Consider the following 57671-nt stretch of genomic DNA (forward strand, 5'->3'; position numbering starts at 1 on the left):
ATCCACTGCTCCGGACATACTCCGACCGGCATTCCTGCTTTCTGTAAATTCGTTCCTGTCGCACCATCAAGCAGTACCGGACCATTTTTTACCAGCTCTCTAAACGCTTCTCTTGTCATCTCTGCCAGTTCCTTTCTTTTCCATGTCATTTGTACTTTCTGTGATCTGCCGTCTATTCATCGGATCACTTCAGCAGTTCTCTGTTGTTTATACTTTTCTAAAGGATGGTACCACCCCCGGCAACATATTCTCCATCATACAATACAACTGCCTGACCCGGAGTTACCGCACGCACCGGCTCTAAAAATTCACAGTGTATCGTATCCTCCCCTGTTCTTGTTACCTTGCACATACTTCCACTGTGGGAATAACGTATTTTGGCTTTTAAAAGCATCTCATCTTTAATATCCGGAATTGACATAAAATTAATATGATCCGCATCCAGTTCATAGGTAAACACATCTTTATTCTCGCCAAGTACAACTTCATTTGTCTCCGGACGTATCTCTGTGACAAAAACCGGATGCCCAAATGCGATTCCGAGTCCTTTTCTCTGTCCGATCGTGTAATGTGTGATTCCTTTATGTTTTCCAACCACAGTTCCGTCTGTCAGGACAAAATTTCCCGGAGGCGGTACCTGACCTTTGCATTCCCTGTCAATAAAACCGGCATAGTCGTTGTCAGAGACAAAGCAGATTTCCTGGCTGTCTTTTTTATGTGCAACCATAAGACCGATATTCTCGGCGATCTTACGGATCTCATCTTTATGATAGGCACCAACCGGCATCAGTGTATGTGATAGCTGCTCCTGCGTCAGATTATAAAGTGCGTAGGTCTGATCTTTTGCTGCCGTTACAGAATTTTTGATCGCATATCTTCCATTAGAAAGCTGTTCAATTCTCGCATAATGTCCGGTTGCAATGTAATCTGCACCAATTGCAAGACTCCTGTTTAACAGTGCTTCCCATTTTACATAACGGTTGCAGGCAATACACGGATTCGGCGTTCTGCCCTTTAAATATTCCGCGGTAAAATAATCCATAACATTTTTCTTAAATTCCTGTTTAAAATTCATGACATAATACGGGATTCCCAGACGGTCTGCCACTCTTCTCGCATCATCTACCGCAGAAAGGCCACAGCATCCGCCACTCTCCTCCTGCACAAATTCATCCTCATCCTGCCAGATCTGCATGGTCACACCAATGACGTCATATCCCTGTTCTTTTAAAAGGTATGCTGCCACGGAGGAATCCACACCACCGGACATGCCGACTACTACTTTCTTTGCTGCCATTTTATTCTCCATTTCATCTATCTCAAATTTTACATATAATCCTTATTCCTGCACACTACCTATTATTTGACCATACATCGCACCATTGTGCAATATTTTTTTCCGGCACGCTTATTATTTTTTTGCAAAATTTATGAGAAACCCAATCTGAGTTTCTCATAAATAGCCGTTTCTGCACAGACCAGCTTTCTTTCCGTCCATGCCAAACCAATATAATCATTACCGTCTGCTTTTCACATTTTATAACAGTAATGTAATTTCATCATCCCATTCTACGATCAGATCTTAGAATTATAAAGCTCACCTGTTCTGTAATTATAAGTATAAGAACCTGATTTCTGATAAGTATTCGCCTTTGCTGCCTCACTCTTTGCATAAGATTCTGCACGTGATGCCTGACGTTTTACTTCTGTTCCATAATAACTGTTATCTGCAAACATTGTCTTAACTTTGCCCATGTCAGCTTTCTTAAACTTCTCTTCATCGATCGTAAGTTTATTATCTGCTCCAATGGAAATACCGATATCGGAAAGTGACCTGCGGTTTGCCTCTGTCACACTCACCATGCTTGCACCAGCTCTTAAAATACTTTTTGTATTCGAATCGCCGACTTCATCAAGCAGGCTGTTATAGCTGTCTGTAAAGTCTTTCACAGCTTTATAAATCGCATCCGTATCATATCCGGTTGTCTTATTTCCATCCTTATCTGTCTTTGTCACTTCTTTAAATAAGGATTTATCTCCCGTCTCCTGAAGTGCTGCAACGGATTTTTCCACATTCTTCGCATCACTCTCGATTGCTGCAAGTGTCTTAGTGTCATCTTTGGATGTTGATGTTGAAGAAGATGTTGTATCACCAGAGCCGCTGACCTGCCCGCCTTTTCCATAGTAGGCATCTAACAGTTTAAAATAGCTGCCGGATTTGATTGTTGCCCAGTCACTGTAATTAATTCCAAGTATATCACTTCCTGACATACTGCTGGAAAATAATGAATTCTTAGATGACGTGGTATTTAATCCAGAGAACAAAACTCCCATTGAATATGAATTATAACCGGAAATCGTTGCCATATATCTCACTCCTTTGAAATAATACAATAGATTACCAAAAACTTCCCTGTTGTTTCTTATATCGTCATTTTAGGCTGTTTTCTTTACATTTTCAAGTATTTTACACATTCAAAATAATCATTTCGTGCGTATGGTTAACCTCACCAATTTTTTTGTATTTTTCCCTGTTTTTTTGTTTTAAATCACTAAAAAAATTGTTAATTTATTATTCATACTTTGTTCATATATGATTGATATACTAAATACAGTTAAAAAATACTTAGACAACTTGTTATAATATACTTGATAAATTTTTTTCATAATAGCCCAGGCGCCGAAAGGTGTCTGGGCACTCCTCATTTATAGAGAAAATAACCAGAATGTACGCTATACGAACATTCTGGTTATTTAAAAATCGATGTACCAGACACCGAATCAGATATTCTCAATCTGCCAGTCGATCGGCGCGATCCCATTTGCTTTTAAGAAATCATTTGCCTGACTGAAATGTCTGCATCCAAAGAATCCTCTGTATGCTGAAAGCGGACTCGGATGCGGTGCCTTTAAGATCAGATGCTTCGGATTCGTGAGCATCGGGATCTTGCTCTGTGCGGGTCTGCCCCACAGCATATATACGATCGGACGATCCTGGGCATTGACAGCCTGAATGATCGCATCGGTAAACTGCTCCCATCCTCTTCCCTGATGGGAATTAGCCTGATGCGCGCGAACCGTCAGCACCGTATTCAAAAGAAGCACTCCCTGATCCGCCCATTTTTTTAAATATCCGTTGTTCGGTATATAACAGCCTAAATCATCCTGCAGTTCTTTATAAATATTCTGCAATGATGGTGGAATCTCCTTCTGTGATGGCAGTACTGAAAAGCTCAGACCATGTGCCTGATTCTCATTGTGATACGGATCCTGTCCTAAGATCAATACTTTCACTTCACTAAGCGGTGTAAAATGCAGCGCATTGAAGATATCATCTGCCGGCGGATAAATGACCGCCCTGCTGTATTCTTCTTTTACAAATTGAAATAATTCCCTGTAATATGGCTTTTTAAACTCTCCCTGAATAGCCGGAAGCCAGTCATTTGTGATCATTGCCATGATAAATTCTCTTTTCTTTATTTTTATCTTCTTACAGAAACACCACGCTCTGCCAGATAATCTTTCAGATCGCGGATTTCAAGTTCTTTATAATGGAATAAAGACGCTGCAAGTGCTGCATCTGCTTTTCCTTCCGTCAATGCATCATAAAAATGTTCTTTCGTACCCGCTCCACCGGAAGCAATTACAGGAATGGATACATTTTCCGCAATGGTGCGCGTCAGTTCAAGATCATAACCTGCCTTTGTTCCATCACAATCCATGCTCGTCAGAAGAATTTCCCCCGCACCGAGTCTGTCTGCTTTCATTGCCCACTCTACTGCATCAATGCCAACATCGATACGTCCGCCATTTTTATAGATATTCCATCCCGAACCATCAGCTCTTTTTCTGGCATCGATCGCCGCAACCACACACTGACTGCCAAACTTATCTGCAGCCTCACTGATAAGTTCCGGGCGGTTGATCGCAGATGAATTGATGGATATCTTATCGGCTCCCTCGCGGAGCAAGGCTTTAAAATCATCCACAGTACGGATACCCCCGCCGACAGTAAATGGTATAAATACCTTTTCTGCCACCTTGCGCACCATATCCACAACTGTCTCCCTTGCATCTGAAGTTGCAGTAATATCGAGAAATACCAGTTCATCTGCGCCTGCTTTATCATAAGCTGCTGCTATCTCCACCGGATCTCCGGCATCTCTTAAATTCACGAAATTAACACCCTTTACCACACGTCCGTTATTCACATCCAGACACGGAATAATTCGCTTTGTAAACATTTTTATCCTCCCGTCTTAAATCCCGGCAAAATTTTCTAGTATCTTAAGTCCGACTGTACTGCTTTTTTCCGGGTGGAACTGACATGCAAAGATATTGTCCTGTTCCACAGAAGCGTGAATATGTGTGCCATATTCCGTAGTTGCCTTTACGATCATATCATCCTTTGCTTTCAGATAATAAGAATGAACAAAATAAACATACGGATGTTCCGGCAGCCCTGCAAATAATCTTCCATTATTCTGAAAATCCAGTGAATTCCATCCGATATGCGGTATTTTTAATCCTTCTGTATCCGGTATCCGTAAGATCTGTCCGTCTAACAAATGCAGTCCTTCCACTCCGCTGCTTTCCTCACTGCCTTCAAATAAAAGCTGCAGTCCAAGACAGATTCCAAGAAATGGCTTTTTCTCTTCTGCCACTTCACGAATTACTTTGTCCAGCTCATATTTTTTTAACTGATCCATCGCCTCGCCGAAAGAACCAACCCCCGGTAATATTACCTTGTCTGCCTGACGGATCTCATGAAAATCCCTTGTTACCACGCAATCCTGATGTAAAAAATCAAGTGCTTTCTGTACGCTCTTTAAATTACCTGCATCATAGTCTATGATCGCTATCATTTTTATTCCTCACTAAGTCCTGCATCATCCAGTATCCGGTAAATCTCTTTTGAATATGCAGTCCGGTCTTTCATGCCATACACTTCAAGTGCTCTTTGGGCATCGATCTTAAATGCTTCCAATGCCTCCTCTGCTTTTGCCTGTATGTCTGAAATCTCTCTGTCACATCCAAGTTCTTTGGCATCACTGCTGTATTCATCACATCTTCCGATCGTACTGATCAGCGAATCTAACGCCATATCATAAATTTTCTGATTCATCAGATTCTGATATGCTCTGTACTGCCCTGCCGTGTATGCAAGAATACGGTATTTTCTGTATGTATCCTGATCTTTCTCCTTTACCTCAAGACCAGATACATCCTGAAATGCCTGCTCATAATTGCCCTTTGCATATGCATCTTCCGCATTTGAAAAACTGCTGGAATAACCCACTAAATTAGTTGCTAATACTACAAGAACAAGGAATGAAAATACCATCACAAAGATCAGAATTACCGGTACCTTCGGGAGTGGAGGTGTCAGATCCGGCTCCTTTGGTGGCTTCGGTTTCTTTTCTTTCTTTGGCTTTTTCGGTTTTTTCTCTTTCTTTGGCTTCTTCTCTTTTTTCTTTTTTTCTTTTTTCTTCTTTTTATCTTCTTCCGGATCTGATTTTTCTTCTTCCTTCGGCGCGTCCGATATACCTGGAATATCTCCAAGTTCCTGTAATATCTGCATATTCGGATCTGACAGATCAATGTCGCCTGCATTTTCTTCTGTTATCACTTCTTTTCCGGACGATGCAGGATCACCTTCCTCATCCTCATCATCTTCCCCAAAAAGAATACGTGATAATTTTTTCAGGAAACTTTCTTTTTTCGGCTTGTCTTCCCTGTCATTTGGCATGACATCTGACATGCTGTCCGAAGTATTTTCACTTTCTCCTGCTCCATCATCTCCAAATATATCCGCTTCACCAAGATCTCCAAAATCGTCTAGTCCATCACTGGCTGCATCCTCCATGCCTAAAGCATCACTTTCGCCTTTGTCTGTGTGATCCGTCATCTGTGCACCTTCTGTCACGTCAGCGCTTTCCTCCGATATATCATCCGATATTCCAAAATCTCCAAGTCCGTCTAGATCACCCAGTCCGCCTAGATTCTCCGGTGCTTTCGTATTCTCCTGCTGCCCGCTTTCTTCTTTTTCATCCGTCTGCGGTTCTGATGTCTGTGCAGGTTCTTCCTTTTTCATGATATCATCAATTCCCGGAATATCTCCAAGCGTATCCATCATGAAATCATCTTCTTTATTATTCTGACCTGTTCCATCTACAATCTGATCTAAACTGTTAAAGAAATCATCTTTTGTTTCCGCTTCTGGTGCAGACTTCTCATTTGCCAATTCCTTTTCAAATTGTTCTAAAAAATTATCTTCCGCCTCTTTGGAAAGTAAATCATTTTCCATCTCATTCATAATATCATCCTCTGTCCGCATCGTTTTACTCCCGGTTTCTTTCTCTGCATCCATATCTTTTTCTGATAAGGAATTTAACAGTCCATCCAGATAATCCTCTGTCCCGCTCATCCGACACCTCCGTCAAGCCTATAACTTAATTTGGGGATGTGACAATATATCACATCCCCTTCTTCGCTTCAACCTAATCAATGCTTTTATCAATTAAATTATCAATAGCCTCTACAAGATTGCCGATTTCAGGTTTTGTCAACTGGGCATCTGCCCCTAACTGTTTACCTTTGATTCTCATTTCTTCATTAACTAAAGATGAGAAAATAATAAGCGGTATCTTCTTCATATTATCGTTCGTCTTAACAAGTTTGGTCAGTCTATGTCCATCCATCATCGGCATCTCGATATCAGTGATAATACAATGAACCTTATCACGTACATTACCCGCCTTTTCAAATTCGGTCAGCTTATCCCATGCCTCCTGGCCATTCATTGTCACGATCAGATTGGTGTATCCTGCCTTCTTCAGACAGTCTGTGATCAGACGGCTAAGAAGTGGCGAATCCTCAGCGATCAGGATCGGTGAATCACAGCGCTCACGGCTTGCCATATTATCAACATCTGATACCTTAAGACCTGTCTCCGGACTAATATCAGATACGATTTTCTCAAAGTCAAGGATGATGATCAGCTTGTCATCCATCTTGATCACTCCTGTGGATGCACTGTTATCCTCTGTATTGATCGTCGAATCCGGCTTGATAATAGACTCCCATGATACACGGTGAATGCCAATTACAGCATCTACATGAAACGCAATATTTAATTTGTTGAAGTTTGTGATGATAAAAAGTCCCTTGCCATCTCCACTCTCTGCCATCCCCAGACATCTTTTCAGATTAACAACGGTAATCATTGTATCACGCGGCATGAAAATACCTTCCACACTTGGATGAGAATTTGGTACCGGTGTTACCGGCTGATACGTCAATATCTCTCTGATCTTTGCAACATTGATTCCATAATGATTATTTCCTAATGTAAATTCCAGGACTTCCAGCTCATTCGTTCCTGACTCTAAAAGTATATTTGTATCCATTCCTGTCTCTCCTCCCGCGTATCATTTGCTACGCAATTCATTGCTTTTGCCATTGCATAAATATTAATGTCATTATAACACATTACTAATATCATTACAAAGTAATTTGATAATTTGTTCCACTGATATTTACATACAGATCCAGACTTTCAATACTTGTCACACTGTCCGGTACCTGAAACAGTAACACGGTATTTTCTGTCGCACCAGCCGGAATTGTTTCCTGATACAATGCAAAATCAGATGGAAGTATGGTATTTTCCTCATCTGCTTTTTCCTGACCATTGACCATGACAGAAAACTTCGGTGTCTTTGCAAAATTGTCGATCGCTATTTCATCTGTTCCGGAATTTGTAATATCAATACTGACAATAACAAATACTTTTCCTTTCTCTGCATCCAGCGAATAGTATCCGCCTTCCATATAATCCGCCGCAATCTCGGCTCCGGCATATGCTATGGTCAGGTTTTCTTCGCCAAACAGTTCATCAAGAGTGGAAGACTCTGCTGCAGCCTGCTCTGTTCCATCTTCTGCAATCTGTTCACCTGCAGACGCATTACCGGATGCATCCAGTGTAATTCTGTTCTCTGTTTCTGTCTCCTGTGGTTCATCCGTAGATTCCGTCTCCTGCTCATCATGACTCACATTTGCAAGACCTTCCGGCTGGCTCGTATTAAACTTCGCCACAGCGTGTGCCGAATAATCCACAATCACGCCTTCTTCATCTTCTGTTAAACTGTATGGCTGTTCTCCACATCCTCCAAGCAGCAATGCTGTTACTGCTGCCACTGCCGTTAATCTCATTCCTGTTCTTTTCATGGTATTCCTCTCATGATATCTGTAAATAATAGAATATACTCTATCCATATGTTAGCATTTTTGGTATCATTTATCAACTGAAAAAATTTCCATTATTTGTCTCTAATTCAAACCAGAATTCTACTCCGTCTTCGTGATTGATCACACCACACTTCTGATGGAATGAATCCATGATCGCCTGAACAATAGAAAGACCTATACCGCTGCCGCCGTATTCTCTGGTTCTTGCTTTATCCACCTTATAAAATTTGATCCAGATATTATCCACATCTTCTTCCGGTATCGGCTTTCCGGTGTTGAAAACACTGACGCGGACTTTATCATTTTTCTTTACACAGCGGATATCAATTCTTTTTTCACCCTCTGCATGATGAATCGCATTGCTTAAATAGTTGGTCACTACTTCTTCCACCTTAAATTCATCCGCCCAGGCAAATAACGGTTCCTGCTGCGAAAAGTTTAATGTGATCTCATTCTGATTTAAAAGGATCGCAGACGCATTGATCACTCCCTGTATCAGTTCCGTCAGATCAAACCTTTCCATGGTAATGACCTCATTACCAAATTCAAGCTGGTTTAAAGTCAGCAGTTTTTTGACCATTTTATTCATCTTGTCTGCTTCGTCCATGATGACTTCACAATAAAAGTCCCTGCTCTCCGCATCATCATTAATACATTCTTTCAGTCCTTCTGCGTATCCCTGTATCAGTGCAAGCGGTGTTTTTAACTCGTGTGAAACATTTGATAAAAATTCTTTCCGCATTTCATCGATCTGTGTTTTTTTATCGATATCGATCTGTAATTGATTGTTTGCACTCTTTAGTTCAGAAATCGTGTGCTCTAACGTAGTTGACATGACATTCATGTATTCGCCAAGCTCGTCCACTTCATTGTGATATCTGCTCCCAGGCTGATATTTTGCTTCAAAATCAAGTTCCGTCATCCGCTTCGATATATCCGTCAGACGTAAAAGCGGCGTTGTTATGCCTCTCGAAACGAAAACAATGACGACCGCACTGATGATCGCAGCAATGACACCTACCCATGCTAAAAATGTATTAGAGAGACTGACACTCTCACGGATACTCTCAAGTGCTGTCCGCATCAGGATCAGATTCCCATTGGAAAGTGTCCCGTAAAGCACCAGATACTCTGAATCCAATCTGGCATCTGTCTGTTTCTGGATAATATAATTGTCAGACTGCATCAATACCGTCACTTCATTCTGCTTCTCCCCAAAAATAATGTTCATAAATTCCAACATCATTTTCTGTGTATCATTCACGGACGACCGTACAATGGTCCGGTCAGAGCTTATGATCATGACAGTGATATTTCCATTTGCACAGAGATTATCAAATGTCACATCAAAAGAGCTGTCATCTAGTGATCCGTTCTCACTCGCTTCATTGATCGTCTCAAATCCGGACAGCAGTGTATTTTGTTTATTGACCACATAATACGGCTCCAAAAAAACGGTATTAATAAACCAGCATAAAAGAAGTGTTCCTGTAACCAGACAGATACTGATCAGTATCAACTGATGTGTCAGTGAACCAAAATATTTTCTTTTCCGATCTTTCATCAATTTTTTCATCATTTATCACTGCCGTTTTCTTCTGCTTCAAATTTGTACCCCATACCCCAGATGGTTTTGATATAGTCACCTTTTTCTCCGATCTTGGCACGCAGTTTTTTAACGTGTGTATCGATGGTTCTTGCATCTCCAAAGTAATCGTAATTCCAGACATGATTGAGAATTTTCTCTCTGGAGAGTGCAATGCCCTCATTTTCCATAAAATAAGTAAGCAGTTCAAATTCCTTGAAACTCAGTTCAATCTGTTTTCCATCCACTGTGACCGTATGTGCTGTCTGATCGATCACGATTCCTCCGATGGAAAGAAGTTTTCCCTCCTCAGGTGCTTTTCCACTTCTTCTTAAGATCGCACCGACACGTGCGACAAGAATCTTCGGAGAAAACGGTTTCGAGATATATTCATCAACACCAAGTTCAAATCCGGTGAGCTCGTCCTCTTCATCACCCTTTGCTGTCAGCATGATGATCGGCACTTTTGACGTTTCCCTGATTTCCCTGCATACGTCCCAGCCATTCATTTTTGGCATCATCACATCCAATATGATCAGTGCAATATTTTTTTCCTGATAAAAAATATCCAGTGCTGCCTCACCGTCTCCTGCCTCTAATACCTCATAATCTTCCCTGACTAAAAAGTCACGGACCAGCTTTCTCATTCTGCTCTCATCATCCACAACCAATATCTTTATCTTTTCCATACTTAATGCTCCATTCCTGCCATTTTTCACATTACAATTTAACAGATAATTATGAAATAAATGTGATATCTTCTATGGTTCTTCCACCATCTGTTCACGTTCATTCAAGGCAGCTTCCCGCTCATCAAGTTCCTGCTCCCATTCCGCATATTTATCGATCAGTTTATTCTCATAATTTAAAATTGTAGGGCTGTCACTCGTCGATGCAATGATAAACATGCCGATTATACTGATTGCAAGAATCACAGATATAAATAATGTAATCTCATACTTTTTGCGGTACCCATCTGCTTTTCCCTGTTTTTTCTTTTCATCTGACTGATTTTTTGCAGAAATCCTTAATTTCTTTTTGAGACTCTCTTCTAACATCGGATGTGTCACATAGATTGGAAGGATATCCGCATTATTGATTGCAGGATTCTGGATCAGGTATTCCTGAAGTTCTTTTAGATAAGTATAACCAACGGCTGTCTCAAACAACTCCTGCTTTACCATTTTAGTGTAGATTTCAAGTACTGTTTCCGGATGATGCATATCTGCACGTTCTTCCACATAATGGATTCCCTGCGCTTCCTTTTTTGCCTGCTCTGCTTCCGCTTCATCTGTAAATACAAAACCATTTATTTTTACTGTTTTCTTATCGGACATGATCATTCCTCTTATTATCTGACTAATTTGATACCATCATCATTATAAAAAAATGTGAAAAAAAATGCAATGCGTTATTGTATTGTAATTTCTATATAGTATAATCGGCTTATGAGATCACTTTTGGAGGGTATTTATGAACAAAAATAATTTTGCACCGCTGCCGCCTATGGGGTGGAACAGCTATGATTACTATGACACTACGGTAACAGAAGATGCCGTAAAAGCAAATGCAGACTATATGGCTGCACATTTAAAAGATTTTGGTTGGGAATATATCGTTGTCGACATCGAATGGTATGCGATCGGTGCCGGTTCCATGCGTGATCAGTTCCAGTACATTCCGTTTGCCGACGTTGCAATGGACGAATTTTCCAGATTACAGCCTGATCCGGATCGATTTCCATCTTCCGCTGACGGCACCGGATTTACCTATCTTGCAGACTATATCCACAGTCTCGGTTTAAAGTTTGGAATCCACATCATGCGAGGAATTCCCAGAACTGCCGCACATAATCACAGTAAGATCAAGGGCAGCAATGTGACTGCTGATATGGTTGCCAATCCTTCCTCCATCTGCGGATGGAACCCGGATATGTATGGAGTACGTGACACAACGGCAGGACAGGCTTACTATGATTCCCTGATGGAACTTTACGCTTCCTGGGGTGTCGATTTTATCAAATGTGATGATATCTGCAACACCAATATTTATCCGGCAAACCCATATTCTGCACGCCACGAGATAGAAATGCTGCATAAGGCGATCACACGCTGTGGAAGACCTATCGTTTTATCCCTGTCTCCGGGTCCTGCACTGATCGAACATGCATGGCATTATGAAACTTACGCAAACATGTGGCGTATCACTGATGATTTCTGGGATAAATGGGATCTGTTAAAAGATATGTTCCACCGCTGTGAACTCTGGCAGAACCATGTTTCAAAGGGATGCTATCCGGACTGTGATATGCTGCCGCTCGGCTGGCTTGGAAAAGGCTTCGGACACGAATGGTACACTAATTTTACACCAGATGAACAGCATACCATGTTAACACTCTGGTGTCTTTTCGGCTCTCCTTTAATGCTTGGCTGTGAACTGACAAAATTAGACGATGCCACGCTTGCACTTTTGACCAACCGCGATATACTTTCCATGCTGACACCGGACTGTAAACCTCATCAGATATGTCTTGACAATGAAAAAGCCATCTGGTGCGCACATAATGCAGTTACAGGCGAACATTTTATTGCTTTCTTTAATCTCTCAGATGAAACACAGACGATCCATTGTGATATTGAAACTCTCCGTGTCGGTGATGAATTATGCATCCATGAAAATGCCAGTCTGACAGAACTCTGGAGCAAAGAAAAAACATCCGTATCCGGCAGTGCGATCTCTGTCACCCCGCCAGCACACGGATGTCTGGTATTTCGTGTAGAAAACTGATCTTTGTCTTTGATGCTGTAAAATAAGTCTCTGATAAGCCAAAAGATTTATTCTTCCGGCATCCAGACGCGCATCTGATTTTCTCCCCGGTTCGCCCATACATAATAAGGAATTGCGGTCAGCATTACGTCTGTCCGCTTTGGGCGTTCCTCGGAGTAAAGCGCATCACTGCTCTCCATCCGGTATCCCGGCAGATGGATCAGCACATTTCCCGCTAATACACCTTCTTTGCAAAGTTCCGTCTCAGCTTTGATCTCTCTTGGTATACGAAGTGCCTGAATGCACTCACCATTGTCTGCACCTTCAAAGCAGTATACGACCGGTCCCCTCATCAACGCGACACAGCCCTCATCTTCACGCACATTCGTATTTGCATAAATTTTTCGTACCGGAAGATCAAATGTAAGTGCAACCACATCATTTTCTCCCCAGTTTCTCTTCAGATAAAGATAACCATTTTTCATAAAAGACACGGCATCTGTTTTTTCTCCGTTTACTGTCACAGCAAGTGTGTCCGGACGAATATGGGATGGGATATGAATTGCAAGTTCAAACGCCTTTTCTTTTTTTGCTTTTACCTGATAGGATACCTTTCCTTCCCACGGATAACTGCTTTCTACCGTAATCACCGCTTTATCAAAATCCGCGGTCTGTCCCAGAAACAGATGTGAATAGAGCGTCGTTTCACTCTCACTCCATGCATAAGTTCCCAGTGAAGTTACAAGACGTACCAGGTTCGGCGGACAGCATGCACATGCATACCAGCCCGGACGGGTCGGCAATACATGTTTATAACCAAAGATCGTGCCGGATGTTCCCGGATTTACCTCAAGCGGATTCACATAGAAAAACTGTTTTCCATCCAACTGGATACCGCTGATGGTTCCATTGTAAAATTCCCGTTCCATGATATCGGCATAAATTCCAAGGGGTTTTATTTCCAACATTCTCTTTGCAAAAAAGATCATTCCTATCGATGCGCAGGCCTCCGCATATGCCATATCGTTTGGCAGGTCATAATCAATCGTAAAAGCCTCGCCTTCAACCGTAGAACCGATGCCGCCGGTGATATACATTCTTTTCTTTACGATATTATCCCATAAAGTCTGGCATGCCTCATAAAGTCTCTCATCTTTATCTTCCCCGGCAAGGTCAGCCATTGCCGTATACATATAAACAGCACGGACACTGTGTCCGACTGCCTCTTTCTGCTCATAAATCGTAGCGTGCGTCTGCGTGTATCTCTGATCTAACGGTTCTAAGCTATACTGTCCCCAATGCTGCCAGCCTCTTTTTTTCTTTTCCTCATAAAAATAATCCGGATTTTTTCCTCGTTCCTCCAGAAAATACCGTGCCATCTTTTTGTATTTTTCTTTTCCGGTTGCACGGTATAGTTTCATCAGTCCGATCTCCACTTCCTGATGTCCCGGTATTCCCGGCTCTTTGTCCTCTCCAAATCTGGAAATGATATGGTCAGCAAGACGCTCCACCACATGAAGCAGTTTTTCTTTTCCGGTTGTCTGATAGTATGCGACACCAGCCTCCATCATATGTCCGGCACAGTACAGTTCATGGCACTCCTGCAAATTCTGCCAGCGGTGTTCCGGTTCTTTTACAATAAAAAAGGTATCAAGATAGCCATCCGGCTGCTGTGCCTTTTCGATAATGTCAATGATCTCATCCGCACGCGCTTCCAACTCATTGTCCGGCTTTACCGCAAGCGAATAGGCGACACCCTCTAACCATTTTGCGACGTCACTGTCCTGAAAGACCATACCGTAAAATTCTCCTTCGCTTAAACCTGCGGCAATACGAAAATTTTCAATGGCATGGCTTTTTTCCACGCCTGGCACTTCATCATTTAATACTTTCTCCTGAAACGGAATGACGGTGTCTGTCATGCGGTGCTGCATGGCAGACCAGAATGGGTCGTGGATTTTTATCTGGTTGATGTTGATTTCACGAATATTTTTTGACATGATTTCTCCTTTAGTTTGTGGCTCCCGCTTTGTGCTTTACCACCTAACCCTTATACTCAAAATTAGGTATCTCTCCCCATCTCTCTTTAAAGTAATGCGCCGCCATTTTCGGTCTGCGCTCTCTCGTAAACAGTCCCTTTTTATTACCATCAACTCTCATGCATCCCTGCACGGTCGCAAAATCAGCAAAGTTCCAGACATGCTCCCCGATAAAGAACTTCCTCTTATCGAACTGTGCATTTTGTCTCTTATAAAATTCCACCTGAAATTCCTCCGAGAACATTTCTGGCACACACTCATGGATACCGGCTACGGCATCAGCGCCGTACTCGGTGATCATGACCGGTTTATTCTGGGACTCCCAGAAGTCGAGTTCAAGATTTAATCCATAGCAGGCAGCGTCAAGATCTCCGGACAGGTTGTACCATCCATAGTAACGGTTAATGCAGACGACATCCATGCTTCTTGTGACAATGTCTTTTTCATAGTTGTTCTGACAGCAGACTAAGGTGACTGGGCGGTCAGAAGGGTCTGTCTCATGTGCCAGCTCGTAGAGTGAATGCCAATACTCGTATGCTGACTCCGGAAAATTCTCCGTATCCGGTTCATTTCCAAGTGACCACATAACAACGGATGGATGGTTTTTGTCACGCGCGATCATGTCCTTAATGACCTGTTCATGATGTTCACGGATAGGAAATGTCTCATAAGGATTGATTCCTGCTCCGGCACCGATCCCGACTGCCGGAACCTCGTCGATGATCACGATTCCTTCACGGTCGCACAGGCGGTACATTTCTTCCGCATATGGATAATGGCTGGTACGGAAAGAATTTGCATGCAGCCAGTGGATCAGATTGACATCTTTAACATCCAGACAGACATCCATACCCCGTCCATGAAATGCCGAATCCTCATGTTTTCCAAACCCTTTGAAATAAAACGGTTTTCCATTGATCAGAAACGAAGTCCCCTCCACGCGCACCGTACGCACGCCAAACGGCTCCTCATAATAATCATCACCGAACGTGACTGCTGCCGTATACAGATACGGTGTTCCCGGATATGGCTCCCACAGTTTTGCATCCGGTATCACGATCTCCCCGGAAGTGCCTTTTGCCTGTGCCACTTCATTTCCATTGGCATCTAAGATCTGCAGTACAACTTCCTGTCCATCTGTATCTGAAGTCTTAACCTGATAATTCACAATGCCATCTGTTCCACGGATATCTGTCACAAGCGTTACATCTTTGATATACGCCTTCGGTGTCGTATAAATTCTGACCGGACGGTTGATCCCTGCATAATTAAAGAAATCAAAATTAGGAAGATTCTGTGGTTTTCTCCAGCGTTTTGCAGCTTCAACTCCCGGCACTCCTGCATTGTCTGCTCCCATAAATGAGGTTCCCTCCTCATTTCCAACCGGAAGTGTGCTGTGATTAATGCGGTTATCCACAGCAACGACCAGTTCTGCACTCTCCCCTGCACATAATTTGTCAGTGATATCCACTTCAAATGGAAGAAATCCTCCTTTATGCTGTGTGAGCAATACCCCATTCAGATAAATTTTTGCAAAATGTGTTACTGCGTCAAAGCGAAGCACCAGTCTCTGTCCCTTGTAATAAGAAGGCACTGTAATATTTCTCCGGTAATACGCATAACCGTAATGATTCCGGTAAGCAATATCATCTTTCTGATCATTGTAAGATGCCGGAACTGCGATTGGCTCCATCTGCTCCGGCAATGTCACCGCATCCCCCGGTTCCTCCGTTGTCCCAAGTGCAAAATCCCACACTCCGTTTAAATCAATGATCCCACGAATCTTATTTTCCTGTGGATATAACATGTTACCCCTCCATTTCTGCCTTAATTAATCTCTCATACTCTGCGTCACTTAATTCCAACACCCCGCCGTGTCTTTTTTTCGTCCTGCCAAGATCATATTTTTCTTTTTCCAAAATCGTGAAATCACCCGATGACAGATCTTCCGTGATCATCGGCAGATACCCTTTTCCCTCGGCAAACTGGTCTGCGATCACACACCAGCTCCTGCCCTCCGGCAAAAGATAGCCCTCCGGGCCTTCCACGCCTTTTAATTTTTCAAAAACCGGGCAGGAGATCCGCTTAAAATCCCCGCGGAGACTGTCTGACTCCTCTAAGATCAGCCTGCTGTCGGTCTCATCCTTTGAGATCCGGTAATATTTTCCGTTACTCCTTAAAATCGTGGTATCGATCACATCCCGCTCACGTTCCATATACAAAAATGTATCCGAAAATGTGACAAAATCCTTTGTATAAGCGGCATAGATGCGGTGTTTTGCAGTCTCTTCCCCATCACATTTTACTTTGGATGCAAAAAAGACTAAAAATGCCTGTTCTTCCTCGTCAAACACAGCCTCCGGTGCCCAGACACAGCCAGCCTCACGGATGCCGACTGTATGGGCGCGCTCCTTTTCCCAGTGCACGAGGTCTTCTGATTCCCAGATGATGATATCCCTGCTGCCGCGCTCCTGCGCTGCCTGCCAGCCCTCACCCTTTTCGATTCGAAGATCGGTTGCGATCAGATAATAACGTCCATTCAGCGGATTTTTTACCGGAAACGGATCGCGCACGCCGCACTCGCCGATATGCGAATACAGCACCGGTTTTCCATCGTTTAGATCCGTCCAGTGCAGTCCGTCCCGGCTCACGGAAAAATAGATCTGCTCGCCGTCCTTCTGTTCCCCGGTAAAGTGTACAAATAAATATCCTGCCATACCCTGCTCCATTCATATTACTTGATTTTTATTTTCGTGGACACTCAGCCAATATCCGGCTCATCCTTCAACACGATCGTATCGCGGGTCTTTCCCTCTGTCTCAAATACGATGATCTCGTTTTCGCCCTTTTTCAGCAGCGGCGCCGGGATATAGAGTCTTTTCTGCGGTCCGATCTCCCAGAATCTTCCGATATTAAATCCGTTTACAAAGACACAGCCCTTTCCCCATCCCTCAAAATCCAGGAATGTGTCTGCTGTCTCGTCGATATCCACCGTAAAACGGTAAAATCCCGGCAGCCCTTCTTTGTATTCTTTGGAAAAGTCAACTTTTTCGATATTGTCGAGCGGCAGCGTGTACTGTTTCCAGTGGTTGTGCATATGTCCGTTGACCTGCACGCACTGACCGATGCCTTTTCTCTGGTGCTCCATGCGCGGTCCGAAATTGACACGTCCCATATTTTCCATCAGGATATCAAAATCTGCTCCCCTTTCAAATGTGACATCCAGCTCTTTTTCTTTTAAAAGTTCCAGATCGTACAGTGTTGTGACCGGTTTTTGATCCACAAAAATATTGGCACGGTCGTTTGCCTCCCACAGGCGGAGTTTTTCGAGTTTCTCCTCCGTATCTAATGTAGAATGATATAAAATATAGCCGTAATTCTGCCCCAGTTTTTCCATGCTCTGCGGAAAACTGCTCTCCACCGGAGTACTGAGGTCATCCAGCACCGAAAGCAGGCTTACCTTTTCTTTTGCCTGCAGTGTTCCATATGCCTTCCTTTTGATCTCAGTCGTAAATGTGACTTCCGGTATCTCTCTGTATTTTGCAATGACGTCGCGGTATCTGCGGTATTTTTCCGTGATCTGTCCATCTTCCGTCAATAGCGCATCATAGTCATACGATGTCACATCCGGGGTCAGCTCATCATAGTAGTTCGAGCCATTCATAAATCCAAAATTCGTACCGCCCTCAAACATATAAATATTGACATGACCGAGTTCTAACATTTTGTCGAGGTCCTTGACGCTCTCCTCCAGATTGCCTGTCATATGACCGCCATTTCCCCAGTGATCGAACCAGCCTACCCAGAACTCCGTGCACATTAATGGCCCGCCGTCCGTATATTTTTTCAGGACTTCAAAACGCTCCTCTGTCTTAGATCCAAAATTTCCGGTCGGCAGCGCGCCTTCTAAATGACCTCCGTTTAAGTTTTCTTCAAACGGTCCGTCCGAGGTGACAAGCGGGACAACGACACCGTCTTTTTGCATTTTATCTTTCATTGCAAGCAGATATTCCCTGTCGTTTGCATAATATCCGTATTCATTTTCGACCTGCATCAAAATGACCGGTCCGCCGTAATTGATCTGATACGGCACGATTTTTTTCAATAATACATCATAGTAATCCTGCACATGTTTTAAAAACGGCGGATAGGAAACGCGCAGTTTCATTCCATCTTCCGCTAACAGCCATGCCGGCAGTCCGCCAAATTCCCACTCCGCACAAATGTACGGCGACGGTCTTAAGATCACATATAACCCTAAATCCTGCGCAGTTTTTATAAAACGTTCTATGTCAAGCATGCCCTCAAAGTGGAATTCCCCTTTTTTCGGTTCATGCATGTTCCACGGGATATACGTCTCCACCGTATTGCATCCCATTGCCTTTAATTTTTCAAGTCTGTCCTTCCAGTACTCCGGAACGATTCTGAAATAATGAATTGCGCCCGATATGATCTGAAACGGTTTTCCATCCAGATAAAAATTGTCTTTGATCTCAAAATTTCCCATGTCATCTCTCCTCTTTTTCCAAAATGTTCCTTTTGTATCAGTTCCTTCCTATAACAAAAGGTGTTGATCCCCTATTTCTTAGAATCAACACCTTCTGTTCAATAGCGGCACATCATGCCTTTATTGTATACCTATTTGTATAATGCATCAAACTGTTCCTGCAGTGCTGCGGTTACTTCTTCAATACCAGCCTGTTTTAATGCTGCCTGCATCTCTGCAACGATCTCCTCTGCAGTTCCCTGATATTTACCATAAGAGATCTGTTTTGTATAGTTGGTATATACTTCGTTGATGTTATCGATCTTAGACTGGATATCATCAACTTCCGGTACAAACTGTCCATACGGATAATCGATCTTTAAGGAATCATACTCGCTGTAAAGTTTGTCAATTGCATCCCAGTTTCTTGTAGCGTCCCTGATTTCAAGATCGTCGTTACGTCCCCACCACCAGTTGGTCATACCGTTGATGTTGTCTGTGTCTGAGTTGTATCCCTCCGGAGTTGTGCGGAGTCCCTCATCGTTGATCTCGTAAGATACGCCTTCAATACCATAGCAGAGTAATCTGTAGCATTCTTCGTCATTTCTTAATAAATCATATACCATCAGTGCTCTTTCCGGGTTCTTGCTTGCTGCGGAAACTGCCATTGCACCGTGTGTGATGGAAAGTGCTACCACGTTTCCGGTCTCTTCTCCGAAGTAGAAGAAGCCTGACTCTGCATCCGGGTCATCCTGGTAAATGGTATTTGCCGGAGTTGCACTGCACAGATCTGTCCAGGTCTGTGTGTGGTGCTGCTCTGCTGCAACACGACCGATACGGTAATCATCACGGTTTGAGGAAGCGGTATTGTTCAATACGTCTGTCTTCCATACGCCGATGTTATCCCATTCTTTCATTAATTTTGCATACTCGACCATCATATCTGTGTCTGTGTATGCAGGTGTTGTGATCGTGTAAAGGTCATCTTTTGTACCGCCCCATAATGCGCCTGAGCAGATACCGTCGATTGCAACAAAATTGCTGTGGGAGGTGATCCAGCCGTTTGCCATCTGAGCATACTGTGTACCGTCAGAATCCCATGGAATGATATCCGGATAAGTTTCTTTTACATATTTAAAGTAAGTTGTCAGGTCTTCCCAGCTCTTGACACCATCTGTCAGTCCTGCTTCTTTTGCCCAGTCAAGACGATAGATAAATCCATGGTTGGTCCACTGTGCGTAATTATCCTCCGGGATCAGATAGATCGAGCCGTTATATTTACACAGATCCCAGTGATCCTGGCTTACGCTCTCCCATGTCTTTGGTGCGTAGGTCTTTAACATATCCTCGGAAAGCTCTAAGAATGCTCCGTTCTTTGCGTTTGGCCAGGCATCGAGCCAGTCAGATGCAGTTCCGACAAGGTCGACAGAACCATCCATCTGTGCCAGTGTCAGGTTGTAGTTGGAGAGATAATCGGTCCATCCGATGTAATAAATCTCAAGTTCTGCATTTACTTTTTCGGTCAGGATCGCATTCAGTTTTTCTAACATCTCATCAAGACGCTCTGCTTTCTGTCCATCCGGTTTATCACCGGTCACCATATAAGTGATCACTACATGTTCGGATGTGTCAATGTCACCACTACTTGTCGTTCCCCCTGCTTCCGTAGTGGATGCACTGTTTTCCGATTTTGCTGCATTTCCTGTTGTGGAAGAATTGCTTCCTCCGCCACAGGCTGTGGCGCCAAGTAACATTGTACCTGCGAGTAACATTGCCCCAAGTCTCTTAAATCTTTTCTTCATACCATACCCTCCATATGATTTATTTTTGCAGCAGATCTGTCTTTCCCTAAGACAAATCTGCTTTTATTATGACTCTGCCCCATGCAGAGTGATAATCGTATCGATCAGCCTTTTACGGCTCCAACGGTAATACCGCTGATGAAATATTTCTGAACGAATGGATACAGGAAAATGATCGGTCCGGTTGCAAGGATCGCATTTGCCATCTTGATTCCCTCGGTCGGGATATCTGCTAACGATACATACTGTCCTGCAACGGAGTTTTTGAGCTGATCCATTTTATTTACAACTTCATATAATGTATACTGTAACGGTTTTACATCCACTTTCGAGCTTAAGAAAAGTGATGACTGATACCATTCATTCCAGTATCCCAGTGCAAGGAATAATCCGATCGTCGCAAGTGCCGGTTTTAACATCGGAAGGATCAGTGAAACAAAGATCTTCATATCCCCCGCGCCGTCGATCTTGCCGGACTCTGTGATCTCATGCGGGATCGCCTTCACAAAGTTTTTCATCATGATGATCAGCCACGGTGACATCATAAGCGGTAATAAAACTGCAAAATAGCTGTCCTTTAAGTGGTAAGTCTGTGTCATCAGAAGATAGTACGGTGCAAGTCCTGCGGAAAACAGGCTTGTAAAATATATGTAGAAAGAAATTCCGTTGCGGAACGGGAAATCTTTTCTCTGTAATGCGTAGCCTGTCATTGCTATGATCGTCAGTCCGATCGCTGTACCGACCACCGTCAGGATGATCGTGAGCAGATAAGATTTCCAGATACCACCGCTCTTGCAGACCATCTCATAAGCCGCCAGTGTAAACTGTTTCGGAATCAGCTGTACACCTTCTGCACGGATCACTTCTTCTGCCGTAAACGAGCTGCCAAGGATCAAAAGGAACGGGAATACACACGCAACTGCATAGATCGTGATCACTACATATCCAAATCCCCGTACAATCTTATCAGAAGCTCCAAGTTTTACTTTATTGCTGTTATTTTTCTTCATAGTCGACCTCCATAGATATTAAAACAGGGAATAATCCGGTTCAATTTTCTTAACAATATAGTTCACGACCATAACGATCACAAAACCAACGACTGACTGATACAGACCGACTGCCGACGCTGTCGAGAAGTTAAAATCTGTCATCGTAGCCCTGTAAACAAACGTCTCAATAATATCTGTCGTGTCATATAATAAGGAGTTCGTACCAATGATATTGTAGAACAATCCGAAATTACCTTTTACGATGCCGCCCAATGCAAACAGTAACAGGATGATCACGGTAGGTTTTAAACTCGGGAGCAATATGTAACGGATCCTCTGAAATGCATTTGCTCCATCGACCTTGGATGCCTCTATCATCTCTGCGTCAATTCCGCAGATGGATGCGAAATATACAACGGAGTTGTAACCTGTCTGCTGCCACAGATAAATGATAACCAGCAGTACCGGCCATACATGCGGATCGCTGTAAGGTCCCCATTTTTCAATTCCAAGTTTGGTGAGGATTTCATTTACAAATCCGGTATCATAGTTTAACAGGTTGAATACCAGCACTCCGACCAATACCTGTGAAATGAAATATGGAAGAAACATCATCGTCTGTGATACTTTCTTGAACCATTTACATCTCATTTCATTTAAAAGGATCGCTACCACGACCGCAAGTAAATTTCCAAGAAGGATAAATGCCAGATTATATAAAATTGTATTTTTCGTCAGTGATAAAATTTTTCCTGATTCCCAGAGGAACTCAAAATTCTGTAACCCTACAAATTTGCTTCCAAAAATACCATCGCGGTAATTGTATTTAACAAACGCAACATAGATTCCTGGCAATGGCATATAGTTAAATGCAAAGAAAAAAATCATTGCCGGGACACACATCAGTGTCAGTACACGGTACTTCCAGAGTTTCTGCCAGAAGTTTAGTTTTTTGCCAACCTGTTTTGCAACACCGTTCTCCTTTTTCATATATTTTCCCCTCTCCAATGTTTTCTTGAAACCGGTTTCAAAACCTTGTAAAAACAAAGCACTTATATTTTTCACAAAACTGTCTGCCATCTTCCATAAGGTGTAATATTTTTTGATCTTAAGTGTCAGAAACGCCTTTATATCTTCTTTTTTGCATGTTTCCCGCACTTATCTTACACCTTTGCTGTGTAAACCCCATCCATGCAGCCGGCTTTTACACCAGTTGTGTATTTTATAGTGCTTTTTAATTTGAAACCCTTTTCATATTGTTATATTACAATACATATTATGAGTTGTCAACAGGTTATTTTACTTTTTGTACATATTTATTTCACATTTATTTTATTTTTCCGTCATTCTAACGGATTTTACCGTTTTAACTCCGCTACGGATTCTCTGATGATCAGAGTCGGTGTCACTTTCTGTACCTCCGGCACTTCTTTTCCGGCAATCTTATCTAATGCGGTGTCAACCAAAAGCTTTCCAAATGCTTCATAATCATAGGAAATACTGCTCAGCCTTGGTATGACGGTATCTACGATAAACGTATTATCAAAACTGATGAGGGAAATATCCTCCGGGATCCTAAGTCCATGCTCTTTGATGGAACGCATCACACCCACTGCACTGTAGTCGTTGATCGCGATCACCGCCGTGGGAAGTGTCTTATTTCCCTGAAAGAGTGCCTCGAACCCCTGATAACCGCCCTCAATCGAATAATTGGAATTGATCACATAGCGCTCACGGTAGGTCAGACCGTTCTTTCGCAGCAGACTTCGGTAGCGGATGCGCTTATCGTAAGTGGATTTCATCTCCTCGACTCCGCCGATCAGTGCGATTCTTCTATGTCCTAAACCGATCAGACATTCCATGCTCTGGTTCATGCCCTCCGCCTCGTCGATCGTGACCTGGCAGCACTCACCGCCCTCCACCTTTCCTGTTGTGATGACCGGGATGGATTCAGCGACACGGTTGATCAGATCTGCGTATTCCGGCTCCGTGACAAGGCTGTCTGATTTTCCCCCGATAATGATGATCGCATCCATACGCATGTCAAACATTTTCTGGATATATTCCACCTCGAGATCCGGATTGCTTAATGTTCCGCAGATCATCGGCACATACCCGCGCGCAATGATCTCCTTCTCACAGTTTTCCACCATGGATGAATAATAAGGATTGACCAGATCTGCAGCAAGCACACCGATGACGTTCGTTTTCGTCTTGATCAGTCCCTGCGCAAGCGCGTTTGGCCTGTAATCATATTTGCGGATCACTGCTTCCACACGCGCTCTCTTTTCCTCGCTCACCCTCGCATTTTTTGTCATGACTCTCGACACTGTTGCCGGTGAAACTCCCGCTTCCTGTGCAATTTTATAAATATTTAACTCACTGCCCATCGGCCATCCCCCTTAAAAGTCATATTTGAAAACGTTTTCAAGTTAATTTTATCGGGATTTTGCAGGTTTGTCAATATAGGGTCAGATTCTTTTTTTCGTCCATTTTCGTGAGCGGAAACGGATAAAAAAGATACTTCCGCGGAACATCTCATCGAGCATGAACGCGATCCAGCATCCTGCCAGTCCCATCCCAAGGCGTATCCCAAGCAGATATGCAAACAAAATGCTGACGCCCCAGCAGGAGATCACGGCGATGACCATCGGGAAGAACACATCCCCCGCTCCCCGGAGTGAATTGTCCTCAACATGGTTGAACGCGCGCCCGATCTCCACGAAAATATCAATGAAAAAGATCACTCCCGTCATCCCGATGATTTCCTCACTCTGCGTAAATAAATGCATCAACGGTCTATGGCAGAGAAAGATCAGAACCGAAAGCACGATATTTAAGCTGACCGCGATTTTTAACACCTGCTGGTTCAGCCGGTATGCCTTTTCATACTCCTTTGCACCCGTCATCCATCCCATCAGGATCGCGGTGGAAAGCCCGAGTGACATTCCGGTCACATAGACATAAAACACGATGGATGAAACATAGATCTTTGCGGTGAGCGCCGCTGTTCCAAGCACCGCCAGGATCGAAGTTGACACGATCTGTGAAAAGGAATACGACAGGGAACTGATCCCTCCCGGCAGTCCGATCTTTAAGATTCCACCCACGCAGGATAATGTCTTTAAATTTTTCGAGGCAAAATCAAGATGCAGTCCGCAATGGAACAGAAACCAGACGCCAAGCAAAAGCGCCGTCCCATGACTTGCCACGTTTGCCATTGCGATACCTTCCACGCCCTCCGGCACAATTTTCATCGGCTGGAAAATCACAACGTAATTTAACACTGCATTCACGATATTCATAAACAAAGATACTGTCACTGCAAGTTTCGGTTTTCCATAGCTGCGCAGTACCGCGGAGATGGCGGAAATAATGCCCTGCAGCACGGAAAACCCGATGCAGATGCGAAAATATATCACCGCCATCTCATACACCGATGTTTCCAACTGCATCGGACGCATGACTGCACCTGCAAAAAATGCCAGTATCGTTCCTAAGATCAGGCTGATCGCGCCTCCGCACACAATGGAGGTAAACGCTGCATCGGACGCTCTTTTTTCATCTCCCGCCCCCAGTCTGTGGCTGATAACAACCGATGCGCCGCCGCTGAATACCGCATAAAACGTGTACAAAAATCCGATCACCTGGTTTGCCGCACCGACTGCTGCGACCGCATCATCCGCATAATGCCCAAGCATCAGCGTATTGACCGTACCGGTCATATTCATCAAAAGCTGTTCAATAAACAACGGGATAAACAATCCTTTCAGCGTCAGCGTTCCCTCTGCCGTAGTAACGCTGGTGCAGTCTGCATCAATCCATTTCCACTTCAAGATGCATTCCTCCTTTTTCTGCTATGCAGTTCTTTTGTGCTATGCTGTCTGTCTCTGAAATTTCTACACGGATCTTTCCCTTTTTTATTCTTCTCACATAGATCATGAGCCTTCCGTCCTTTGTCTTTCTCGCATTTTCCGCATATGGAGTCACATCCGACAGATCCCCGTTCTCGATCCCTGCTAACATGCCTGCCCCGCTCACAGCCACACGCAGTTTTTTATCATCCCAGACAACCTTCTGTCCGTTTTGATCCACAAGTGTGAGCGCGATCTGATAGAGATATCCGTTTTTCTGTGTCTCTTGGAAAGGAATCTCCTCCGGCTGATAGACCTCTGCTTTGATGCCAGCAGCGTTCTGCGTGGTAAGCAGTCTCTCCTGTTCTATGATATTTCCGTTTTCATCATAACCGCTTGCCTCAAGGATCCCTGCCTCCCAGAGTACCTCAAAACGATATGCACCGTCGTCGTTGTAGCCGATCTGTCTGCCAGCCTCTTTTCCATTGATAAAAACAGCTGTCTCCGGCAGATTTGAGTAACACATTACGATGACTTTTTCTCCGGCTTTATAATTCCAGTTTTCCTGACACGGAATCCACTCGGCAGACTCCTCACTCCACAGTCTTGTGGCAAGGTAAAGCTGAGGTTCTTCACACCACAACGATTTTCTGCGGTAATATCTTGCCTTTTCAAATCCGGCGCAGTCCAAAATTCCGGCTCCCGATCCATGAATTGGCCAGCCATGTGCCTCCCCTAAATAATCGATCCCTGTCCACAAAAACTGTCCGCTGATATAGTCGTTTGATTTTACCGCATCCCATGCCTCATAGCTGTGTCCGTTTTCACTCCCTAAAAACGGGATCTGTGGGAAATCTCTGTGGTCGGCTTCGTAATACTGCTCCTTATAGTTGTAGCCTGCCACATCCAGATGCTCTAATATGCCAAGTTTTGCAGACAGCTCCGGGTAGGCAAGTGCCATGGTGACCGGACGGCTCTTATCTTCACTCTTTACAATACGGGAAAGTTCTTCGGCGATCGGAAGCAGTCTTCGCATGTCCGGTTTTGCCGGATCATACTGCCGTTCTGCCGCCGGTTTATTCGCGTCGTTATTTCCGGTCATCTCCATAAAACTCGGATGACAGTACGGATCGTTCGGATAGTCGATTTCATTTCCGATGCTCCACAAAATGATGGACGGATGATTGCGGTCACGCCTTACCATGGCGCGCAGATCCTTTTCGTGCCATTCCGGGAAATCTTCAAAATAACCCTGGTGTTTCGGCGGATAGACATTGTGTCCCGTGGACCATTTGTTTTTTGCATTTTCCCACTCGTCAAACGCCTCATCCATCACAAGAAATCCCATCGTATCGCACAGCTCATACAGTTCCGGCATATGCGGGTTGTGGCTGCACCGGATCGCATTACAGCCACATTCCTTTAGTTTTGCAAACCGTCTGTGCCATACTTCCTTTGTCACCGCAGCGCCGAGACAGCCGGCGTCATGATGCACACAGACACCTTTGATTTTCATCGGCACACCGTTTAAGAAAAATCCCCGGTCCACGTCAAATTCTGCCACACGGATCCCTACCTTCTGTTTATCTGCAAGATAAGATATTTTCTTTCCATCCTCGTCCGTTGTCTCATACCAGGTTTCCATCCCATAGAGATCCGGGTGCTCCGGCGACCAGCACTTCGGATCACGGATGGTGCCATGCATGCTGCAGGATACCGTATTTCCTGCCGGGATCTGTACCTGTTCTTTCCACTCTGCCACAGGTGTTCCCTGCGGATCAGACAGTTTTGTGCAGACCACACATGTTTTCTGCTCCTTCGTCTGGTTGCATATCTCATGACGGATACTGACTGCCGCCTGCACTGCTGTAAGTCCTTTACCATCGGCCACAAGTTTCTCTGTCACAAACGTCACGCCATATTCTGCCGGATGCACCTGTTCTTCCACCACAAGAGTGACTTTCCGCGTGATCCCGCTTCCCGTGTACCATCTCGAATCCGCAATGTCCGTGTGCGTCACTTTCACACTGACCACATTTTCCTGCTCCCCAAAATGTGCGATCTCAGAGATATCATAGGAAAATCCGGTGTAACCATACGGGTGTTTTCCCTGATAATAACTGTTGACCCACACCTGGCTGTTTTTATACACACCGTCGAATACCAGACGGATCGCTTTCCCCTGATATTCCTCTGGCAGATAAAAATGCAGCCGGTACCAGCCGATCCCGCCTGTGAGATATCCGGTGCCGCTGGAATATTGTTTTGAAAACGGATAAGCCACTGCCCAGTCATGCGGCAGCATGACACGCTCAAATGCACGATCGTCATATCCCTGATACCATACCTCCTCACATTCTCCAAAATGAAACTTCCATCCCTCATTTAATAACAGTTCTGTTTTATTCATAATCATAAAAAATACCTCCATTTTTTACTACGGTCTATGTTTTCTTTTAAACACATCATAGTAAAAAACAGAGGTATGATACAATGGAGAATAGTGACACATTTTGTCTTTTAGCGACTTTTCATGATTTATTTTTTGACAGGGAATCTGCGTAGGCGCGCGGTGACATCCCGACATTGCGCTTAAACACTTTGCTGAAATAATATTCATCCGGGTAGCCGACCTTCTGGCCTATCACCCCGGTATGCATCGTCGTCTGCGCGATCAGACGCTTGGCATGTTCCATGCGGACTGCCGTCAGATACTGGAAAATGGTCTGTCCGGTTACGCGCTTAAAGATGCGGTTCATGTAATCAAAATTGCCGTCAAACTCCTCCTCTAGCCGCTCCCCCGAAATGTCTGCCGCATAAGACGCATTCAGCCATTCCTGTATTTTCTGGACTTTATAATAGCTTTCCGGGAACCCGCCTGCAGTCCTTTCGCGTTCCGCTGTCGCAAAACAGCGCGCGATCTCGATCAACGCCTCCTGTATCCGGCAGGCACAGAGAATCTTGTGATTCTCAAACGTGCTGTAATCCTCCGCGATCGCCTGTTTGATCAGCTCATCAATGTGGATCTGATCGGTGATTTTTTTGATATGCCAGTATTTCGGCAGCCAGATCTTGCTCTCATCATAACTTCCATAAGGCTCACACGACTCCTTTGCCATCGCCTTTCTCCGGCGTTCAAACTGCTGCCTGGCGACTTCCTCTTCTTTTGCATCGATCAGTTCCATCTCCCCATGCATGAAATGTACATAATAATAATTGCAGGTCGTCGCCTTTGTTCCCTCATGCGTGCGATCCTTATCCAGCAGACAGACATCCCCCGGCTTTAAGATCAGAGGCTTTCCGTCCTCAAGCAGATGCATCTCCCCGTGCCGGATAAAATATAAGATCTGTTCTCCCGCCCTGCGTTTCCTGTGGACATAAGGCGGTCTTATCTCTGTCTCATCCACAAAATTTACCTTCGGGAGCATCTGCGCATTTATCCTGTAAAATTCCATCTCTTCCCCTTTACCAGTAGATCTGCCAGTCTTTCTGCAGCCTCGTCAGCGCCTCCATGTAAAAATAATCGCCCCAGCTATTGCACTCATCCACACCGCACGGATTGCAGGTATTATACGGCGAACGGTTCGAATATGTGCTGTGCAGTACGATCCCGTTGGATTTTTCAAAATCTTTTACCGCATAGTTCCGGTATACAGAACCAATAAATTTTTCCGCAAGATCCCGGTAAAATGCCGCCTCCTCATCATATAAGTATTTTGCCATCTCAAGCATTCCGCACGCTGCAATGGAGGCGGAGGAAGAATCCCTCGGCTGTGCATCACCATCCGAAAACTCCAGATCCCAGTACGGTACGAGATCTTTCGGCAGATGCTCTATATAATATTTACTGACACCACGGAAAATATATTTGTATTCCTCTCTTTTTGTATAGCGGTATGCGAGTGCCGTTCCGTAAATTCCCCACGCCTGGCCTCTCGCCCAGGCAGAACCGTCCCGGTAGCCCTGACAGGTTGCCCCGTGATCCGGATTTCCAGTTACCGGATCAAAGAAAAATGTATGCCAGGTCGAAAAGTCCGGGCGGATCACATTTTCAAGTGTGGTATGTACATGCCGGTCAGCGATCTGACGGTAACTCTCATCTCCCGTTTCCTGTGACGCCCAGTAAAGCAGCGGTACGTTGAGCAGACAGTCTATGATCAGCCTGTAATTTTCCGGCTCTCCCATAGCGCCCCACGCCTGGATAAATTCTCCCTTTTCCTGAAAACGGCTCTTTAACTGGTCTGCCGCAAGGAGCGCCGCTCTTTTTCCCGTCCCGGAACCGGTCAGCTTATAACCTGCGACACAGGATGGTGTATACAAAAATCCCATATCATGATGATCCACACAGATCTTCTGCTCGATCCGGTGCAGGAAATCCTGCATCTGGATCTCTGCCGCCTTTAACAGAACGTCCCCCCCGCCATATTCATAGGCAAGCCAGATCTCCCCCGTCCAGAATCCCGTCGTCCACTCCACGTTGTCGATTGGACGGTAAAATCCATTTTCACTGTATGCATTCTGAAATTTTGTCGTAAATTCCGGCAGAACACGCTTTACCTGCATGCAGGCAGATGCCAGCGCATCCTCGCGCTCCTCTTTTGTAATCGGCATAACGCCTTTTAAATTATTCTTTGTCTTCTCTGATAACTGCATATTCTTCCCCCATTTTCTTTTCAACAATGATTTTTTTCCCTTTCACCGGTACACAGAGCCGAAACTCCCTGATTTTCTCCGGGATGTGCGGTGTCCAGTAATATCCATCCTTCTCTGCCGCATCGATATGTACCCCCGCGATCTCCTCGATCAAAATCGGGACCGGTGCAGATGCCCAGGGGTGGCACAGGCTGGTATTCCATTTCTGGTCTTTCCCCCATGCCTCAAAACAGGTCGTTGCACCCTCGCGCAGCATGTTGACCCATCCGTGTTCCCCCTCATTAACCAGCAGCTCATACACCGTATCGTACTGTCCGCGTTCTGCAAACACACGCAGTACAAAATAACTCAGCATCACGCCGCAGGAAAATCCCTTCTGTTCCATAAATGTCAGTATTTTCTGTTCATCCGCTTTGGGAAGTAAATGAAAGTACATCGCATAAACATTCGAATGCAGTGCCGCGTGGCTGCTCGTCTCGCTGTCCGCTAAAATTCCTGTCTTTTCTCGGTAAAAAGCGTTCCGGTATGCTTTTTTAATTTCTTTCGTCTGATACGGCATTTCCCTTCCACAGATCTCTGCCAGCGTATTCTGTGTCTCCATCGCCCCGATGTAGAGTGCATTGATCACATTATGGCAGCCTGGCGCCACCACAGGTCTCGTCAGTGGAAAATCATATCCATCCCGCAGATTTTCCGGCCAGTCCACAAGATTCCATTTGTCAGCGACCTGCTCTAACAGACCGTCCTCCCTCGCATACTGCGAAAAATGTTTTAAAATCCCATCTGCGATTCCATAATAACGGTCCACCGTCTCTTTCTCCCCGGTAAAACGATAATACAGCAAAAGGAGCTGCGAATACAACAGTGAAAAATCTGCGATCTCCTGCATCAGGCCGCCCGGCGCAACCGCAAGCAGTCCCGGACAGACTCTCGCTGTCTGTGCGAACTGATTGATGCATTTCAACAGCATATCCGTCTTTCCAGTCAAAAGTATCTGCGCGTGCGCCGTCACGACCGCATCCCCTAAGTACTGACCTTTTTCCCTTGTCGGGCAGTCCACATAATTCTCCTGTGTTCCAAGCCGCACCGTATTTTTACAGATCCGAAAAATATTTTCCAATGTTTTCTCCTCTGTCTTTAACTCACACAGTGACTCACCCATCGGATAATGCCTTACCAGAAAACGGATATCTGACAGTTTAACGCCCCCGTCCGGCACGATCTTAATATACCGGAATCCCTTGTAATCATACGGATCAAACTCACATCTGCCATCCGCCAGCGTCCAGATTTCTCTGTAACAGCAGTTGCACCGCATGTCATAGCGCACACTGCCCTTCCCGTCCAGTTCCTCCCCGTAAAACAACTTCACCTGATCGCCGTCTTTCCCCTCCGCGGTGAGCAGGATCATGCCTGTGATCTCCTCGCCCGCATCCAGAAGCATCGAACCATCAGGATCTTGTCTTATCACGGACGGTGTGATCTGATGTATGTGACCGTTATGATCTGCACACTTGTGCTCTAGCTTTGCCGGTTCCAATGGCTGTACGGCATCAGAGTGCAGCTTTGTCGGTTCTAGTGGATGCTCATTACCAGCGTGCAGCTTTATAGTCCCCAACTGATATTCCATGTAAGAGAGCATCTCCGTCGGCTGCTTCGTCAGCGTGTAATCTGCCCACACCGCCGGAACGGGTTTCTCCCAGCCGTCCGCATCAAACCCGGTATTTTTCCACCCATACGGGTATTTCCGGCTGTCAAAATTTTCTAAAAACTGTGTCTCGTATCCGACTGTCTCTCCCTCATAACAGTCCGTTTTCAAAAAGCAAAAAGAAACCGGTATCTCCTTTCCCTTTTCATCCCACAGCTCCGCCGCAAAGGCAAAACGCAGATCCCCGCTGTTCCACACACGGTTCACAAGTCCCTGATAATACAGATGGAGTGCCAACACATGCTCCCCGGCAGCAAGTGTCCCCAGTTCCAAAACATTGTAATAATACTTCGTATGATATGCCGCGGCAGGTCCTTCCCCCATAAACGCTCCATCCAGATATGCCTTATAATGGTCATCGGCTGTGATCTTACAGAAAATCTTCTGTGCACGCTCTAAAGTAAAATACCCGCGCACAAACACATGGACATTCTGAAATTCTGCCGTTTTCCTGCCTTCAACAGACGGCTGTACCTGTTCCTTATGAAACAGATTAAGAGGCACAGCATCAGCAAACTCCGGTATGGTGAGCCATCTGGCATCCCATGACTCATTTTTCTTAACTTCCTCTCCCATATTTTCCCCCATAATATATTTTCCAATAAGTAAGCAAAAACAGGACGTCCTACGACGCCCTGTCATTTTTATTTATTCTTCTGATACTTCCTCAACTTCAAGTCCCAGTTCTTCCAACTGTTTTTTATCCACGATACCAGGTGCCTGTGTCATCAGACAGGATGCGTCTTTTACCTTCGGGAATGCAATGACATCACGGATAGAATCTGCGTGTACCATATGCATGACCAGACGGTCAAGTCCATATGCTAATCCTGCGTGTGGCGGAACACCGTATTTGAATGCATCTAACAGGAATCCGAACTGCTCATGTGCGCGCTCTTTCGTAAAGCCGAGCACCTCAAACATCTTCTCCTGAATATCATCCTGATGGATACGCACGGAACCACCGCCAAGCTCTGTACCGTTTAATACGATATCATATGCCTTTGCACGGACACTGCCCGGATCAGAATCGATCTTATCCCAGTCCTCTTCCATCGGCATGGTAAATGGATGATGCATTGCCATAAAACGGTTTTCCTCATCAGACCACTCTAACAGCGGGAATTCTGTTACCCATAAGAAATTGTACTGGTTTGGATCGAGCAGATCTAACTCTTTTGCAAGTTCAAGACGAAGTGCACCAAGTACGTTCCATACGATCTTGTTTTTGTCTGCTGCAAATAATAATAAGTCTCCCGGCTCTCCCTGCATTGCAGATACAAGTGCCTTTAACTCATCCTCTGTCATGAATTTTGCAAAGGAAGATTTATAGGTGCCATCCTCGTTCACTGCAAGGTAAGCAAGTCCTTTTGCACCGTAGCCTTTTGCAAATTCCACCAGTTTGTCGATCTTTTTACGCGGCATGCCGGCTTGTCCCTTTGCGTTGATACCGCGGACAGAACCACCGTTTTCAAGCGCTCCTGTAAATACAGAAAATCCGCATCCCTCTACGACTTTGGATACATCACAAAGCTCCATGCCAAAACGTGTATCCGGCTTATCGGAACCGAAACGATCCATTGCTTCCTGCCATGGCATTCTTGGCAGTGGAAGTGTCACATCCACACCGATTGCTTCTTTAAAGATATATTTGAGCAGTCTCTCGTTGACATCAAGTACATCCTCTACATCTACGAATGCAAGCTCCATATCTGCCTGTGTAAATTCAGGCTGACGGTCTGCACGCAGATCCTCATCACGGAAGCATCTTGCGATCTGGAAATAACGGTCATAGCCAGAGCACATTAAAAGCTGTTTGTAAAGCTGCGGTGACTGCGGCAGTGCATAAAAATGTCCCGGATGAACACGGCTTGGTACTAAATAATCTCTTGCACCTTCCGGTGTTGACTTACATAACATTGGAGTCTCGATCTCAAGAAATCCCTCTTTTGCCATAAAGTCACGCATCAGATAAGCTACTTTACTGCGGAGCATCAGGTTTTTCTGGATATCCGGTCTGCGCAGGTCTAAGTAACGGTATTTTAAACGGACTTCGTCTTTTGTCTGGCTGTTCTCCTCGATCTGGAATGGAGGTGTCTCTGCTTCAGATAAAATACGGATATCCGTTGCGATCACTTCGATATCACCGGTCTTTAACGCCTCGTTCACCGCTGCGGAACGTTTTTCCACTTTTCCGGTTACAGCGATCACGAACTCACTTCTTAAACGCTCTGCCTTCTCATATCCCTCTTTACCAACGCTCTCCTCGTTAAATACGAGCTGCAAGATACCGGAACGGTCTCTTAAATCGATAAAGATCAGACTTCCTAAATTTCTTCTCTTCTGTACCCATCCCATGACGGTTACAGTCTCACCGATGTTCTGATTTGAAACCTCGGTACATCTATGGCTTCTGTGTAAGCCTTTCATTGATTCTGCCATTACTGCAATCCTCTTTCCTTTTTACTTATTAAAAAACTCAATGATCTCAAAGAGATCATTCACTCTGTCAATGAACTTTATTTATTGAAAAACTCAATGATTTCTTTATATCCCTCGGCGTCTAATTTTTCCTTCTGGAATTTTTTATTCTTATTCATACGAACAACAAGCACCTGTTTGCCTGCAGCACGTTCTTCCTGTGCTTTTCCGATGATCTCGCCAAGTTTCTCTGCCGGGCATCCCTTTTCGATCAGGTATGCAACTTTCGGGCGCTGGGTCGGTACGGTAAATCCGCTCTCCATCAGAAGAAGGATGATACGCTCAAATCCGATGGAAAATCCACATGCCGGCACATCCTGTCCGGTAAATTTACCAACCATCTTGTCGTAACGTCCACCGCCGCCGCAGGCTGCGCCAAGCTCCGGCATGGAGATCTCAAAAATGGTTCCGGTATAGTAGCTCATACCACGAACCAAAGTCGGATCAAATACCATTTTAAAGGAAGCCGCCTTTGCCCCCTCCACGGTATCGATGATCTCTAAAAGATTGCGCTCCACCTCAGGATCTAAATATCCCTCCAAGGTCTTTGCAAGGTATTTGATGCCGTTTTCTGCTTCCTCAACACCTTTAAAAAGTGCAAGGTATTTCTCGATCGACTCTTTTGCATAACCCTCTTTTTCAAGTTCCTCTGCCACACCGTCAAGTCCGATCTTGTCCATTTTATCTAAAATAATAAATACGGTATCAAAATCTTCCTCTGCAAATCCACTGTATGCCGCCATCGCTTTTAAGATACGGCGCTCATTGATGCGGATCTCAAAATTCTTAAATCCGAGTTTACCGATCGTGGTTGTGGTTGCTAAGATCAGCTCGATCTCTGCAAGATTCGTCGGCTCTCCGATGATATCGATATCGCACTGCATAAACTGACGGTAGCGTCCACGCTGCGGACGGTCAGCTCTCCAGACATTTCCCATCTGGATTGCCTTAAACGGAGACGGAAGATCATTTGCATTATTTGAATAAAAACGAACCAACGGAACGGTCAGATCATAACGCATACCAAAATCAACTAAATCCGCTTCTTCTTTTGCTTCAGCGACTTTCAACTTTTCGCCGCGCTTCATTACCTTAAAAATCAGTTTTTCATTTTCTCCACCCTGCTTATTGCTCAGGTTTGCAATATTTTCCATGCAAGGTGTCTCGATCGGTGTAAAACCGAAACTGCGGTAAGTCTCTTTGATGACTTGCTGCACATAATCCCGGATCTGCATCTCTTCCGGTAAAATATCTTTCATGCCGTTGACCGGCTTTTTACTTAATGCCATAAAATTTCCTCCATCTTATGCCTAATATCCTTTGCCTATTATACGTTTCACGGTTGTATACGTCAAGAACTGTCCTGTGTACAGTACAAAAAATCTTATTTTTATGTTACTTCAATGTCATTTCGTTAAGTTACAGGGTTAGCCCCTAACTGGTTGTCTAATCCAAATTTTTTCAAAAAAGTTACCAAAATTGAAGAGTTGTCAAAACAGTACCTGATGAACACCACTACTTTGAAATCCGTTTTCAAAGCAGTCTATGGAATGCCCATCGCTTCTTACATGAAAGAATACCGTATGAAGTTGGCATCGAATATGCTGTTGCAGGAAGATAAATCTATTTCGGAACTTGCCGCCGCTGTGGGATATAAAAGCCAAAGTAAATTTACATCGGCCTTCCGAGATATATTTCAGATATTACCTACTGCATATCAGAAACTGTATCATAATTAATAATTTTGATACAAAACTGCACCCACAATATCCCTGAGTGCAGTTTTGTATCAATCAATATTCTAATGTTTCTCCATTAAGTGGAATATCCGGAACAAGTATCCTATACAAATGCACTTGCAAACGCTTGAAATTATAGGATTTAAGGAGTCTGTGAAGAAATCAAATACATAGCACTGTAAAATCAAAGTAAATATTTCGATCAACAGAACCTTTTATGACAACATCTCTTTCACACAAGTACTTCGATAATCACTTGGTGATATTTTATATCTTTCTTTAAATACTCGGTTAAACGTTCTCTGACTTTCAAATCCACTATCCAGACAAATATTTGTAATAGAATCACTCGTATTTTCCAAACGATGGCATGCATAGTTCAGCCTTGCATCGTTAAGATATTGATTAAAGTTTCTATGGAATGTCTTGGAAAAGAGTCTGGATAAAACATATTTGCTCACGCCCAGGTCTTTTGCCATCTCTTCCAACGAAAACTTCTTCTTGAAATTTGCTGATATATAGGAAACTGTCTGGTAAATAAGATTGTTGCTCCCCACACTGCTCTTTTCTACCAAATTTAATTTTCCTATGCAGCGTGCCAACACAATTTGAAGATATGCCTGTGTAACAGTAATATCCGACTGTTCTGTCTCTAAAATTGCATTTATAACCCTATATACCTCCGGTTCAACCTTTTCCGCTTTGATGATTGGGTATTCAGGAGCCATGGATTGCATGATATCTGCAAATTTGGCTATCGCAAATGGCGATGCAATCAGATAAGTCGCTTTATTTACACCGGGTGTCAGTACCTGATAGTGATGAATAACATCTGGAAATACAAAGCCTATATCTCCTTTTTCCATATGGTATAGTTCCTGTCCGACACCAAGTTCTAATGATCCACTTGTTACACAAACGATCTCCAGTGCATTATGAAGATGTGGTTCAATATGTTTTGACTTCCTATTTATTGCTATAATCTCCTCTTTTGTGTCAACATATTTTAACTGCATGAAATACTCCCCTTTGCAACATTTGTCTATATCTTCTTTCGATTTGGCAAGCAATCCTTTTACACCTATCTTATAATCAACTTGTAAATAAGGAAAGGAGGAATTGCAAATGAGCAACCTAAAAAAATATCTGAATGACCTTTTAGTATTCTACACTGAATATTTTGAGCATCCTTACCATGTATAAATACTAAAAGGACTATTTATAGAAAAAAGCACTGTCTCATCGAGCAACGACCAGACAACGCTTTCTCCTGTCAATTCTAATTTATGTCTGATGCATCTGTTACTTCATCTGCAGCAATTCCTTTTTCTGCTTTCAGTTTTTTATTTGCATCTTCTACATTCATTCTTGAAAGTACAAACATAATCAATACATCAAAGATTAACGGAAGCCAAAGATACATGAACTGCATCATATCAAGTGCAGACTGTGGCTGAGTTGCATTTGTTCCGACATATCCACTGAACTCAAGCATCCATCCAACAACAGCGGTTCCAATACCTCCACCGATTTTTACACCAAGAGAAGTACAAGAGTACATCGTTCCGTCAATTCTCTTTCCCTGCGTAAGATAAGTGTATTCAGAGCAAGATGCGATAACTGCATTCATATCTCCCTGCCATGGTCCCTGACCTAAGGCTGCAAGAGCTGTAAATGCCATCATCAGCGGAACACTGCCCATATATCCGGCAACAACAACAAGTGCTCTACCGATGACTGCTAAGACGTAACCTCTTAAGTTCAGTTTATACATACCTTTCCACTTACCAACTAATGTCGGTGTGAAAATCAGGGCAATGATCAGTGGAATATTTACTGCCCATGCAAATTGTCCAAACAAATTCTTATTTTTCAGTACCCATGTCATGTAATAAATGCCGGCTCCAATCATGGCACCATATAACTGCTGTAAAATATATGTTCCACAAATCATCATGTAATATTTGTTTTTGACAAGAAGCTTGAATGCCTGTACTATTCCATACTTTTCATTATCATTCTTTACTTCTCCTTCATTAAGTTCTTCCTCCGGAAGTTCCTTAACAGAAAGTGCTGAAATCGTATTTACGACCAGACCAATGATTGCATAGATAATAGCAACCGTTCTCCATGCCGCAGCATCTCCACCACATTTATCTACAAATCCAACTGTAATCGCCTGAATCAGAAGACTTGTTGAAAATGCAAAAATAAAACGGTAAGATCCCATCTGTACACGCTCTTTGCTGTTCTTTGTAATCAGTGACGTAAGTGCTGAATAAGCAATATTGTTTGCTGTATAAAACACACTATTTAACAGTGTATAAGAAATAAAGAACCATACATATTTAGCCGTTGTTCCCAAACTCACCGGTACTGCAAAGCAACCGACCAGCGTAATGGCACAACCAATATATCCGTAAAACCATCAAATAGTTTTGATACGGCAATCAGGGTACCCACGACACCTGCAGCAAGTCCTACCGAGTCCGTCAGATAGACCATCATAAAAGATGTCAGGAACGCATAGACTACATTACCTGCAATATCACCTGATCCGTATCCAATTTTGTTATACCATTTCAAATACTTTTTTTCTTCCATCGAATTTCTTTGCTCCTCATCTTCATCGCACTTAGAATCTCAATATGGCTAACCGTATGATATCCAATTCTGTTTTTTTTCTCTGATTTTGTCTGATTGCTCTGTATATCCGGACTTTACATTACAATCAGACTCTCTTTCCTTGTTTACGGGTTACATGAAACTTTATTATCCCTTTACATACGGTATCAGTGTAAACTGGAACCGGAATAATACATCATCAAATCGGTACTGATCCAATACAACTGGGCCACAACTATTAGAACCAATGCCATTTAATGCGTAGTCAACACAGAATACTACACTATCTGATTCTATTAATTCATAATTATGCGTTTTCTTCTCAAGTTCTTCCTGTGTATAATAAGAAGCATTGAATGAAAATGCCTTTTCTGCGGATGCCACAATTCCATATCGGCTGTTGTTAAGCTCTACATATTCACAATCATAATGGCTTCCATTTTCCTGTGGACGGATATAGTCCTCATGTAAATCCCCTACATCTGCCCGGTACAAACCGTGGCTCGCAGCCTGATGTTTATCACAATAACTTTCCTGTGGTCCCATTCCAAAGTATCTTACAGCTGAAAGTTTTTTATCCAGGAACATCCTCACACCAAATCTCGGAAGATCTGGGAATTCATCGTCTTTTGTTACTGCAATATCTGCATCAATCTTTCCAGCAGCTTCTATTTTCCATGTAATCGTCACATCAAGAATCTTCTGTACTGTCTCTGCCACAACGGAAGCATGGCTTGTAATCTTCACACCATGTTTTCCCTGCACAACCTCTGTCGTATAGGCTCTTGTGTAAGCCTTATCATAGTGGGCTTTCTTCCATTCAGACTTTTGAAAGTATTAGATGTTGCTCTTTAGCAGCGCAGTGGCATTCTCATCTGTGGCTTTCCGAGACGCCCACCACATGCCTTACACACACAAACTTTGATGCCATAAAGATGTTCCAATATTTCAGGCATTTCCATGTCACGAAGCTTTGAAAGATACTTCTTACATCCAAGTAAATTTCTGCAAAGGGTGAGCTTCTGGCTTTTAGTACGGGAACATAGCAGTCCGTAGTGCCTGATGCGGACAAAACGCCTTGGTGGTACATGCATGAGAAACCGCCGGACAAACTCTACACCCGAAATGGTCAGTTCCTTCCACTGTCCCTCATTACGGTAATCCTTTACTAAGAATGTAACTGTATCATCATCCATACGGACGGTGCGATGATTGCTGACGGCAATGCGATGAGTATACTTACCAAGGTATTTCATTACTGTTTGAGCACCATTGAATGTCTTTTTACAATGAGGAATCCAGTCCATACCATAACAGGAATCTAAAAGCTCCTTGAACGTATAATGGTTACGAAATTTTTCTGCAGTACCATGAAATACCAGCTTATCCTCTTCCCACAGCCTCTTTAGTTCCTCCAGATATTTTCCGCGGAACACTTTGGAGATGACCCGGATGGGAAGAAAGAAATTTTCACCATTGTCCTTCCACTGGTTGTTGGAAGCCAGTCCTCCACCCAGCAGGATGGCATGAATGTGGGGATGAAAGTTCATTTCAGAACCCCATGTATGTAAAATGCAGATGTATCCCACCTTTGCGCCGAGATGTTTTGGGTCGGCGCAGTCAGTTCGCTGATTGTGGAAGAAGCTGCATGGTATAAGGCATCATAAAGAAGTCTCTGGTTGCTGTAAATGACAGGGTTTAAAATATCAGGAACCGTAAAAACCAGATGGAAATAAGGAGCATCAAGGATATCCTCTCTGCGTGCATCCATCCACATTTCTTTCGGAACAGCCTGACACATGGGGCAGCAACGGTTACGGCAGGAATTGTAATGAATCTGTACGAAGCCACAATCCTCACATACACATACATTTGCACCATAAGCACCGGTCTTGCAGTTCATGATGTTATGTGCAACCTTTGCCTGTACAGGGGAAGGTGAATATTGATCAAGGTATGCCGGATAAAAACGATGAAAAATATCCTGTACTGTGGGCTTATCCATTGGCTGTACCATCCTTTCTGTCAAAAGGACTGCGGATGCCCATAAGGGATTTGTTGCTGACATGAAGATAAACTTCTGTGAATTTCGGATCGCGGTGTCCAAGCAATGCCTGAATATTCCGCTGTTCCACTCCCTGCTCCATAAGGTGGGTGGCAAAGCTGTGACGGAGGCAGTGAGGAGTAACACCGGATAACCCGGCAGCCAATGCAGAACGTCGGATAACCTGTTCCAGTGTACTTACGGTAAGATACTGCCCTGTAAACTGATTCGGAAACAGAATGCCCTTTGGTCTGCCTTTCCGGAACCAGTATTCCGTAAGAAGTGCAAGGTTTCTTTCAGACAGAATGGTATAACGGTCCATCCGGTTCTTGGTATCCCGGACATGAATCTGCATGTTTGTGCGGGAAATATCATCATAATGAAGATGAATCACTTCCGAGACACGCATTCCGGAAGAATACATTGTGGCGAACATGGCTTTATATTTCAGGTCATCCGTAGCATCAAGAAGCCGGTCAATTTCATCAGTAGAAAGTACGGTTGGGAGTTTGTGCTCTATTATCATGCGTGGAACAGTGATATCATCCCACAGAACGTGAAGTACATTCCGATAGAAAAAACGGATGGCTGAATTATAAAGGTTGAGGGTGGTCGCTTTCAGACCATCGTCCTTCTTGGCAAGAAGAAAGTCCCTGACATCCTGACAGGTAAACTCTTCCGGGTGCTTTTCCATGTAATTAAGGAAATAAGAAACATAGTTTTTGTAGCAGTTAATGGAACGCTCTTTAAGGTTACGGATTTTTCCGGCTTCCTCAAGCTGTAATAAATATTTTTCGTACATAATAATTTCTCCATGTAAAGTCAGTAATTTCGGGTATCACTGCTTACATGGAGGTGCATTGGAATAATAAAACCGCTTGCTAAAAGAACGGTTAGGTGTTAATCTTTTCATAGGCAGTGGTAATGTCGATCCTGTTTGATTGTTGGTTGTGGTGACTTAACAATACTACTATTAGGACTTGGTTTCCACTGCTTTTTTATTTAGGAAAAGAAAAACTGCGCCACAGCCTTGGCAGGCCATCGCGCAGCGATTTTGTTCAATGAGAATTTGTCCGCTCCTTTATATAAAATAATTCCATTTTTCAGAACTACTAACTATTTTTCTTATCTAAATGACATTGATTATCTAATTAACTACATTATTTTCTGTCTAAAATATCCATAAATTCGTCACCTGTAATCGTTTCCTTCTCATACAGGTACATAGCCAGTTCGTCCAGTTTTTCCCTGTTTTCAGCAAGGATTTTTCTTGCTTTTTCATGCTCTGCTTTTACGAGCTGCACGACTTTTTCATCAATTTCCTTCTGTGTATCTGCAGAACAGGAAAGAGACGTATCGCCGCCAAGATACTGGTTGGTCACGTTTTCCATTGCCACCATGTCGAATTCATCTGTCATGCCGTAGCGGGTGATCATCGCTCTTGCAATTTTTGTTGCCTGTTCGATATCATTGGAGGCTCCGGTCGTGATCTCACCAAATACGATCTCCTCTGCCGCACGTCCGCCTGTAAATGTAGCAATCTTATTCTCAAGTTCTTTTTTCGTCATCAGATATTTATCACCCTGCTCAACCTGCATAGTGTAGCCGAGTGCACCTGAGGTACGCGGGATGATCGTAATCTTCTGGACCGGAGCTGAATGACTCTGTAATGCAGCTACCAGAGCGTGTCCTATCTCATGATATGCAACAACCTTCTTCTCTTGATCTGAAAGAACCGCATTCTTCTTCTGATATCCTGCAATAACCACTTCTATACTTTCTTCGAGATCAGATTCATTTACAACGGTCCTTCCACTACGGACAGCACGTAATGCTGCTTCATTTATAATATTGGCAAGCTCCGCACCGGATGCCCCCGATGCCATACGTGCAATCGTATGCAGGTCAACATCATCAGATGCTTTTATCTTCTTTGCATGAACCTTTAAAATTGCTTCACGGCCTGCAAGATCCGGCAGTTCAACCGGCACACGTCTGTCAAAACGTCCCGGACGTGTAAGTGCCGGATCTAACGACTCCGGACGGTTCGTTGCAGCAAGAATGATGACACCATTATTTCCTTCAAATCCGTCCATCTCTGTAAGAAGCTGGTTTAAGGTCTGCTCCCTCTCATCATTTCCGCCCATTTGTCCGTCACGCTTTTTACCAATGGCATCAATTTCATCAATAAACACGATACATGGTGCCTTTTCCTTTGCCTGTCCGAAAAGATCTCGAACTTTGGAAGCTCCCATACCGACAAACATCTCAACAAATTCTGATCCGGACATTGAGAAAAATGGTACATTTGATTCACCCGCCACTGCTTTTGCAAGCATTGTTTTGCCGGTTCCCGGAGGTCCTACAAGAAGGACACCTTTTGGCATAGACGCACCTACATCGGTATACTTCTTCGGATTGTGAAGATAATCAACAATCTCTGAAAGGTTTTCTTTCGCCTCATCTTCTCCTGCAACGTCTGAAAAACGGATTCCCTCACTGGATTGCACATAAATCTTCGCATTGCTTTTTCCCATTCCAAAAGCCATCGAATTTTTTCCTCCGGCATGCTCCATCAGTTTCTTCGCCATATAATTTCCCAGTGCGATAAAAAGAATCAATGGCAAAACCCCGGTCAGCAGGAAGCTGATGATTGGTGACATCTGCTTATCGATATCTTTTGCGAATACTGCTCCACATTCATATAGCCTGTCCGTCAGGTTCGGATCGTTCATCAGACCTGTTTTATAAATATTTTTTTGATCTTTATCTGTAAAGATGATCTGATTGTCCTCAACTTCCACTTCACCAATATTCTTCTTCTCGATCATGCTCATAAAAGTGCCATAATCCGTTTCCTTCACCTGATGCTCCATAAGGATTGGTGTGACAACCAGATTAAATACGATCAGCACTATTAACACAATCCCATAATAATATGCCAGTGGTTTTTTCGGTGTTTTAACTTCTTTCATGGTCTTTCCTCCTGTTGTTCTGCGATATGCTTTCTCCGTGCATTTTCGTATTATTTATTCTGCCATCTGACTTCGCCCTTGGACAGAAGCGGATAACAGATCAGCTGATCTGAATCCAGATTTTCCGCATGCATGTCAACCGCTGTGATCTGATGATTATCATAAGTCGTATAATAATAAATACCTTTTGCTGTATTACAACAGGACGTGTATATCGTGATCTCATATTTGCCTTCTGTCACCTCACAGCATCCACGCTGCTGATCTACGGATCCTAAGATATGGAAGAACTGGCTTACACTCTCATCCTCTTCTTCACCGGAGATCGAATTTAATTTTGTAAAGGCAACTTTCACAAATCTTGACTGGCTGGAAAGATCTCCAGGTATTCCCATTCCCCCCATTCCTCTGCTATATGCATCAAGCTGTAATACTCCTGCAAAAGTACTCTCCGGCTGTTTTCTGGATACTCCGGCATAATTATTCAGTGCAAAGATCTGACCCGGGAATGGTGGATTATTGGTAAGCACTCCTACCGGATTATCATATACATGCAGCCCATCCTTCATAGACTCAACAACGATACAGGAGTCTTTGTCTGCAATGATCCAGTGAAGCTGTGCTGTCGGCAGCTGTTCACTGAATGCTGTGCCTGTCAGTCTCATTGCTGCCAGCTTCTCTCTCGCCTCGGCTACAGTAGCACACTGTGTAAGGATCCATGGGATGAACTCGAACTGTGCCACCTGGCTGACTTCTGTTTCATCTTCCGGCAAAGCCTCTTCATATGCCGCATTGCCGACAAAATTAAGACCTGCCACTCCAAGGCCTTTTTCATTAACAGCATCATAATAAAGCGGATAACCTCCTGCAACAAATGCCATTCCGATCAAAGCATAATGGCTTTTTATCTTCCCGGCAAACCGGAAATCAAATTCGTAATTTCTTGGCGTTATCGTGATCTGTTCCCCATAGGAAAATTCATAATCAAGCGTTCTGCCCATATAAAAATCTTTTGTTTTGTAAGTTGCTGCTGTACACATATCGAACACCTCTTCTTTCTGCTATAATAGTCCTGCAAACAATCTCATAAACACCTGTCCGAGCCGTAAATATGCACTCCGTCCTGTGCGGTACTTTTCGGTCACTTCCCTGCATTCATTCATGATTGCTCCCAGATCATCTCTTATATCTAAAACTGTCTGACTATCCGCCATAAAACAACCATTTTCAAAGTGGTGATAAAGCAATGCCATTCAGTTAAGCATCATTTTAGTGGTTTTCTGTCATAGAAAGCCACTGTTTTTATGCCTAAAAACTTTAAAAATATTACAAAAAACAGTTGACAAGTAAGCCAATATATGTTGCGTAAGCCTTGATTATAAACATATTTCAAGGAGGCTCATTATGGCTGATTTTTTCTTATCTAATTTAAAATCCACACTCGACAACTGCATCACAGAACTCGATGAAATTCACTCCATGTTCTGCCGTAATCCGGAAAGTGATTTTACCAGGAACCGCAAACTTTCTTTCCGCGAGTATATTCAGTTTATGCTCCAGATGCAGAGTAAATCCGTTTCAAATGCAGTAAACATATGCAGGGCATATCTCAAACACGATGGTAACGAAACAGAGTCCATGCTTCTCATACAAAAGTATCTGACACCTGTCAAGTACAATCGAAAATATCCTATCCACCTCCGTCCAAAGAGAAATAGGGATTTCATGTATCGGGTTGCATAAATCTCGTTACCATTATACTGCATTATAAGGCAGATAAGCAATCTGTCTTTTTGTCATAAAAAACCTTATCTAAATGACATTGAATGATTTATTTTCTATCTAAAATTTTATTAAACCGACTAAAGACTCCATAGTTTGTGTGTTTGACTTACTGTTTATATCTATCTTCTCCTAAATATTTTTCTAGTCATTGCAATATAAAATTGCTTATACAGTCTCTCCCTTAAGCGTCCTGGTATTCTGGATAATATACAGAGCGACCGATATGACCATCATTATAGCGCACAAACCAATCAACAGATCTGATACCATCGGTGTAATTTGGAACCATATAATATGCACCGCTGCAGTTCCATATAATAAAAATGTTACTATCTTTCCATGCCAGTCTGCACCATGTACTTTTCCTGTCTTTCGTATCACAAGACATCCACTGACTACCATATACAGCTCCTTACCTGCCATTATTACGATTAAAAGAAGCATATGCGGAAAACGAGTAAACAGACAGATTAACATCGCTGCCTGTGTCAGCTTATCAGCCACCGGATCAAGTATTTTTCCTAAATTACTAATCCTATGGAATCTTCTTGCGATATATCCATCAGCAAGATCCGTAAGACCAGACAGCAATAAGATTTCACCAGCTAACAGAGGATTTTTCTTTACACAATAACTCCATATAATTACCGGAATCAGACAAAGCCGAAATAAAGAAAGAAAATTAGGAACCGTAATAATTCTATTCAAATTTTCTTCCTGATTCACTTCACTCTGCATGTACGGTCACATCACTTTCCTTTTTTTTAGACATAAACCAATAAAATATAACACAAAATGCTAAAGCAAACACAACACCAAAAACATTTTGAATCACTCTAAGACTAACCGCTCCTTGTAGTCCATAAGTCTCTGCAGCAATGGCTAAAGCACCAAATGTGTTAAATACTGCCTGCCAGCCATATTGTGCTGAAAATCCTACACCGATTCCACCAAGAATTCCTATATATGCATAGATTGACGAAGGAAGCAGAAAATATAATACTGTAAAACATATAACACCTGCAATATTTCCGACAATCCTTTTACGGACTCTGTAGTGCATATCTTCCATAAACGGCAAAATCGCGGACATGGCCGCAATACCAGCCCACATTGCGCGTGGCATATTACAAAGTTCTGCAATGCAAAGGACGATCGGTACGCATAAAATCTGACATATCTGCCATTTTGTTCTGGAAGAAGTGATATCAAATTCTTGTATCAGATCTTTCAGATTTCTTTTATAAGTTCTGTTTTTATGATTTCGATAAAATACGAAGCAGGTAAGTGCTGCACCTAAAGCCATTCCGACTAATCGCATCTGATAGCTTTTTCCCGTAACATCATAACCATATAGCAGCAGATACCCAAGAACCAATGTAGATTGATTAAACATGAATGGATTATGGCATCCGAACAGAATCAACACAGCCAGTGCCGCAATATTTAACAGCATTCCCAATACCGGTGAAAACTGATTTGCTAAATGCGGACATACAGTCATAATTACAAAGAACAAAGCCAAAAGCATCGTAGATTGTCCGGTGTGGATCCCCAGATCCGCATTCCGAAATACCATAAGGCATAATAAAACTACTACACCCACAATACTATTCTCATTTCCAAATAAGATACTGAAAATAGTAACAAATAAAAAACAAAATGCCATTGTAACAGCTATCTTTACCAAATATACCAGTATATGATATGATTTTTCTTTCACTGTTTCACTCTTTTTCAACAGATTTTTAGAACCTGCCTGATTTAACTGCAATTCCTGATAAAATGTCATGTAATTCCTCCTCTATCTGTTTTTCTTAAACTTATATGGTCTCATCTTTCTGTATTGGAAGCTCTACAACAAATCTGCATCCACCATATTCCCGGTTTTCTGCCTTGATTGTCCCGCCAGCACTATCTACGATCCGTTTCACAAGTGCAAGGCCGAGACCATTTCCTTCTGCTTTGTGAGAACCGTCTGCCTGATAAAATTTATCAAATATTCTGGTTTTCACATCATCCTCTATTCCCGGTCCTTCATCTTCCAGAATAAACATTACAGAATCCTTTTCCTGCTTCAGAAACATCATAATTGTCCCCTTTGCAGGACTGAACTTAATCGCATTATCTAAAAGATTCATCCATATATGCATAAAAAGTCCTTCATTCCCAGTATATTTAACTTCCTCCAGCTCTACCTGGAAACCAATTTCTTTTTCTGTCCATTTTGTCTCCAGGGAAAGAAATGCCTGACGGATCTGTTCATCCAGACGATATTCTGTTTTTTTCATTGGTATGTTCTGATTCTCTAACCTGGATAACAGCAAAATATTTCCAACCAATCCGGAAAGCCTTTGGGTATTAAACAGGATTTTTTCTACATATTCCTCTTGCTCCTGAGACAGTTCTTCTCCCTGAAGAAGCATTGTATACCCTTCAATGGCATTAATCGGGGTCTTAAACTCATGAGAAACATTAGATACAAAATCCATCTGCAGCACCTCTGTTGCACGAAGCTCTTTTGTCATCACATTAAAACTTTGATAAGATTCTCCAACTTCTGCTATACGGCTGTTCGTTTCCAAATGCTGTTCAAAATCTCCCCGAGAAACTTCCTTCATTGCTTTACTAAGTCTGGTAATTGGTTCCAGCAACTTTGCATTAATAAAGGAAGTGATCAGCCCTGCAATCAATGTATTGAAAATCAAAAGCCAGCCAAGCACAGGTATGCTGCCCGGCAGATTAAAAAAATGATTCAAAAAAGCAAATAATAAAGCAGATATGACTGTTGAAAATACAAGTGCCAGCCAGATTGCACCAGTCAGACAGGATCGGATCCGCAATCCTTTTTCTTTCTTTTGTTCCATTATTTTTTCACCACCTTGTATCCAATTCCACGCATTGTCACGATTTCAAAATCAGAGTTATCTTTAAAACGATCTCTGATTCTTCCTATATGTACCTCTATCGTATGTGAGTCTGCCTCCGTCTCGTATCCCCATACTTCATCCATCAACTGTTGTTTTGTAAATGTTCTGCCTGGCGAAGCTGCAAGCTTATATAAAAGCAGGAATTCTTTTTTAGGCAAAACAAGACTTTCCTTATCAGTTGTAACTGTCATTGCATCATAATCAAACTCTGTTGAACCGATCACAATTTTGTGTTCATTCAGTATCTGTGCACGGCGAAGCAGTGCTCCGACTCTTAAAACCATTTCATTCACATTTACCGGTTTTACCATATAATCGTCACTTCCCGAAAGAAATCCCTGGCGCATATCATCAAAGGAACCTTTCGCAGTGATCATAAGCACTGGTATCTGATATCCTGCTGAACGAAGTTCTGACACCAGTTCATAGCCATCCATAACCGGCATCATAATATCAGAAATGATCAGATCAATATATTCCTTATCCAATACTTCTAATGCCTGTGCTCCATCCGATGCACTTTTGACTTGATATCCATTCTTCTCAAGCACTTTTTGGAATAGCTGGCTTAATTCTTTATCATCTTCTACAATCAATATTTGAAACACGTTTTCCTTCCTCCTTAATTAAAACAAATACCTTGCCCATCCAAGCAGATGCTGTACCAAAAATATTTTTCTCTGACGTTTCTTTGTTAATTCGATTGGCTCTACATGATATGGATCATTATAAGTTCCGCCTTCTAATATCTGGCGGGACACTTTTTCATACTCCATCATGCCCTCTTCCAACTGTTTATTAATATCTTTACTGCGAATTACAAGCATCAGTTCCGTATCCAGATATGCACTTCTCATGTCCATATTAAAGGAACCGATTACAGACAGATCATCGTCAATCAGAATACTTTTTCCGTGGTATGAATAACCGCCTTCATATTCCCAGATATTAATTCCTGTACTTAAGATTCTATTTCTGTTTTTCGCATAATCGGCAGACCCAAATGGATTCCCATTATTCGCAACTGAATTTGTCATGATAGAAAAATCTGAAACGTTCTCTGCAATCTCCTCCCATGTATTATACATCATATCATTACAGATAATATATGGCGTGTGGATCTTCACACGATTTTTTGCATTTTTCATCAATTCTCCCAACTGATACCACACTACTGGTTCTTTGGAACCTGTGTGAATAGGATTTGACACTAATGTAATCTTTTCTGTCTCAAAAGTTTCGTCCGTATAATCGGTCTCGCAGATTCTTTCCTTATTCTCTTCAAAATATTTCTGATAGCTGTTCTGCAGCTCTAAAACTGCGTTCTTTACAGATTTTCTATTTGCCAGTTTTTTATTGTTATGAAAATAACCACTGTCTTCCTGATTCCATATGGTTTCAAAATACTCTGACAACTGGTTAACTGAATTTTCTTTCTCAGGTTCATCGCAAACCACTAACACGTCTCTGTCATAGTTCTTATGTCCCGGAAAATCACCCAGGAAATAATTGTATGTATTTCTTCCCCCAAGAATATATCTCTTTCCATCTGCAATCAAATATTTATCATGCATTCTACCCATCATTTTCCACGGTTTCAACGGATTGGCCTTATTATACAGTTTAATTTCAACATTCTCATGGGAAGATAATCCATAGAAATACGGATTTCCTTCCATATCAATCCAACTCTCCATTCCATCTACTAACAGACGAATATGTACACCTCTGTCTGCCGCATCATGCAGTGCTCCTAAAATCAATTTTCCACTTTCATCGGATTGAAATGCAAAAGTAGAAAGAATAATTTCCTTTTTTGCATTCTTGATCAAACGCACTCTTTGTAAAAGCGCTTCTGGATTCTTTTCTATGATTACTGCCCGTTCTGTATTTTCACTGCATTCGTTCCATGACCCATTTTTTGTTTCTTTTTTGGTTGTATTGGACACTTCCGGCTGCTTTTTATATGCAACGCAGATTCCGAGCAATTCATAAAAAGCCATACATAAAAAAATTGCCAGTATAACAAGAAGGATTTTACATATTTTATACTTTTTCATTGTACATCACCTGATTCCTTTTTATTTCATACTGATACAATACAAAGTCAATCTCAATTTAACCTCAACAAAATTTATTTTTCATAAAAAAATATGACAGGCTTCTTTTTAAAGAAACAGTCATATTTTTATTCTAATATATGAAGGAGCTTTTCTTACTCCGTTGTATTAATCACTATTTTATTTCTTCCATAAGCTGTCGGATTTTTCTCAATGTACACCGTGTAACTGCCAGGTCATCTTCTTGTATATTCGATATGATTTTTTCATAAGCTTCTATCATTTTTTGTTTCTGACAATTACTTAATTCAATTGCCTTGTTCGTCAAAACAAGGTATGTTCTTTCTTTTTTTTCATCTAATTTCCAGATAATATATCCTTTATTTTCAAGACTTTTTACCATCTTAGATGTTTCTGGAATCGATAATTTCATGTATTCTGCCACTTCTGAAAGATATACTCCTTCATGACAGTCTGATTTTTCAACACATTCCTTTATACTATAAAGAAACAAATAATCTGTTCTTTCAACAAATTCAAATATACTTTCAACATTGATGCTCTTTAAAAAAAACTCCTCTGCACTGGTTCCTGCTCCCATATTATCGTTCCTCTCTTTCTATATATTCTTTTTTGCTGACTAGACTCTTATATGCCGGGCGAATGATCTTATCTGTAGTTATCAATTCTTCCAGGCGATGTGCACTCCAACCAGCAATTCTTGCTATCGCAAATAATGGCGTGTACAATTCTCTTGGAATATTCAACATGTCATACACAAAACCACTATAGAAATCTATATTAGGACTTACTCCTTTGAATATCTGACGCTGCTTTGCAATCAACTTAGGTGCAATCTTCTCAATATTGTTATAAAGGGTCATATCTTTCTCACGTCCTTTATCCCTTGCGAGTTGTTCTACAAAACCTTTGAACACCCTTTCTCTCGGATCTGAAATAGAATATACAGCATGTCCCATTCCATAAATAAGTCCTTTCTGATCAAACGCCTCTTTCTTCAAAATCTTACTCAGATATGATGCAATTTCCTCTTCGTCTTCATAATCTTTCACATGACTTTTAATATCATCCATCATATTCATTACCATCAGATTTGCACCGCCATGTTTTTTTCCTTTTAAGGATGACATTGCTGCTGAAATAACAGAATAAGTATCTGAACCTGAAGATGTTACTACCCGTGTAGTGAATGTAGAATTGTTACCACCACCATGTTCCATATGTAACAATAATGCTATATCCAGTACTCTTGCTTCCAGTTCTGTGAATTTTGTATCTGGTCTTAATAGGCGCAGGAAATTTTCAGCAATAGATAAATCTTTTTCAGGTCTATGAATATACATACTTTCGTTTTTTTCATAATGACAATAAGCATGGTATGCATATACTGCTAACATAGGAAATGCTGCGATCAACTGCATACTCTGCCTTAGCACGTTCGGAATTTCAAGACTTTCTTTCTCCTTATCGTAAGAGCCCAATGTAAGAATACTTCGAGTCATAGAACCCATAATATCTGATGTAGGTGCTTTCATAATGACATCTCTGGTAAAGTTAGTCGGTAGTTCCATACAATCAGATAGTCTTCCCTGAAATTCCATTAACTGTGTATCAGTTGGCAATTCTCCGAATAAAAGAAGATATGCTCCTTCTTCAAAGACAAACCTTTTTCCTTTACTTCCTGTTACTAAATCTTTTATATTATAACCACGATAAGATAACTCGCCATCACATGGACTCTTTACTCCATCACGATATTCAAAAGCTTTTATATCAGAAATATTTGTAAGCCCCGTCAACACACCTTGGCCTTTTTCATCTCGTAAGCCTCTTTTTACACCATACTCTGAATACAGATTCTTACTAATGCTATCATTTTGTTCACAAAAAATTGCTTGCTGTTTCATATAATTTTCCAAATTGCTCATTTGAATCGCTCCTTTCATTCTGTTACGAACTTACATACTATACTCAGATATTCTTGTTTCCAGAGCATTCAGCATTGTCTGTTCTTTTTCTTATTCTTATTCATTAGCAATACAATACAATGGAAAACTCAATTTAACCTCAACAAGGTTTGTTTTTTCATCCATGCAAAATCTTCTTTGTACAACAGACTGTTAGATATAGCAAAAACGGCCTTTCAAAAACAGTTAACTTCTAAATCAACTGTTTTTTGAAAGGTCGTTTCATCAGATTCTTATAGCAATCCAGCAAATAATCTCATAAATAATTGTCCCAGTCGCAAATATGCACTTCGTCCGGTTTGATATTGGTCTGTCACATCACGACATTCTCCCATCGTTCTTATCAGATCATTTTTTATTTCCACAACTGCCTGACAATCTGCCATAAAACAGCCGTTTTCAAAATGGTGATATAAACTTCGATAATCCAGATTAATTGTTCCACAAGTTGCCATACAGTCATCTGCCACACTCATTTTTGCATGACAGAAACCAGGAGTCCACTCATAAACACGAACACCATGTTTAACTAATCCATGATAAAAAGAACGCGTTATATTATAAATGAATTTTTTATCAGGGATACCAGGTGTGATAATTCTTACGTCTACCCCTCGCTTAGCAGCCAGACATAACGCATGCGTCATTTCATCTGTTATGATTAGATATGGAGTCATAAACCAACAGTATTTTTCAGCTTTATTTATCATACTGATATAAACTTCTTCTCCTACTTGCTCATTATCCATAGGGCTGTCTGCATAAGGTTGAACAAACCCAGTTTGCTGTGCCGCATAATCATAGTGGAAAAGGTATTTACTAAAATCAGAATCATTAGCATCCTTATCACTTACTGCATTCCACATTTCCAAAAATGTCACCGTAAGCGACTGAACAGCATCTCCTTCTAAACGAATACCTGTATCTTTCCACTGTCCATACGGGTGTGTGTAATTAAAATATTCGTTTGCTAGATTATATCCACCTGTAAATCCGACTTTTCCATCAATAACTGTTATTTTTCTATGATCACGATTGTTCAAAAACAGATTTAAACCTGGCATAAACGGATTGAATACACGGCAATGAATTCCTATTGCCTCCATCTTTTTCACAAAATCTGTGTTAATAAAGCCTATAGAACCCATATCATCGTAGAATACTCTAACTTCCACACCTGCTTTTACTCGCTCTTCCAGAACATCTTGAATCTTATGCCATGCTTCAGCGTCTTCTATCGCATGATATTCCATAAAGATAAACTTCTGTGCTTTCTCCAAATCCTTAAGCTGTGCCTCTAATCCTTTCACTGCTTCATCAAAATACACAATATCCGTATTCTGATAGATTGGATACTGCGAATTTCTTTGTATGTAACTTGCTATATTTCCTGCTTTCGGAATTGTTTCTTTTATTCTGCTCAAACACTCCTGACTGTCCGGAAGCATTGGTAACAATTTGCTATCAATTTCTGCATATCGCTCACGCATTTTATGTGTGCCACCATTCAAACCAATCAACAAATACAGGCCTACACCCATAATTGGGAAAATTAGAATTAAGATGACCCAAGGCATTTTCATAGAGGATGTCTTATTTGATGCGTACAATCCCAAAACCAAGATCCCACTCAAAATCCTTGTAAATAAATTTATGATTTCTGCATATTCATTCAAGCGTGTTACGATAGTAATAATAAAAATCACTTCCAGAAGAATGCAGATTATGGAAAAACACAGCCGTTTTACCCCATTTTTTGTTTTTGCTTTGCCCTCTAAAGTATCTTGTTTCATATATATTCCACCTTCCTATTTGCTCAGTTTTCTCCCTAAATTTCGTGGAACATACCAATTTTGTCTTTTATTCTCTGCATTTCATTATCTGCTTCAATGATAGCTCTTGCAGAATGAAGTAATTCTTCACTTATCTCATCATAGCCAGGCATTTCTTCAATTCCTTTTTTATAGCGAAGTTGATGTTCCAATGTTGCCCAGAAATCCATACCATTGGTTCGAATCTGTAATTCTACACGCATAGGTGTTTTACCCTTAGCAAAAAATACTGGTATTTCAACAATCATATGATAGCTTCGATAACCATTCGATTTTGGATTTTTTATATAATCTTTTATTTCAATAACTTTAATATCATCCTGTTGGGTAATCAAATCTGATATCATATAAATATCGTCAATAAACGCACAAACTATTCGAACGCCTGCTACATCATTGAGATATGTCTGTATATTTTCTGTTGTAAATTCATATCCCATCTTCTGCAGTTTATCGTAAATACTATTGGGCTGCTTAATTCTTGTTTTTATAAAAGAAATAGGATTTCGATTGTTCTCAACTGAAAATTCATCATCCAAAACCTCAAGTTTAGTTTGTATCTCCCGAATAGCACAACGATACATCATCATTAAATTATAAAATTTTGTAGCATTATTTAAAAACTGTAGTGATTCCGGACTAGCCATCCTGAGTTTTTTTACTTCATCTTTTGTCATGAAACTTTCCTTTCTACCTCATCCCTGATTTCAAAACATTATTTATTTTGATAGTTGATTCGTTCTCCTTGAATTACTGGATAACAAATCATTTTATCACTATCCAGATTTTCTACATGCATATCTACTGCACTGATCTGATGGTTTTCATAAGTATTGTAATAATAAATACCTTTTGTAACATTACAACACGACGTATACAATGTGATTTCATATTTTCCATCCGCTACTTCGCAACATCCTCGTTGCTGATCCACAGATCCGAGAATGTGGAAGAATTGGCTAACGCTTTCTTCCTCTGATTCACCTGAAATTGCATTTACCTTTGTAAAAGCTACACGTACAAAGCGAGAGGAAGATGAGAGATCTCCCGGAAGACCTAATCCTCCCATACCTCTACTATATGCATCAAGAGCCAAATTTTCGCAGAAAGTATTTCTGGGCTGTTTAGGAGATAAATACATATAATTATTTAGTTGAAACATCTGCTGTGGAAATGGCGGATTATTCGTAAGCACTCCTACTGGATTGTCATAAATATGCAAACCATCTGACATAGATTCTACCGTAATTGACTCATTCTCATCAGAAATGATCCAGTGTAATTGTGCTAATGGTAATTGCTCGCTGAAAGGAGTATTAACAATATTAATTCGTTCAAGAAGCTCGCGAACTTCAACTAAAGAAGAACACTGACTTAAAATCCACGGAATAAATTCAAACTGTGCAATATTTTCCACATCTGGCTTAATCGCGGCATAAACAGCATTTCCGACAAAATTCAGTCCTGCCATTGCCACTCCTTTTTCATTCATAGCATCATAATACAAAGGATAATCTTCTGCAACATGAGCCATTCCAATAATTGCATAATGATTTTTCATATCGCCAACATGGCGAAAATTAAACGCATAATTACGTGGTGTAATTACTATCTGATCACCATAAGAGAATTCATAATCGAGGGTTCGTCCAAAGTAAAAATCTTTTGTTTTATAAGTTGCTGCTGTACACATGATCGTTTATCCTCCTAAATAGATTGAAATATGTCAATGAGTTTTTTTCTTGAACAATATTATAGCACAATTCTTTTATTTTGTTCCAACTTCATACATGATCATAACATGTAAACTTTAAACTATTTTCCTAGATTATTTCTCCATCAGTTTTTCAAACCAGGTATCCATAGCTAGGATGAATTGACCTACTGGTATATAGCCATTTCTTTGAAAGCCCTCTGAAAGGCCACCTGCACCAGCAAATATATCAATATATGAAAATGCCATTGTAATGGCCCTCCTTCAATAAAACAATTATGCCAAGTTTAATTTATCCTTTTTTCTTGATATCTATCATTTCACAAACATACGTATACTTTAAAAACTTAGTTCAGCAAGAGAATGAACTTACCGAATTATTTTTGTATTTAATGCCTGAGAGCTAAGAATAGCAGGGACAGGCAGTGTATATACACTGCCGGGCATTCGCCTCAAAAGCGGGACCCTCCCCACTTTTGGAAACGAAAGCTTGTAAAACATAAAAAGCTTTCAAATAACCGTATTATAGAGATCGATAACTGTTCACCGCTTGAAATACGGAAACTCCAGAACAATCTCACGATGATCGCAGACAACGAGGGAATCGAATTCGTTTACGGAAAAGGAAAAAGAAAACCTGCACTTCAACAGCTGCATGAGGAACTGGAACAATGCGGAAAACGACTGATGGAATATAAAGAATGCTTTGAGATCATGGGAAAAGACAGAAACAGTTATTCCAAAACAGATCTGGAAGCGACTTTTATGCGTATGAAAGAAGATCACATGCTGAACGGACAGTTAAAGCCAGCATATAATGTTCAGATCGCGGTAGAGAATTATTATATCGTACATGGATATGTAAGCAGCGACCGCACCGATTATAATACCCTGATCCCGGTCCTTGAAAAACATAAGAATGCTTTCGGGAGTATTCTGGAAGAAGTAACTGCGGACAGCGGGTACTGTAGTGAAAAAAATCTGCTTTATTTAAAACGGAATGAAATATCCAGTTATATAAAACTGCAGGATCATGAAAAGCGAAAAACACGCGCTTATTCAGAAGATATCAGTAAATATTACAACATGAGGACAGGGATCTTTGAAGATGAACAGTTCTATATCTGCCATGACGGACGTGAACTGCGGCATCTCAGGATAGAGAGCAAAGAGCAGGATGGATATACACAGACCTTTGAGGTATATGGTTGTGCAGACTGCAGCGGATGTGAACATAAAGCGCGTTGTCTGTATAAGTATGATGCGGAAAAAGATGCCGAAAAGAACAAAGTCATGAAGATCAATGAACAATGGGAGAAACTGAAAGAAAGATCGCATGCCAATATCCAGAGTGAACGCGGGA

Annotated in this window: 46 protein-coding genes and 4 pseudogenes (2 of these 50 cut by a window edge); 4 read left to right on the top strand and 46 right to left on the bottom strand. The window is 42.1% G+C overall.

The genetic code is table 11. The annotated features are described in order from the left end of the window. From DXA60_RS04180 to DXA60_RS04235, 12 genes are all read right to left on the bottom strand, one after another. Positions 1-119 carry the start of a homocysteine S-methyltransferase family protein gene (locus tag DXA60_RS04180; RefSeq protein WP_117919895.1) on the bottom strand. 2329 nt of this gene lie to the left of the window's left edge, so only the first 119 of its 2448 coding nucleotides appear in the window; its start codon is at positions 117-119; the stop codon falls past the left edge of the window. Positions 120-217: 98 nt separating this feature from the next. After that, positions 218-1309: a tRNA 2-thiouridine(34) synthase MnmA gene (gene mnmA, locus DXA60_RS04185; protein ID WP_117919781.1), complete on the bottom strand. Its 1092-nt coding sequence runs from the start codon at positions 1307-1309 to the stop codon at positions 218-220. 266 nt (positions 1310-1575) lie between these two features. Then, positions 1576-2367: a flagellar filament capping protein FliD gene (gene fliD, locus DXA60_RS04190; protein WP_241070928.1), complete on the bottom strand. Its 792-nt coding sequence runs from the start codon at positions 2365-2367 to the stop codon at positions 1576-1578. A gap of 414 nt (positions 2368-2781) precedes the next feature. After that, positions 2782-3459 (bottom strand): uracil-DNA glycosylase, encoded by a 678-nt coding sequence (locus DXA60_RS04195; RefSeq protein WP_117919783.1) that lies wholly within the window; start codon positions 3457-3459, stop codon positions 2782-2784. Positions 3460-3482: 23 nt separating this feature from the next. Further along, entirely contained in the window at positions 3483-4244 is a 762-nt protein-coding gene (gene hisF, locus DXA60_RS04200; protein WP_117919785.1) for an imidazole glycerol phosphate synthase subunit HisF, read from the bottom strand. Positions 4245-4259: 15 nt separating this feature from the next. Continuing rightward, positions 4260-4865 (bottom strand): imidazole glycerol phosphate synthase subunit HisH, encoded by a 606-nt coding sequence (gene hisH / locus DXA60_RS04205; protein ID WP_117919786.1) that lies wholly within the window; start codon positions 4863-4865, stop codon positions 4260-4262. Between the two features lie 2 nt (positions 4866-4867). Then, the gene (locus tag DXA60_RS04210; RefSeq protein WP_117919788.1) at positions 4868-6427 is read right to left on the bottom strand and encodes a hypothetical protein; all 1560 of its coding nucleotides are present in this window, start codon (positions 6425-6427) and stop codon (positions 4868-4870) included. 73 nt (positions 6428-6500) lie between these two features. Continuing rightward, positions 6501-7409 carry a chemotaxis protein gene (locus tag DXA60_RS04215; RefSeq protein ID WP_117919790.1) on the bottom strand — a complete coding sequence of 303 codons (909 nt, stop codon included), beginning with the start codon at positions 7407-7409 and terminating at the stop codon, positions 6501-6503. Between the two features lie 94 nt (positions 7410-7503). Further along, a complete protein-coding gene (locus tag DXA60_RS04220; RefSeq protein ID WP_117919792.1) occupies positions 7504-8229 on the bottom strand; it encodes a DUF4352 domain-containing protein in 726 nt (241 codons plus the stop codon). A gap of 73 nt (positions 8230-8302) precedes the next feature. Continuing rightward, a complete protein-coding gene (locus DXA60_RS04225) occupies positions 8303-9826 on the bottom strand; it encodes a sensor histidine kinase (protein WP_408639576.1) in 1524 nt (507 codons plus the stop codon). Then, entirely contained in the window at positions 9826-10524 is a 699-nt protein-coding gene (locus tag DXA60_RS04230) for a response regulator transcription factor (protein WP_117919796.1), read from the bottom strand. The genes DXA60_RS04225 and DXA60_RS04230 overlap by 1 nt, the downstream gene beginning before the upstream one ends. A 72-nt stretch (positions 10525-10596) precedes the next feature. After that, positions 10597-11172, bottom strand: coding sequence for a hypothetical protein (locus tag DXA60_RS04235; RefSeq protein WP_117919798.1), 576 nt, complete (start codon positions 11170-11172; stop codon positions 10597-10599). Positions 11173-11308: 136 nt separating this feature from the next. Between DXA60_RS04235 and DXA60_RS04240 the strand changes: the two genes are divergently transcribed. Continuing rightward, entirely contained in the window at positions 11309-12622 is a 1314-nt protein-coding gene (locus DXA60_RS04240; RefSeq protein ID WP_117919800.1) for a glycoside hydrolase family 27 protein, read from the top strand. Positions 12623-12669: 47 nt separating this feature from the next. Here DXA60_RS04240 and DXA60_RS04245 read toward each other — a convergent pair whose 3' ends face one another. From DXA60_RS04245 to hisS, 15 genes are all read right to left on the bottom strand, one after another. Next, positions 12670-14601 (bottom strand): glycoside hydrolase family 127 protein, encoded by a 1932-nt coding sequence (locus DXA60_RS04245; RefSeq protein WP_117919802.1) that lies wholly within the window; start codon positions 14599-14601, stop codon positions 12670-12672. A 43-nt stretch (positions 14602-14644) separates the two neighbouring features. Further along, complete coding sequence (gene uidA, locus DXA60_RS04250) at positions 14645-16447, bottom strand: beta-glucuronidase (protein WP_117919804.1); 1803 nt, start codon at positions 16445-16447, stop codon at positions 14645-14647. A 1-nt stretch (position 16448) separates the two neighbouring features. Continuing rightward, positions 16449-17357 (bottom strand): glycoside hydrolase family 43 protein, encoded by a 909-nt coding sequence (locus tag DXA60_RS04255; protein WP_241070919.1) that lies wholly within the window; start codon positions 17355-17357, stop codon positions 16449-16451. A 44-nt stretch (positions 17358-17401) separates the two neighbouring features. Beyond that, entirely contained in the window at positions 17402-19147 is a 1746-nt protein-coding gene (locus tag DXA60_RS04260) for a glycoside hydrolase family 35 protein (protein ID WP_117919806.1), read from the bottom strand. A 131-nt stretch (positions 19148-19278) separates the two neighbouring features. Further along, positions 19279-20928: an ABC transporter substrate-binding protein gene (locus DXA60_RS04265; RefSeq protein WP_117919808.1), complete on the bottom strand. Its 1650-nt coding sequence runs from the start codon at positions 20926-20928 to the stop codon at positions 19279-19281. Between the two features lie 104 nt (positions 20929-21032). After that, the gene (locus DXA60_RS04270; RefSeq protein WP_117919810.1) at positions 21033-21938 is read right to left on the bottom strand and encodes a carbohydrate ABC transporter permease; all 906 of its coding nucleotides are present in this window, start codon (positions 21936-21938) and stop codon (positions 21033-21035) included. An 18-nt stretch (positions 21939-21956) separates the two neighbouring features. Continuing rightward, positions 21957-22910, bottom strand: coding sequence for an ABC transporter permease (locus tag DXA60_RS04275; RefSeq protein ID WP_117919899.1), 954 nt, complete (start codon positions 22908-22910; stop codon positions 21957-21959). 368 nt (positions 22911-23278) lie between these two features. Next, positions 23279-24310 carry a LacI family DNA-binding transcriptional regulator gene (locus DXA60_RS04280; RefSeq protein ID WP_117919812.1) on the bottom strand — a complete coding sequence of 344 codons (1032 nt, stop codon included), beginning with the start codon at positions 24308-24310 and terminating at the stop codon, positions 23279-23281. 81 nt (positions 24311-24391) lie between these two features. Then, positions 24392-25756 carry an MATE family efflux transporter gene (locus DXA60_RS04285; RefSeq protein WP_243006749.1) on the bottom strand — a complete coding sequence of 455 codons (1365 nt, stop codon included), beginning with the start codon at positions 25754-25756 and terminating at the stop codon, positions 24392-24394. Beyond that, positions 25737-28190 (bottom strand): glycoside hydrolase family 2 TIM barrel-domain containing protein, encoded by a 2454-nt coding sequence (locus DXA60_RS04290; protein ID WP_243006750.1) that lies wholly within the window; start codon positions 28188-28190, stop codon positions 25737-25739. The genes DXA60_RS04285 and DXA60_RS04290 overlap by 20 nt, the downstream gene beginning before the upstream one ends. A gap of 115 nt (positions 28191-28305) precedes the next feature. Beyond that, positions 28306-29229 (bottom strand): helix-turn-helix domain-containing protein, encoded by a 924-nt coding sequence (locus DXA60_RS04295; protein WP_117919815.1) that lies wholly within the window; start codon positions 29227-29229, stop codon positions 28306-28308. 10 nt (positions 29230-29239) lie between these two features. After that, complete coding sequence (locus DXA60_RS04300; RefSeq protein ID WP_117919817.1) at positions 29240-30427, bottom strand: glycoside hydrolase family 88 protein; 1188 nt, start codon at positions 30425-30427, stop codon at positions 29240-29242. Further along, entirely contained in the window at positions 30399-32711 is a 2313-nt protein-coding gene (locus DXA60_RS04305) for a family 78 glycoside hydrolase catalytic domain (RefSeq protein WP_243006751.1), read from the bottom strand. The genes DXA60_RS04300 and DXA60_RS04305 overlap by 29 nt, the downstream gene beginning before the upstream one ends. A gap of 72 nt (positions 32712-32783) precedes the next feature. Continuing rightward, positions 32784-34577: an aspartate--tRNA ligase gene (aspS, locus tag DXA60_RS04310; protein WP_117919821.1), complete on the bottom strand. Its 1794-nt coding sequence runs from the start codon at positions 34575-34577 to the stop codon at positions 32784-32786. Between the two features lie 77 nt (positions 34578-34654). After that, positions 34655-35905 (bottom strand): histidine--tRNA ligase, encoded by a 1251-nt coding sequence (hisS, locus tag DXA60_RS04315; protein ID WP_015521227.1) that lies wholly within the window; start codon positions 35903-35905, stop codon positions 34655-34657. Between the two features lie 198 nt (positions 35906-36103). Between hisS and DXA60_RS19710 the strand changes: the two genes are divergently transcribed. Continuing rightward, positions 36104-36355, top strand: a complete 252-nt coding sequence (locus tag DXA60_RS19710; RefSeq protein WP_334294386.1) for a helix-turn-helix domain-containing protein — start codon at positions 36104-36106, stop codon at positions 36353-36355. A gap of 215 nt (positions 36356-36570) precedes the next feature. Here DXA60_RS19710 and DXA60_RS04325 read toward each other — a convergent pair whose 3' ends face one another. The 8 genes and pseudogenes from DXA60_RS04325 to DXA60_RS04360 form a co-directional block, all read right to left on the bottom strand. Next, a complete protein-coding gene (locus tag DXA60_RS04325; protein WP_117919823.1) occupies positions 36571-37371 on the bottom strand; it encodes an AraC family transcriptional regulator in 801 nt (266 codons plus the stop codon). Positions 37372-37634: 263 nt separating this feature from the next. After that, positions 37635-38959, bottom strand: a pseudogene (locus DXA60_RS04330) (MFS transporter). A 168-nt stretch (positions 38960-39127) separates the two neighbouring features. Continuing rightward, positions 39128-39808 (bottom strand): annotated as a pseudogene (locus tag DXA60_RS04335) (beta-galactosidase small subunit); the annotation flags it as partial. A 23-nt stretch (positions 39809-39831) separates the two neighbouring features. After that, a pseudogene (locus DXA60_RS19715) lies at positions 39832-40985 on the bottom strand (IS91 family transposase). Further along, positions 40978-41826, bottom strand: a complete 849-nt coding sequence (locus DXA60_RS04345) for a tyrosine-type recombinase/integrase (RefSeq protein ID WP_117919825.1) — start codon at positions 41824-41826, stop codon at positions 40978-40980. Before DXA60_RS04345 ends, DXA60_RS19715 begins: the two are co-directional and overlap by 8 nt. Positions 41827-42184: 358 nt before the next feature. Then, positions 42185-43999 carry an ATP-dependent zinc metalloprotease FtsH gene (gene ftsH / locus DXA60_RS04350; protein WP_015559639.1) on the bottom strand — a complete coding sequence of 605 codons (1815 nt, stop codon included), beginning with the start codon at positions 43997-43999 and terminating at the stop codon, positions 42185-42187. A gap of 50 nt (positions 44000-44049) precedes the next feature. Then, positions 44050-45039, bottom strand: coding sequence for a choloylglycine hydrolase (gene bsh, locus DXA60_RS04355; protein WP_117919827.1), 990 nt, complete (start codon positions 45037-45039; stop codon positions 44050-44052). A 21-nt stretch (positions 45040-45060) separates the two neighbouring features. Continuing rightward, positions 45061-45252: a hypothetical protein gene (locus tag DXA60_RS04360; protein WP_117919828.1), complete on the bottom strand. Its 192-nt coding sequence runs from the start codon at positions 45250-45252 to the stop codon at positions 45061-45063. 151 nt (positions 45253-45403) lie between these two features. On the opposite strand from DXA60_RS04360, the gene DXA60_RS04365 reads away from it, so the two are divergent. Then, complete coding sequence (locus DXA60_RS04365; protein ID WP_007887600.1) at positions 45404-45742, top strand: hypothetical protein; 339 nt, start codon at positions 45404-45406, stop codon at positions 45740-45742. A 207-nt stretch (positions 45743-45949) separates the two neighbouring features. Here DXA60_RS04365 and DXA60_RS04370 read toward each other — a convergent pair whose 3' ends face one another. The 11 genes from DXA60_RS04370 to DXA60_RS18825 all read right to left on the bottom strand — a co-directional run bounded on the left by DXA60_RS04370 (position 45950) and on the right by DXA60_RS18825 (position 56557). Continuing rightward, positions 45950-46522 carry a CDP-alcohol phosphatidyltransferase family protein gene (locus DXA60_RS04370; RefSeq protein ID WP_117919830.1) on the bottom strand — a complete coding sequence of 191 codons (573 nt, stop codon included), beginning with the start codon at positions 46520-46522 and terminating at the stop codon, positions 45950-45952. After that, positions 46512-47576 (bottom strand): FUSC family protein, encoded by a 1065-nt coding sequence (locus DXA60_RS04375; protein ID WP_006858452.1) that lies wholly within the window; start codon positions 47574-47576, stop codon positions 46512-46514. The genes DXA60_RS04370 and DXA60_RS04375 overlap by 11 nt, the downstream gene beginning before the upstream one ends. A gap of 31 nt (positions 47577-47607) precedes the next feature. Next, positions 47608-48651: a HAMP domain-containing sensor histidine kinase gene (locus DXA60_RS04380; protein WP_117919832.1), complete on the bottom strand. Its 1044-nt coding sequence runs from the start codon at positions 48649-48651 to the stop codon at positions 47608-47610. Then, positions 48651-49322, bottom strand: a complete 672-nt coding sequence (locus tag DXA60_RS04385) for a response regulator transcription factor (RefSeq protein WP_117919834.1) — start codon at positions 49320-49322, stop codon at positions 48651-48653. The genes DXA60_RS04380 and DXA60_RS04385 overlap by 1 nt, the downstream gene beginning before the upstream one ends. Positions 49323-49340: 18 nt before the next feature. Continuing rightward, complete coding sequence (locus DXA60_RS04390) at positions 49341-50774, bottom strand: phospholipase D family protein (protein ID WP_117919836.1); 1434 nt, start codon at positions 50772-50774, stop codon at positions 49341-49343. A 175-nt stretch (positions 50775-50949) separates the two neighbouring features. Beyond that, positions 50950-51375 (bottom strand): MarR family winged helix-turn-helix transcriptional regulator, encoded by a 426-nt coding sequence (locus DXA60_RS04395; protein WP_117919838.1) that lies wholly within the window; start codon positions 51373-51375, stop codon positions 50950-50952. A 1-nt stretch (position 51376) separates the two neighbouring features. Continuing rightward, positions 51377-52741, bottom strand: coding sequence for a citrate/2-methylcitrate synthase (locus tag DXA60_RS04400; RefSeq protein WP_172679323.1), 1365 nt, complete (start codon positions 52739-52741; stop codon positions 51377-51379). Positions 52742-52995: 254 nt separating this feature from the next. Next, the gene (gene cls, locus DXA60_RS04405) at positions 52996-54555 is read right to left on the bottom strand and encodes a cardiolipin synthase (RefSeq protein ID WP_014080824.1); all 1560 of its coding nucleotides are present in this window, start codon (positions 54553-54555) and stop codon (positions 52996-52998) included. A gap of 35 nt (positions 54556-54590) precedes the next feature. Beyond that, positions 54591-55271 carry a GTP pyrophosphokinase gene (locus DXA60_RS04410; RefSeq protein WP_117525961.1) on the bottom strand — a complete coding sequence of 227 codons (681 nt, stop codon included), beginning with the start codon at positions 55269-55271 and terminating at the stop codon, positions 54591-54593. 38 nt (positions 55272-55309) lie between these two features. Beyond that, the gene (gene bsh / locus DXA60_RS04415) at positions 55310-56287 is read right to left on the bottom strand and encodes a choloylglycine hydrolase (protein WP_005347230.1); all 978 of its coding nucleotides are present in this window, start codon (positions 56285-56287) and stop codon (positions 55310-55312) included. Between the two features lie 135 nt (positions 56288-56422). Then, positions 56423-56557 (bottom strand): DNA cytosine methyltransferase, encoded by a 135-nt coding sequence (locus tag DXA60_RS18825; protein ID WP_117594046.1) that lies wholly within the window; start codon positions 56555-56557, stop codon positions 56423-56425. Between the two features lie 231 nt (positions 56558-56788). Between DXA60_RS18825 and DXA60_RS04425 the strand changes: the two are divergent. Further along, positions 56789-57671, top strand: a pseudogene (locus DXA60_RS04425) (transposase); its annotated part runs 202 nt beyond the window's last position; the annotation flags it as partial.

This window comes from Roseburia sp. OF03-24, assembly GCF_003463035.1.
Taxonomy (GTDB): Bacteria; Bacillota; Clostridia; order Lachnospirales; family Lachnospiraceae; genus Roseburia; species Roseburia rectibacter.

What these genes read in the sequence shown, in the direction of transcription:
- mnmA (WP_117919781.1), bottom strand. Translation starts at nt 1,309, where the DNA reads ATGGAGAATAAAATGGCAGCAAAGAAAGTAGTAGTCGGCATGTCCGGT.
- fliD (WP_241070928.1), bottom strand. Translation starts at nt 2,367, where the DNA reads ATGGCAACGATTTCCGGTTATAATTCATATTCAATGGGAGTTTTGTTC.
- DXA60_RS04195 (WP_117919783.1), bottom strand. Translation starts at nt 3,459, where the DNA reads ATGGCAATGATCACAAATGACTGGCTTCCGGCTATTCAGGGAGAGTTT.
- hisF (WP_117919785.1), bottom strand. Translation starts at nt 4,244, where the DNA reads ATGTTTACAAAGCGAATTATTCCGTGTCTGGATGTGAATAACGGACGT.
- hisH (WP_117919786.1), bottom strand. Translation starts at nt 4,865, where the DNA reads ATGATAGCGATCATAGACTATGATGCAGGTAATTTAAAGAGCGTACAG.
- DXA60_RS04210 (WP_117919788.1), bottom strand. Translation starts at nt 6,427, where the DNA reads ATGAGCGGGACAGAGGATTATCTGGATGGACTGTTAAATTCCTTATCA.
- DXA60_RS04215 (WP_117919790.1), bottom strand. Translation starts at nt 7,409, where the DNA reads ATGGATACAAATATACTTTTAGAGTCAGGAACGAATGAGCTGGAAGTC.
- DXA60_RS04220 (WP_117919792.1), bottom strand. Translation starts at nt 8,229, where the DNA reads ATGAAAAGAACAGGAATGAGATTAACGGCAGTGGCAGCAGTAACAGCA.
- DXA60_RS04225 (WP_408639576.1), bottom strand. Translation starts at nt 9,826, where the DNA reads ATGAAAAAATTGATGAAAGATCGGAAAAGAAAATATTTTGGTTCACTG.
- DXA60_RS04230 (WP_117919796.1), bottom strand. Translation starts at nt 10,524, where the DNA reads ATGGAAAAGATAAAGATATTGGTTGTGGATGATGAGAGCAGAATGAGA.
- DXA60_RS04235 (WP_117919798.1), bottom strand. Translation starts at nt 11,172, where the DNA reads ATGTCCGATAAGAAAACAGTAAAAATAAATGGTTTTGTATTTACAGAT.
- DXA60_RS04240 (WP_117919800.1), top strand. Translation starts at nt 11,309, where the DNA reads ATGAACAAAAATAATTTTGCACCGCTGCCGCCTATGGGGTGGAACAGC.
- DXA60_RS04245 (WP_117919802.1), bottom strand. Translation starts at nt 14,601, where the DNA reads ATGTCAAAAAATATTCGTGAAATCAACATCAACCAGATAAAAATCCAC.
- uidA (WP_117919804.1), bottom strand. Translation starts at nt 16,447, where the DNA reads ATGTTATATCCACAGGAAAATAAGATTCGTGGGATCATTGATTTAAAC.
- DXA60_RS04255 (WP_241070919.1), bottom strand. Translation starts at nt 17,357, where the DNA reads ATGGCAGGATATTTATTTGTACACTTTACCGGGGAACAGAAGGACGGC.
- DXA60_RS04260 (WP_117919806.1), bottom strand. Translation starts at nt 19,147, where the DNA reads ATGGGAAATTTTGAGATCAAAGACAATTTTTATCTGGATGGAAAACCG.
- DXA60_RS04265 (WP_117919808.1), bottom strand. Translation starts at nt 20,928, where the DNA reads ATGAAGAAAAGATTTAAGAGACTTGGGGCAATGTTACTCGCAGGTACA.
- DXA60_RS04270 (WP_117919810.1), bottom strand. Translation starts at nt 21,938, where the DNA reads ATGAAGAAAAATAACAGCAATAAAGTAAAACTTGGAGCTTCTGATAAG.
- DXA60_RS04275 (WP_117919899.1), bottom strand. Translation starts at nt 22,910, where the DNA reads ATGAAAAAGGAGAACGGTGTTGCAAAACAGGTTGGCAAAAAACTAAAC.
- DXA60_RS04280 (WP_117919812.1), bottom strand. Translation starts at nt 24,310, where the DNA reads ATGGGCAGTGAGTTAAATATTTATAAAATTGCACAGGAAGCGGGAGTT.
- DXA60_RS04290 (WP_243006750.1), bottom strand. Translation starts at nt 28,190, where the DNA reads ATGATTATGAATAAAACAGAACTGTTATTAAATGAGGGATGGAAGTTT.
- DXA60_RS04295 (WP_117919815.1), bottom strand. Translation starts at nt 29,229, where the DNA reads ATGGAATTTTACAGGATAAATGCGCAGATGCTCCCGAAGGTAAATTTT.
- DXA60_RS04300 (WP_117919817.1), bottom strand. Translation starts at nt 30,427, where the DNA reads ATGCAGTTATCAGAGAAGACAAAGAATAATTTAAAAGGCGTTATGCCG.
- DXA60_RS04305 (WP_243006751.1), bottom strand. Translation starts at nt 32,711, where the DNA reads ATGGGAGAGGAAGTTAAGAAAAATGAGTCATGGGATGCCAGATGGCTC.
- aspS (WP_117919821.1), bottom strand. Translation starts at nt 34,577, where the DNA reads ATGGCAGAATCAATGAAAGGCTTACACAGAAGCCATAGATGTACCGAG.
- hisS (WP_015521227.1), bottom strand. Translation starts at nt 35,905, where the DNA reads ATGGCATTAAGTAAAAAGCCGGTCAACGGCATGAAAGATATTTTACCG.
- DXA60_RS04325 (WP_117919823.1), bottom strand. Translation starts at nt 37,371, where the DNA reads ATGCAGTTAAAATATGTTGACACAAAAGAGGAGATTATAGCAATAAAT.
- DXA60_RS04345 (WP_117919825.1), bottom strand. Translation starts at nt 41,826, where the DNA reads ATGTACGAAAAATATTTATTACAGCTTGAGGAAGCCGGAAAAATCCGT.
- ftsH (WP_015559639.1), bottom strand. Translation starts at nt 43,999, where the DNA reads ATGAAAGAAGTTAAAACACCGAAAAAACCACTGGCATATTATTATGGG.
- bsh (WP_117919827.1), bottom strand. Translation starts at nt 45,039, where the DNA reads ATGTGTACAGCAGCAACTTACAAAACAAAAGATTTTTATATGGGCAGA.
- DXA60_RS04360 (WP_117919828.1), bottom strand. Translation starts at nt 45,252, where the DNA reads ATGGCATTGCTTTATCACCACTTTGAAAATGGTTGTTTTATGGCGGAT.
- DXA60_RS04365 (WP_007887600.1), top strand. Translation starts at nt 45,404, where the DNA reads ATGGCTGATTTTTTCTTATCTAATTTAAAATCCACACTCGACAACTGC.
- DXA60_RS04370 (WP_117919830.1), bottom strand. Translation starts at nt 46,522, where the DNA reads ATGCAGAGTGAAGTGAATCAGGAAGAAAATTTGAATAGAATTATTACG.
- DXA60_RS04375 (WP_006858452.1), bottom strand. Translation starts at nt 47,576, where the DNA reads ATGACATTTTATCAGGAATTGCAGTTAAATCAGGCAGGTTCTAAAAAT.
- DXA60_RS04380 (WP_117919832.1), bottom strand. Translation starts at nt 48,651, where the DNA reads ATGGAACAAAAGAAAGAAAAAGGATTGCGGATCCGATCCTGTCTGACT.
- DXA60_RS04390 (WP_117919836.1), bottom strand. Translation starts at nt 50,774, where the DNA reads ATGAAAAAGTATAAAATATGTAAAATCCTTCTTGTTATACTGGCAATT.
- DXA60_RS04395 (WP_117919838.1), bottom strand. Translation starts at nt 51,375, where the DNA reads ATGGGAGCAGGAACCAGTGCAGAGGAGTTTTTTTTAAAGAGCATCAAT.
- DXA60_RS04400 (WP_172679323.1), bottom strand. Translation starts at nt 52,741, where the DNA reads ATGAAAGGAGCGATTCAAATGAGCAATTTGGAAAATTATATGAAACAG.
- cls (WP_014080824.1), bottom strand. Translation starts at nt 54,555, where the DNA reads ATGAAACAAGATACTTTAGAGGGCAAAGCAAAAACAAAAAATGGGGTA.
- DXA60_RS04410 (WP_117525961.1), bottom strand. Translation starts at nt 55,271, where the DNA reads ATGACAAAAGATGAAGTAAAAAAACTCAGGATGGCTAGTCCGGAATCA.
- bsh (WP_005347230.1), bottom strand. Translation starts at nt 56,287, where the DNA reads ATGTGTACAGCAGCAACTTATAAAACAAAAGATTTTTACTTTGGACGA.
- DXA60_RS18825 (WP_117594046.1), bottom strand. Translation starts at nt 56,557, where the DNA reads ATGGCATTTTCATATATTGATATATTTGCTGGTGCAGGTGGCCTTTCA.